Genomic DNA, 55,000 nt, shown 5'->3' with positions numbered 1-55,000 from the left:
CCGACGAGCACCGGGACGCTTTCGTCAGTACCGGTAAGACCTTGAACACCAATGGAGGACGCGCCTGATGACGCCCACCCCGACCGACAAGACCAGCTCCCTCGACGACGTCATCGGCGAGCTGCGCGACGGCATGACCATCGGCATCGGCGGCTGGGGCTCACGCCGCAAGCCGATGGCGCTGGTGCGCGCGCTGGCCCGCTCCGATGTCAAGGACCTCACCGTGGTCACCTACGGCGGCCCCGACCTCGGATTGCTCTGCGCCGCAGGCAAGGTCAAGCGTGCCTACTACGGCTTCGTGTCGCTGGATTCCGCACCCTTCTACGACCCGTGGTTCGCGCAGGCACGGACGTCCGGTGCCATCGAGGCGCGGGAGATGGACGAGGGCATGGTCAAGTGCGGCCTCGAGGCCGCGGCCTCGCGTCTGCCGTTCCTGCCGATTCGCGCGGGACTCGGCTCCGATGTCCCGACGTTCTGGGACGGTGAGCTCAAGACGGTCTCCTCGCCCTACCCGGCTGCCGACGGCCGCACCGAGACCCTGATCGCGATGCCCGCGCTACGACTCGACGCCGCGTTCGTCCACCTTGACCTCGCCGACAGTCGCGGCAACGCCGCCTACACCGGCATCGACCCGTACTTCGACGACCTCTACTGCGCGGCCGCCGAGCGACGCTACCTGGAGACCGATCAGCTGGTCTCCACCGAGGTGCTGGTGAAAACCGTTCCCACCCAACGGCTGCTGCTCAATCGCATGAACGTCGATCGGGTGGTGCACGCGCCGAACGGTGCGCATTTCACCTTCGCCGGCACGGCAAGCGAAGCCAGTGGCCCGAACGTCCACAGCGACTACGTCCGCGACGAGAAGTTCCAGCAGTTCTATGTCGAATCCGCCAAGGACCCCGAGAAGTGGGCGGCGTTCTCGCGCCGCTTCCTCGAGGTCGACGAGGCCGACTATCAGCGTGCGGTCACCGAATGGCAGGGCGAGCAGGAGGATCAGCAGTGAGCACCAGTACCAGCGACCCCAAGACCGTTGAGCCAGTCGAAACCACCCGGGCCGAGTACTGCGTCATCGCCTGCGCCGAGATCTTCGCCGGCGCCGGCGAGATCATGGCCTCGCCGATGGCACCGACACCGCTGCTCGGCGCACGGCTGGCACGGCTGACCACCGAACCCGATCTCCTCATCACCGACGGCGAGGCGCTGATCCTGGCCGACACCCCGGCCATCGGCAAGACCGGCCCCATCGAGGGATGGATGCCCTTCCGCAAGGTGTTCGACGTCGTCGCCTCCGGACGTCGCCACGTGGTCATGGGCGCCAACCAGATCGATCGCCACGGCAACCAGAACCTCTCGGCGTTCGGCCCGCTGCAGCACCCGACGCGTCAGATGTTCGGCGTGCGTGGCGCTCCCGGCAACACCATCAACCATCCGACGAGTTACTGGGTGGCCCGCCATTCGTCGCGCGTCTTCACCGATCAGGTCGACATCGTGTCCGGCGTCGGCTACGACAAGGTCGACCCCGACAACCCGGCTTACCGCTACCTGAACATTCCGCGCGTGGTCACGAATCTCGGTGTCTTCGACTTCGAGGGACCCGACCACACGATGCACGCGGTGTCACTGCACCCGGGGGTGAGCGCCGATGAGGTGGCCGAGAACACCGGTTTCGAGATCGCGGGCCTCGAGTCCGCGCCGTCGACCCGCACCCCCTCCGACGAGGAACTGACGTTGATCCGGGATGTGCTCGACCCCAAGGGCGTCCGGAATCGAGAAGTGAAGTGACTTCCCCAGCCAGGGCAGCCGGACTGTCCACGCGGTTCACCGAACTCGTCGGCGTCGAGTATCCGATCGTGCAGACCGGCATGGGCTGGGTGTCCGGGCCGTCGCTGACGTCGGCGACGTCCAATGCGGGCGGTCTGGGCATCCTGGCATCGGCGACGATGACCTACGACGAACTCGAGGCGGCGATCGCCAAGACGAAGTCGTTGACGGACAAGCCCTTCGGGGTCAACATCCGCGCCGACGCCACCGATGCCCCGGAGCGGATCGACCTCCTCATCCGCGAGGGCGTCAAGGTGGCGTCCTTCGCGCTCGCCCCGAAACAGGACCTGATCGCGAAGCTCAAGGATCACGGCGTGGTGGTGATCCCGTCGATCGGCGCGGCGAAGCACGCCGTCAAGGTGGCTTCCTGGGGCGCCGACGCAGTGATCGTGCAGGGCGGCGAGGGCGGCGGACACACCGGCCCGGTGGCCACCACGCTGCTGCTGCCCTCGGTTCTGGATGCTCTCGGCGACAGCGGGATTCCCGTGGTCGCCGCGGGCGGCTTCTTCGACGGTCGCGGCCTCGTGGCGGCGTTGTCCTATGGCGCCGAGGGTGTCGCGATGGGCACTCGCTTCCTGCTCACCTCCGACAGCGCGGTCCCCGACTCGGTCAAGCAGGAGTACCTCCAGCGCGGACTGGGTGACACCGTGGTCTCGAAGAAGGTGGACGGGATGCCACATCGGGTGCTGCGCACTCCACTGGTGGAGGCCTTGGAGAGCGGCAGCCGGGGCAAGGCCCTCTATGCCGCGGCGCGAAATGCCAACGAGTTCAAGCAGTTGACCGGCATGAAGTGGACGACGATGCTCCGCGACGGTCGCACCATGCGGAAGTCGGGCGAGCGCACCTGGCAGCAAGTCATCATGGCCGGCAACACGCCGATGTTGTTGCGCGCCGGGCTCGTCGAGGGCGACACCCGTGCAGGGGTCCTGGCATCGGGTCAGGTGGTCGGCATGATCGACGACCTGCCCAGTTGCGACGTACTGGTCCAATCGATCATGACGCAGGCGCACTCACGGTTGAAGGTGCTGGGTTCGTTGTCCTGATCGTCCGTCGCGATATGGATGCGGCGTCTGAGCGACGGGGACTCAATAATTGACGTGTCGTCTCGCTCTGACCGCATTCATATCGCGGCCAGATCCGCGTGCCGAACGCGGAGATCCTTCTTGAGGATCTTGCCGCTGGGGTTCTTCGGCAGAGCATCCGCGAAGACCACGAACTTGGGACGCTTGAACCCCGCGAGAACCCCGGCGAGGTGTTGCTCGACGGTCTCCTCGGTCAACGTGACACCGTCCTTGGGCACCACGACGGCGGTCACCGCCTCGATCCATTTCGGATGCGGCACACCGAAGACCGCGACCTCGGCCACGCCGTCGAGCAGGTAGATGGCCTCCTCGACCTCGCGGGAGGCCACGTTCTCGCCGCCGGTCTTGATCATGTCCTTCTTGCGGTCGACCACGGCCAGGTAGCCGTCGGCGTCGATCACACCGAGGTCACCGGAATGGAACCAGCCGTTGCGGAACGCGACGGCGGTCTTCTCCTCGTCGTTGTAGTAGCCGAGGCAACTGTGCGGGCTACGGTGCACGATCTCGCCGACCTCGCCGGTCGGCAACGGGTTGTCCTCGTCGTCGACGACCCGGGTCTCCACGTTGAGCGCCGCCCGTCCGGCCGATCCGGCTCGTTCGATCTGCTCATGGGGCTGCAGGATGGTCGCGAGCGGCGACATCTCGGTCTGGCCGTAGAAGTTCCACAGCGCGACGTCCGGGAGACGCTCCGACATCTCGCGGAGCACCTCGACCGGCATCGGCGATGCGCCGTAATAGCCCTTGCGCAACGACGACAGATCGCGGCTGTCGAAATCGGGGTGCCGCAAGAGTGAGATCCACACCGTCGGTGGGCAGAACAGTTTGGTCACCCGCTGCGCTTCGATCGTCGCCAGGATGGCCGCAGGATCCGGGCCGGGCAGGATGATGCTGGTCGCGCCCAGGTAGACGTCGACCGACAGGAAGCAGTCCAGTTGCGCACAGTGGAAGAGCGGCAGCGAGTGGACTTCCACGTCGTCGCCGCTCATGCCGCCGTCGATGATGCACGAGACATACTGGGTGATCAGCGATTTCGAGGACAGCAGCACTCCCTTGGGACGGGACTCGGTGCCGGAGGTGTACATCAGGCGCAGCGGGTCGTCGTCGGCGACGAACACCTGTGGAGGTGTCGGGTCCCCGGACAACATCCACTGATCGACGTCGTCCCAGCCGGCCGCGGGCGTCGAGCCACCCCGGATGACGCCCCGGATCGCGCCGGTGAGCCCCGACAACTCCATGGCCTTCGCGACCGTCGGAATCAAGGTGTCCTCGGCCACCACCGCCCGGGCACCGGAATGGTCGAGGATGAATGCGATCTCCTCGGGCCCGAGCCCGAAGTTCACCGGTACCAGCACCACGCCGAGGCGCGCGGTCGCATAGTGCACCACCGCGAACTGCCAGCTGTTGTGACTCACCAGGGCCAGACGATCGCCCTTGACGATGCCCCGCGCGGCGAGCGCGTTGGCACACCGATTCACCGCGGCATCGAACTCGGCGAACGTAAGCGCCGTGTCCCCGTTGATGATCGCGGTCTTGGTGGGGTTTCGGAGGGCGCTTCGGCGCAGCAGATCGCCGAGTGTGTGTTGGCGGACCGTGTCGATCGCGGCCGTCGTCGGGGGTGTGAAGCGCTCTGCCATGGCTGTCCTTCGCTGCGTTCCTGAACCACTGGAGTTGTTATCCGGGTCACAGTACCGAACGCGCGGATGCAGCCTGATCAGCGCGGCAGGATCCCGTCGAGCACGATCGACAGATATTGGGCGGCGATGTCGTCGGCCGACAAGGCACCGCCCGGACGGTACCAACGCACCGCCACCCAGACCGTGTCGCGCAGAAAGCGATAGGCCAGCTCGACGTCGAGGTCGGCGCGGAACTCGCCGTCGTCGACACCCCGCCGCAGGACGGCGTGCCATAGCCGGCGGAACTCGGTGTTGCGTTCCTCGATATAGGCGAAGCGTTCTTGTCCGGCAAGCCGTTTGGCCTCGTCCTGATAGATCGCGACCGCATTGCGCTGCTCGTCGATGGCCTCGAACGACGAGACGATGAGGCCACGCAGCGTCTCGGTGGCGGTCAGTCCGGCGTCGGCGATCACCCGGTACCGGGCGAAGAGGTCGTCGAGGAAACCCCGGAGGATCTCGTCGACGATGGATTCCTTGGAGTCGAAGTGATGGTAGAGACTGCCGGACAGAATGCCGGCGGCGTCGGCGATGTCGCGCACGGTGGTGGACCGCAGGCCCTGCTCGGCGAACATCTTTCCCGCTGTGGTCAGCAGTTCGTCGCGCCGAGTCGAGCCGGAGACGGTGCTGCGGGGTGCCATGCAGTCACCCTAGCAAGCGCTTGGCCGGTTTTGTGGATCGTCGCGCATGGTCGAGCGATCCCAACGCGAGATCGGCCGGGCACACAGAGTGCGCCCGGCCGATTTCGGTGACAATCAGCGCTTCTTGAGCTTCTTGATGGCGCGCTTGTTCAACCGGCTCCAGAGCTTCATCTGACCGTTGGTCATCTTGGCGTCACGGCTGGTGAACGGCGGCGCCATCATCTCGGCGACCTTCAACGGCATCGTCGACACGGCGATCGCACGCGCATGACTGAACGTGTCGAAGCCCGTCTTGCCGTGATAGCCACCCATACCGCTGCGACCGACACCGCCGAACGGGAGTTCCGCACCGAACATGTGCAGGGCGAAGTCGTTGGCGTTGATCGAACCGCTCCGGGTGCCGTCGGCGAGACGCGCGAGGTTCTCGTTGTCGTCGCCACACCAGTACATGGTCAGCGGGTGCGGATGCGCGGCGATGTAGCGGATGGCCTCGGACAGATCCCGATACGGGTACACGGTGAGTACGGGTCCGAAGACCTCGTCCTCCTCGATCTTCATCCCCGCCTTGACCCCGGTCAGCAGGGTCGGCGCGATCTTGCGCTTCTCGGCATCCGGGAGCGGCTCGCCTGCCGGCACCACCTGGCGGACATCCGCTCCCAATTCTTGGGCGTCCGCGATCAGCCCGAGGATGCGGTCGTAGTTCTTCTGGTTGATCGTCGCCGTGTACTCGGGATTGTTGCGGATCGTGGCGAAGTTGGCCGTCCACCGGGCGACGACCTTGTCGGTGAACTCGCCGACCTTGGCCTCGGGCACGAACACGTAGTCGGGGCACAGGCAGACCTGGCCACCGTTGACCATGCGCGCGTCGGCCAGCATGGTCGCCGCCTTGTCCATGTCGGCATCCGGATCGACGACCGCCGGGTTCTTCCCGCCCAGTTCCAGCGTGACCGGCACCAGGTTCTTCGCGGCCTCCTGGGCCACCGATGCACCGACCTCCGGGGAGCCGGTGAAGAACATGTGGTCGACCTTGAGCTTGGCGAAGTCGGCGCCGCCGCCGTGCTTGCTGGTGATCACGGCGAGCTCTTCGATCGAGAAGTAGTCGGGTGCGTGCTTGGCGATCACATCGGTGGTCCGCGAGGTGATCGACGACGGGCGCATGAGCACCCGGTTACCCGCGGCGAAGGCGGCCCCGGCCGGGACAAAGGTCAGCTGCAGCGGGAAGTTCCACGGCCCCATGATGCCGACCACGCCGAGCGGATCGTGCCGGATGCGCTGCTTGAAACCCAACGCCCCCTGCACCTTTGCGGTGTTGCTCTCCTGCATCCACTTCTCCACACCGCGGCGCTGATGGGTCAGATCGACCATGCAGCCCGCGACGTCGGCGGCGAGGGACAGCTCACGCGGGCGGGTGCCGAAGTCCTCGTTCAGCGCCTCCGCGATCTCCTCGGCGTTGTCGAGGAGCAGCGACGAGAGCCGGGTGATCCGGTCGATACGGGTCTTGGCATCGGGGATGCCGTCCCGCTGAAACGCGGCGCGCTGGATGTCCAGCAGTTCGGACATGGTGTGGGCTTCCGACGACACCCGGCCGGCCGCCGCGGTGTTCACCTCTGCTGGTTTGGTCATCGAGATCCTCCGATAGTGCTGGTGGCGAGCGCCTCAAGAGACGAACTCGCGCCTTTGTTCCAGCATAGTATGCGTCAGATCACAGCGTTCTGGCTACATGCGTGTTCAGATGATCCTCGTCCACGTGGCCAGCCACAATGCGCCGACAGCAACCGATTATTCGCCGAGAGCAACGCATCCGTGGTGCTCTCGGCGAAATTGAGGTTGCTGTCGGCGAGCCCGTCAGGACAGGCGTTCGATGATGGTGACGTTCGCGGTGCCGCCGCCCTCACACATCGTCTGCAGACCGTAGCGGCCGCCGGTGCGCTCGAGTTCGTTGAGCAGCGTCGCGAACAGCTTGGCGCCGGTCGCGCCCAACGGGTGGCCGAGCGCGATACCGCCGCCGTTCGAGTTGACCTTCGCCGGGTCGGCGCCGGTCTCCTTGAGCCACGCCAGCACCACCGACGCGAAGGCCTCGTTGATCTCGATGACGTCGATGTCGTCGATGGACAACCCGGTCTTCTTCAGTGCGTAGGCGGTCGCCGGGATCGGCGCCGACAGCATCATCACCGGATCGGCACCCCGCACCGAGAGGTGGTGGATGCGCGCCCGCGGTGTCAGGCCGTACTCCTTGAGCGCGTTCTCCGAGACCACGAGCGTCGCGGACGCGCCATCGCAGATCTGCGACGCGACGGCCGCGGTCAACCGCGAACCCTCCGCGAGCGGATCGAGTCCGGCCATCTTCTCCAGCGAGGTCTCACGCGGGCATTCGTCGACGACGCAGTCGCCGAGCGAAACCAGCTCCTTGTCGAACCGGCCCTCGGCGATGGCCTGCTTGGCCCGCTGGTGCGACTGCAGCGACCAGCGCTCCATGTCCTCCCGGCTGATGTCCCACTGGGTCGCCATCATGTCGGCCCCGTTGAACTGCGAGATCGCGACGTCGCCGAACCGTTCGCGCCAGCCGACGGATTCCGCAGTCGGAGTGGTGAACCCGAACTCCTGGCCGGCGATCATGGCCTGCGAGATCGGGATCGCGCTCATGTTCTGCACACCACCCGCGAGGACCACATCCTGCGTGCCGCTCAGCACACCCTGCGCGGCGAAGTGGATGGCCTGCTGCGACGACCCACACTGACGGTCGACGGTGGTGCCGGGAATGTCCAGCGGCAGACCGGCGGCCAGCCACGCGGTCCGCGCGATGTTCCCGGCCTGCGGGCCGATGGCATCGACACAGCCGAACACCACGTCGTCGACGACATTCGGGTCGATGCCGGTGCGGTCGATGATCGACGACATGACATGCGCGCCCATGTCGGCGGGATGGGTCTTGGCGAGCGACCCGTTGCGCTTCCCGACCGGCGTCCGGACGGCGTCGACGATGTAGGCCTGAGGTGTGGACATCTGGTCCTCCTGATGGGTGGTGTGTGAAAGTTCTTGCGGGCTAAGCCCTCTGGCTGGAGATCGAGACCACCTCGCCGGTGAGATAGGTGGTGTAGTCGCTGGCCAGCATGGCGATGGTCGCGGCCACCTCCCACACCTCGGCAGCCCGTCCGTAGGCCTCCCGCGATGCGAGCTCGTCGAGGAGTTCGTCGCTGGTGACCTTCGCGAGGAACGGGTGCTTGGCAATCGACGGAGCGATGGCATTGATACGCACGCCGAAGTCGGCGGCCTCCACCGCGGAGCACCGGGTGAGCGCCATGACACCGGCTTTCGCCGCCGCATAATGCGCCTGCCCACGCTGGGCGCGCCAACCGAGCACCGACGCGTTGTTCACGATCACGCCGCCGTGTTCGACGGCTCTGAAGTAGCGCAGTGCGGCGCGGGTGGCCCGGAAGGTGCCGTTGAGCGTGATGTCGAGGACGCGGTCCCATTCTTCGTCGGTCATGTCCGCCACCGGCGTCTCGCCACCGAGCCCGGCATTGTTGACGAGGACGTCGATGCGACCGAGTTCGCCTGCGGCAGCGGAGATGAGCGCGTCGACCTCGGCCGACTCCTGCACGTTGCACACGACCTGCCCGACGGTCTGGTCGCCGAACTCCGACGCCAGCTTGTCCCGGGCCTCCCCCAGCCGTCGTTCGTGCCAGTCGCTGATCACCACGTCGGCACCCTCGAGCAGCGCACGGCGCGCCGTCGCGAAGCCGATCCCGGTGCCGGCGGCCGCGGTCACCACCACCTTGCGGCCGAGTAGCAGGCCGTGCCCGGGGGTCTCCTCCGGCGCCGTGGCCAGTGGTGAACGGTTCTGTGCGACAGTGGTTTCAGACACTAGCGAGCCTCTCGCGGTAGGCCGAGCACCCGCTCGGCGATGATGTTGCGCTGCACCTCGTTCGAGCCGCCGTAGATGGTGTCGGCGCGCGTGAACAAGAAGAGTCGTTGCCAGTCGTCGAGTTCGACGTTGTCGGGGTCGGTGATGTCGTTGACGACGCCCTCGACCGTGGCGGTGGGTCCGATCAGCGACGGCGCCCCGACCACGGCCATCGCCAGCTCGCCGAGATCGCGATGCCAGTTGGCCCACAACAACTTCGCGACCGAGGCCTGACCCGCCTCGGAGACGATGTCACCGGCTAAGGTGCGCTGCGCATGAGCCCGCATCACCTTCAGCCCGATCCAGGCCCGGGTGATCCGCGATGCGATCTCCGGATCCTTCGCGGACCCATTGGATTCGGCGATCTCGATGAGATTGCGCAGTTCCCGGTCGAAGCCGACCTGCTGACCGAGCGTGGAGACACCGCGCTCGAACTGCAGGAGGCCCATCGCGACCTTCCAGCCGTCGCCCGGCTCGCCGACGATGAGGTCGGCGTCGGCGACCGCGTCGTCGAAGAAGACCTCGTTGAACTCCGATGTGCCGGTGAGCTGTTGGATCGGCCGGACGGTCACACCCGGCTGGTCGATCGGGACCAGCAGGAAGCTCAGGCCCTTGTGCCGCGTCGAACCCTTCTCGGTACGGCAGATGACAAAGCACCACTGGGCGACGTGCGCGAGGGATGTCCACACCTTCTGGCCGTTGATGATCCACTTGCCGTCGTCGAGTCGCGCACTGGTGGACACGCCTGCGAGGTCGGAACCCGCGCCCGGCTCGGAATAGCCCTGCGCCCAGAGTTCGGTGACGTCGACGATGCCCGGCAGGAAGCGCTCCTTCTGCTCCTCGGTGCCGTATTCGATCAGCGTCGGGCCCAGCAGTTCCTCGCCGAGGTGGTTGACGCGTGCCGGAGCATTCGCCCGCGCGTACTCCTGATGGAAGATGATCCGCTGTTCCAGCGTCGCGCCACGACCCCCATATCGGGTCGGCCAGCCGAGACACGTCCATCCGGCCTGGGCCAGATGACGGTCCCAGGCCAGCCGGTCGTCGAAGAATTCGTGCTCACTGCCCGGTCCGCCCCGACCCTTGAGGTGCGCGAATTCGCCTGCGAGATTCTCGTCGAGCCAGGCGCGCACCGCGGTAGCGAACGTCTCGGCCGCATCCGGCGACGTTCGCGCCCATTCGCCGAGGTCAACCGACCGATCGGCAAGGTTGATCGAGGTCATGACCGCTAGCATAACTCACCAAGCAAGTGCTAGGTTGGGGCCATGGAGGCGATCCTGACGACCCCGGCTGCCCTGCGCCGGGCCGCACAGACCTGGCCCGACCGAACCGCACTCGTCGACGAGCAGTGGCCGGACCGCCCGACGGTCGACCTGACCTGGTCGGAGTTCGCCGACGCCGTCCGTACGTTCGCGGCCGCGCTCGTCGCATCCGGCATCAATGCCGGCGACCGGGTGGCCCTCTGGTCACCGAACAGCCACCACTGGCCCGTCGCGGCCCTGGGCATCCATTACGCAGGCGCCACGCTGGTTCCGCTGAACACCCGCTACACCAGTGGCGAGGCGGTCGAGATCATCGAACGTTCCGCGGCGCGTGCCGTCGTGGTGTCGGGCGAGTTCCTCGGCGGCAACCACCTGGCCGACCTCCTCGGCGAGCACGCGCAGGCCATGCCCGACGTCGTGGTCGGGGTGACCCTCGGCACGTCGTCGTCGGTGCCCGACGGTGCGGTCGAGTGGTCGGAGTTCCTGACCCGGGCCACCGAGGCCACCCGCGACGAGGCGGATGCACGTGCCGATGCCGTGGCTCCCGACGACATCTCCGACATCCTCTTCACGTCGGGAACCACCGGGAAGTCGAAAGGCGTGCTGGCCGAACATCAGCAGACGATGGCCGGCTCGCAGGCCTGGGGATCCAACGGCCGGCTCTCCGCCGACGACCGGTACCTGATGGTCAATCCCTATTTCCACACCTTCGGCTACAAGGCGGGCATCCTGCCGTGCATGCTGTTCGGCGCGGCGATGCTGCCGCTGGCGGTCTACTCGCCGACCGAGGCGATGAAGCTGGCCGACGCCCAGCGGGTGACGGTGTTCCCCGGAGCGCCGACGATCTTCCAGACCATCCTCGACGACCCGGCCCGCCCGGATTTCGACCTGTCGTCGTTGCGGCTGGTGGTCACCGGTGCGGCCATCGTGCCGGTGGTGCTCATCGAGCGATTGCAGAGCGACCTCGGCGTCGACACGGTGGTCACCGCATACGGACTGACCGAGGCCAGCGGATTCGTGTCGACATGTACCCCCGACGACGACGACCAGACCGTCGCCAACACCTGTGGCCGGGCCTTCGACGGCATGGAGATCCGGCTCTCCGACGAGGGTGAGGTGCTGGCACGCGGCAAGATGGTGATGCGCGGCTACCTCGACGACGAGGCCGCCACCAAGGAGACGATCGACCCCGACGGCTGGCTGCACACCGGCGACATCGGGACCCTCGACGATCGCGGCAACCTCACCATCACCGACCGCCTCAAGGACATGTACATCTCCGGCGGATTCAACGTCTATCCCGCCGAGGTCGAGCAGACCCTCGCACGGCTGGAGGGTGTCACCGAATCCGCCGTGATCGGCGTGCCCGACGAGCGCCTCGGCGAGGTCGGCCGGGCCTACCTGACCCTGCGCGACGGCGTCGATCTGGACGAGGCGGCGGTGATCGTCTACTGCAAGATCCACCTGGCCAACTTCAAGGTCCCGCGTTCGGTGGTGTTCGTGGACGCCTTCCCCCGCAACGCCGCCGGCAAGATCCTCAAACGCAACCTCACCTAACCGCGATTTTGTAGCAACAATCGGCGGCTGATGCGGATTGTTGCTACGGATCGGGAGGTCAGGCGGCGGTCGCCTGCCGGATCGCGGCCCGGATCTGCGCCAGCACCCACTGCGGCCGAGTGGTGAGGTCGTGCCAGGTGAACCGCAGCACGGTCCATCCGTTCGCGATGAGGTCGTTCTGTCGTTCGCGATCGTGCTGGAACGCCTCGGCATCGGAATGGTAGGCGAACCCGTCGATCTCGATGTCGATCTTGTGTTCGGGGAGCGCCAGGTCGAGGATGTATCCGCCGACGGCAGGTTGGTCACCCATCCGGTGACATCCGACCCACGCAGCAGCGCAACCGCCTTACGCTCCGCTTCCGAACGAGCCCCCTCCGACATCGCCGCCACCATGGCCCGGGCACGGGGTGACCCGCGACGTCCCGAGTTGCGTTTCTGCGCCACAAGGAGGTCGTCGAGTTCCACCCGCGCGCGGAGCAGCGCCGAATCCATCACGCGCACACCGATGTCCACGGCTGCATCCAGAACGGTGAGCGGAATCGCCGTGACCGGCAAGCTATCCTTCGACGTCACGTCGACGGGATCCAATGTGCGGTGCCACACGGCGCAGCCGGGAATCCGACTGCCGTGGCGACCGTGGGGCGCGATCACCGTCACCGTCGTCGGCTCGGTGGTGACCAGTGCGTGCCACCACGCGGCCGCCGCACCCGCCAGCGCTGCCCCCGGTCCGGCCTGCAGCACCGCGAGCCGCATCCGCATCCGGATGTCGAGCGTACGGTCGGCCGCCCGGAACACGCCCCGAGCCACGCGGATCCACTCACCCGACCGCACTCGATGGCGTAGCTGATCGCCGGTCACGCCGCACCGGTAGGCCTGAATCGTCGTGAACACACCGTCGTGGTCGGCGAGCATTTTCCGCAGCGCGGCCTGATCCCCCATGCACGTCGGACGCACGCACCGCCGTCGCGGTTCCACGGCCCACCGCCGCCCGCGATTCCGTAGCAACAATCGGCGGCTGGTGCGGATTGTTGCTACGGATCGGGGCTAGATGCGCGGCTTGACCAGCGGGAACAGGATGGTCTCGCGGATACCGAGGCCGGTCAGCGCCATGAGTAGGCGGTCGATGCCCATGCCGGTGCCTGCGGTCGGGGGCATGCCGTATTCGATCGCGGTGAGGAACTCCTCGTCGAGCTGCATGGCCTCGTCGTCGCCTGCAGCCACGAGCCGCGCCTGGTCGACGAAGCGCTCACGCTGGATCACCGGGTCGACGAGCTCGGAATAGCCTGTGGCCAACTCGAATCCGCGGATGTAGAGGTCCCACTTCTCGACCACACCGGGCACCGAACGATGCGAGCGGACCAGCGGCGAGGTCTCCACCGGGAAGTCGCGGACGAAGACCGGCTGCATCAGGTGCTGCCCCACCATGTGCTCCCACAGTTCCTCGACGAGCTTGCCGTGGCCGTAACCCTTGTCCTTGGGGACCTCGAGGCCGACACGTGCGGCGATGGCGAGCAACTCGTCGATCGAGGTCTGCACGGGGACGATCTCCTCCCCCAGCGCCTCCGACAACGACGGATACATCTCCAACGACGTCCACTCGCCCGACAGGTCGTATTCCGTCCCGTCCGCCATCACCGGCGTCAGGGTGCCCAAGGCGCCCATCGACACCTCTTGCACCAGTTCACGAGTCATCACCGCGGCGTCGTCGTAGGTGCCGTAGGCCTGATAGGTCTCGAGCATCGCGAACTCGGGCGAGTGCGTGGAGTCGGCACCCTCGTTGCGGAAGTTGCGGTTGACCTCGAACACCCTCTCGATGCCGCCGACGATGCACCGCTTGAGGAACAACTCGGGCGCGATCCGTAGGAACAGATCCATGTCGAAGGCATTCGAATGCGTCACGAACGGTCGGGCCGCCGCGCCGCCGTGCAGGGTCTGCAGCATCGGCGTTTCGACCTCGAGGAAGTCCCGCTTCGCCAGTGCCGCACGGAGTTCGGAGATGACCGCGATGCGGGTGCGAGCCATCTCCCGCGCCTCGGGACGGACGATGAGGTCGACGTAGCGCTGCCGTACCCGGGACTCCTCGTTCATCTCCTTGTGCGCAACGGGCAAGGGCCGCAAGGCCTTCGACGCCATCTGCCAGCTGTCGGCCATCACCGAGAGCTCGCCGGTGCGGGAACTGATCACCTGCCCGTGCACGAACACGATGTCGCCGAGGTCCACCTCGGCCTTCCACCGCCCGAGGGATTCCTCGCCGACGCCGTTGAAGCTGATCATCGCCTGCAGCTGGGTGCCGTCCCCCTCCTGAAGGGTGGCGAAGCACAGCTTGCCCTTGTTCCGGAGGAAGATGATCCGGCCCGTGACACCGACGATCTCGCCGGTCTCGGACCCGGCCTCCAGGTCGGGGAAGGTGGTGCGAATCTCCGACAGACTGTGCGTCCGCGGGATGGACACCGGATACGCTTCGCGCCCGTCCCCCAGGATGGCCTCGCGCTTCTCCTGACGGATCCGGACCTGTTCCGGTGTGTTGTCGTCGGTCGGATTCGACCCGCTCGCTCCGCTCCCGGCGTCGGAGGCGGCTGCGTCGGGGGTGGTCGGGGTGTTGCTCACCCCCGAGACCCTATCGGAATCATCGATCCGGACCGATTTGTGGTCGCGGTGCCGCCGAAGGAGTCAGAACGGGTACTTTTCGATCTCGGCCTGCATGGTGACCCATTGCAGATCGCAGAACGTATCCAGATTCGCCGAGGTGCCGAAGTGTCCGCCGGTCCCCGACGCCTTGGTGCCGCCGAACGGTGCGACGGCCTCGTCGTCGACGGTCTGGTCGTTGATGTGGATCGCGCCGGAGCGGATCCGATCCGCGAGGTCGAAGGCCTTGAAGGCGTTGGCGGTGAGGATCGACACCGACAACCCGTATTCCGACGAGTTGATGATGTCGATGGCCTCGTCGACGCTCTCGTAGGTACTCACCGGCGCGACCGGACCGAAGATCTCCTGGGTGAAGGCCGGGACGTCGGTCGGGACGTTGCCGAGCACGGTCGGCCGATAGAAGAGGCCCTGGTAGGTACCGCCGGCCTCCAGCGTCGCGCCTGCCAGCACCGACGACTGCACGATCTCGTCGACCTTCTTCAGTTGCCCCTCGTCGATGATCGGCCCGAGGGCGTTGGCGGGGTCGGTGGGATCGCCGACCGGGATGTTGCTGGCCTTCTCGGCCAGCTTCGCGGTGTACTCGTCGGCCAGCGCGGCCGGCACGAGATGACGGCCGGCGGTCATGCAGATCTGTCCCTGGTGGAGGAAGGAGCCCCAGGCACCGGCCGACGCCGCGGCATCGATGTCGGCGTCCGGCAGCACGAGCACCGCGTTGTTGCCGCCGAGCTCGAGATGGACCTTCTTGAGCAGCGGCGCGGCGGCCTCACCGATCTTGCGGCCCGCGGCCGTCGAACCGGTGAAGGAGATGCACGGGATGTCGGGGTGCGCGACGAGCGCGGCGCCGACGTCGGCGCCGCCGGGCAGGACGTGTAGGAGCCCCTCCGGAAGGCCGGCTTCGGCCAGCAGTTCCGCCAGCGCGAGGCCACCCGCGATCGGGGTGCGCGGATCCGGTTTGAGGATCACGGCATTGCCCAGCGCGAGCGCCGGCGCGACCGACCGCATCGAGAGAATGGCCGGGAAGTTGAACGGGCTGATCACCCCGACGACGCCGACCGGGACGTGCCGACCGATCGACATCCGGGGCTTCTGGCTGCGGAGAACCTGACCGTACGGCTGCGACGCCAGCCCGGCCGCCTCGGACAGCTCGGACGTGACGAGCCCGGCCTCGAAGGCCGCCTTGCCCTGACCGGACCCCGATTCGGGTACCAGCCATCGCGTCAGACGGGACGGATCGTCGGTGAGCAGTGCGGCGGCGCGGATCATCACGGCGGCGCGTTCGGTGTAGGGCAACGCGGCCCAGGTGCGTTGGGCTGCGGTCGCGGCGCGCGCGGCGGCGTCTACGTCGTCGCGGTCGGCGGCGCCCACGGTGGCCAGCACCTCGCCGGTCGCCGGTGCGGTGACGTCGAGGGTTCCGGCACCACCCGCGCGCCACCCACCGTCGAAGATCTTTTCGTCCCAGGGATTGCTCGAGGTGCTCATACCTCGACCATAGAGAAGCGGTCGAACATACGGTCCTGGATTCGGACGGCGCCGACCGGGGCGCGATCCCGCCCGTCGATCGTGCGCAGTTTCCCGCCGATCGTGCACAGTTTCACGCCGATCGTGCACAGTTTCACGCCGATCGTGCACAGCGTCACGCCGATCGTGCGCAGCGTCGCAGGGGTGGTGGCCTGCACGGATGTGTGGCAGACTGTGCGCCGTGATCAAGAGCTGTCTGGAGTGTTGTCAGGGCTGAGTACCGCATCTGCGGCCGCCCTTCTTCGACGACCCCCGCTCACCTCGATCACCCTCAGGACCTCTCATGACCGCCGTTCTCGCATCCCTCGATGCCGCCGTTGATTCCTCCCATCCGATCGTCGCAACCTCGACCGACGCTCCCCTGTCGATCCAGTGCGCCGCGTACGCCAAGCATGTCGTCGACGGGGCAACCGCCGTCGACCTACGCAGCCAGCGCAAACGCCAGACCGACGGGGTGCTCACCGGCGCGCTGGCCATCGATCCGACCGACGTTCTCGCACGCCTGACGCCCGGCGATCCGGAGTCGCTGCGCGGTGCCACCACCGACGCGCGCTGGCTACTGGTCAGCGACGACGGGCACGAAGCCGAGTGGCTGGCCTGGCATCTGCAGGCACGTGGCGTCACCGGCGCGGTCTTCGTCGTCGGCGGTTTCCGAGCGTTGCGGCGGGCGCGGGTTGCCGGTCGCTTCAGCGATCAGGAACTCGCCGCCATCTCCGCTCACTGAAACCCGCGGAACTGCGCACGATCGGCGGGAAACTGCGCACGATCGACGGGAAACTGCGCACGATCGGCGGGATGCTGCGCACGATCGACGCGGAACTGGGCCCGATCGGCGGGAATCTGCGCCCGATCGACGGGTGGTGGGGCTAGCGAGCGCGGCCGCGCTGCTGCTTCGACCGCTCGTGGACCAGCCGGAGCCCGTCCAGCGTGAGATAGGGATGGTGGACGGTGAGCGTCTCGCACTCCTCGAACATCAGCGGCGCGAGGTAACCGGTGGCCACCACCGTCACGTCGTCGGAGTCGAAGCCGTCCACGGTATCGCGCACCCGGTCGACGAGGCCGTCCACCTGCCCGGCGAAGCCGTAGAGGATGCCCGATTGCAGCGCCTCCACGGTGTTCTTGCCCAGCACGCTGCGGGGTGGCATCAATTCGACCTTGCGCACCGTGACGGTGTGATCGGACAGCGCCTCGACAGCGAGGTTCACACCCGGCGCGATGGCCCCGCCGAGGAACTCCCCCTTCGCCGAGATCGCATCCACCACCGTTGCCGTCCCGAACGCGACCACGATGACCGGGCCGTCCGGATAATTATGGTGCGCCGCAACACAATTTGCGACGCGATCGGTCCCGACTTCCTTCGGGTTGTCGACGAGTAGCGGAACCCCGGTCCGCACACCCGGTTCCAGAAGCACGTGGTGGTGTCCGTCGCCGTAATAGCGCGGCACCATCACGCGCAGCTCGCGCAGCAACGACGGCACGGTGGACAGCGCGGCGACACCGGTCACCTGCTCCACGTCGGAGCCGAGCAGGCCCCGGAAGAGCAGCGCGAGCTCATCCGACGTCAGATTCGGCTCCGTGTGGATTCGCCAGTCGCGCACCATGGTCGCGTGATCGCCACTGCCGGCGAACACGCCGAGGTGGATGTTGGTGTTCCCGACGTCGACGGTCAGCAGCATGTCAGGCGGGCGCCTGCACGAGTTCGCGCGGATCCCGCAGTCCGGAGCCGTCCGGCACACGCGCCGGATCGGAACCGGATTCGAGAATCCGGTTCCGGTCGTCCACGAAGACCACCGACGGAGAGTACTCGCGCAATTCGGCCTCGTCGAGGATTCCGTAAGCGATTATGATCACCAGATCATCCGGATGAACGAGATGAGCTGCCGCACCATTGATCCCGATGACGCCAGAACCACGTTCACCGGCGATCACATAGGTCTCGAGGCGGGCGCCGTTGTCGATGTCGACGATGGTGACCTGCTCACCCTCGAGCAGGTCCGCGGCATCGAGCAGATCCTGGTCGATCGTCACCGACCCGACGTAATGCAGGTCGGCCTGAGTGACCCGGGCGCGGTGGATCTTCGATTTCATCATGGTGCGGAACATCTGTCGGTTCCCTTCCTGGGTCGATCTCGTGGTCAGTTGACGGTCTGTTCGGGGTCGCGGCCGGCGAATCCGGTGCCGATGGCAACGCCGACGTTGTCGATGAGTCGCGCCGCGCCGATCCGCGCGGCGATCAGCAGGCGGCCGTCGCCGCGTTCCGGCGGTTCCTCGAGCTGCCGGCCGGTGAGCGCCAGATAGTCCACCTCGATACCCGGGTGGGAGTCCAGTACCGACCGTGCCGCAGCGAGTATCGCGTCGCGACCACCGGCCGCGGCATGGGCGCCGGCGAGCAGTGCCGCCGACAACGTGGTGGCGAGCTCTCGTTGGTCGGGATCCAGATAACGGTTGCGCGACGACAACGCGAGGCCGTCGGACTCCCGAACCGTTGGTACGCCGACGATCTCGATGTCCAGATCGAGATCGTCGACCATCTGCTTGATCAGGACCAGCTGCTGATAGTCCTTCTCGCCGAAGAACGCCGCATGCGGTGCCGCGATGTTGAGCAACTTGAGAACCACGGTGAGCATCCCGGCGAAGTGGGTCGGCCGCGCCACCCCGTCGAGGACGGCACCGGCTGGGCCGGGCTGCACCATGGTCCGGCGGCCGTTCGGATACATGCCTGCGGCAGTCGGCGCGAACACCAGCTCCACCCCCAGCGGACGCAGCAGCGCGCAGTCGTCATCGAAGGTGCGCGGGTACGCGTCCAGGTCCTCGTTCTCACCGAACTGCAAGGGATTCACGAAGATCGAGACGATGACGACGGTGTTGCCACGTGACTTGGCGGCTCGGACGAGTTCGAGATGCCCCGCGTGCAGCGCACCCATGGTGGGCACCAGCACCACCCGTTTACCCGCCTGACGCAGCGCCCGGCTCACCCGCTGCAGCGTCGCTGGATCGCGATGCACAGTCAGTTCGCCTGGGGTGTAAGCCTTTTCACTCAGATCAGATGTCATTTCGTCTCCAGCACATCGAGCAGATCGCCCGGGGCGTCGGTGTAACCGGCGGTGCGGCGGGCCAACACGCGATAGGCCTCGGCTATGTCGGTGTCGCCTGCCCGGTCGGCCGGCAGGCCGCGCAGGGCGGCGAGGTGATCGGCGACGGCGGCGGCGTCACCGCGGGCGACCGGGCCGGTCAGCGCGCGCGGTCCGAGTTCGAGCACGTTCTCCAACGCCGCACTCACCAACGGGCCCAGGATGCGCTCCGCAAGGCGGATACCGCTGCCGTCGACGGTCGCGGCGTCGCGCGCGGACTGGCCGTCGGGACCCTCGATGGCCTTGTTGAGTGCGCTGACGGCGTCCGAGATGAGGGTGACCAGGTGGTTGGCGCCGTGCGCCAGCGCGGCGTGGTAGAGGATGCGGTCCGACTCCGCGATGCGCACCGGCTCGCCGCCCATCTCCAGCACCAGGGCCTGCGCGATCGCGTATCCGACCTCGTCGGCAGCGGTGACCGCGAAGGTGGCCTGCCGTAGACGACTGGTGTCCTCGCCGGTCCCGACGAAGGTCATCGCGGGATGGATCGCCAACGGCAGCGCACCGAGTTCGGCCAGCGGCGCCAAGATGCCGATGCCCTTGGCACCGGCGGTGTGCGCCACCAGCGTGTTCGGTCGCAGCGTGTCTGCCCGGGCGACGTCGTCGATCACATCGGCGAGCGTGTCGTCGGGGACGGCGATGACGAGGAGTTCGGAGCGGGCGACCACAGCGGAAAGGTCGAGGATCTCGGATTCGGGCAACCGGTCGGCGACGCGACGACGAGATCCCTCGGACCGCGCGACCACGGCGCCGACCACGTGACCGGCCTGCTCGAGAGCCGCCCCGAGCGCGGTCCCCACACGTCCGGCAGAGATGACACCGACGGTCAGCCGGGCAGGCGCGGGCAGATTGGAGAGACCGGACAGATAGCGCGAATCATCATCGCGACCCATGCCGGGGCCGAGATCATCGCTCGGTGAGGTCACCGCTGTCCTCCGAATTGAAAGTTCCAGTCCCGGCATCGGCTCGGGTACCAGACGTTGCACAGCAAGGTTAGGCCCTGCGAGTGGTCAGGGGCCAACGCCTGTGACAGGCCTCACGGACGCGGTGGGGGCGCAATTCCCTCAGGCGACGGGCGCGGGTGGCTGGATGCTGCGCCCGCTCGACGAGATCCTGCGCCCGCTCGACGGGAAACTGCGCCCGATCGGCGGAGTGCCCGATCGGCGGAGTGCCCGATCGGCGGAGTGGCGGAGCGTGGAGTTACGGGGTGCGTTCAGTCCTCGCGGCGGCGACGGCCACCGCCCGGCGAGCCGGACTGGCGCAGCTGACTCAGCAGCTCGGACACGGGTAGGCCGGCCGAATGGGCGCTGTCGCCGTCGTCATCGTCGCGCCGACGACGCCGTCCCTGCTGCAAGACCGGGCTGCTGCTCTCGCCCGACGACTCGTGCCGGCCCGACGTGGTGAACGCTGCCTCGCCGGTCGTCTCCTCTTCGACGGCCTCGGCCTCGGGCGCGGTGGTCTCGGGCGAAGGTGTCTCGGTCACCAGCGCTTCGGCGGGCGCCGCCTCGGCGACGATGGTCTCCTCCGCGTCGACCGCGACATCGTCGGGGTCGACCGGAGTTCCCGACCGTGCCGCCACCTTCCACTCGTCGGTCGGCGTCTCGTCGACGTACCCGGTGGGTGTCGGCTGGTCCTGAGCAGGCGGTTCCGGCGCGGCGGAGGGGGTCGGCGCGGACGGCGTCGGCGCGGAGGTGGTGAAGAACGACCCGGTCGACGGCGACCGCAGGTCCTCCGGCTCGGCCAACACCGCGTCCTCGACCTGTTCATCGACGGCGTCTTCGGGCACTTCCGTCGCGATCCGGCCCGACATCGGGTCGTCGTCGGTGATCACCGGGATGACCTCGGTCATCTCGTTGGGATCGACGTCGGCGGGCACGTGGCGGCCGGCGCCGGCCGCCGGCGCGGTCGCAGCGAAGTCGCGGGCCGCCAACACACTGTCGTCGGTGCCGAAGCTCTGGCTGTAGGTCGAACTCGTGCTCGGGCGCTCACCGCCGATGCCGGATGCCAGCTCGCGCAACTTCTCGTTCGGCAGGGCGGTCCGTTGCTCGGGGAGCGATTCACCGAGCAGCATCTCCAGGCTCGACCGCAACGCGAGCACCTGCTGCTTGAGCTCGGCGAGTTCCTCGTTGGATTCCGCGCTGACCTCTTTGCGGATGGTGGTCTCGACGTCGAGTTCGTACTGACGGCGCGCAGCGATCTCGCGCTCGAGCTGGAGTTCGTAGACCAGCCGCAGATCCCGGCTCTTCGACTCCGCGGTCTCGGCCTGCCGCCGGAACTTGGTGACCAGGATCGCACCGATCACCGCGGCCCAGAGCGCGGCGATCACCGCGAGCGAACCCGACACGGACAGCTGATCGGTGAAGACCATCAGAATGCTGGCAACCACGGCGAGCACGATGAGCAGACCGAGCAGCCACTGTCCCACCGATCTACCGGATCGTCGTGACTCGGTGGAACGGCCGTTCGAGGTCGTCATGATCGTGAACATACCGCCTGACAGCATCGATGTCGGCGAACCAGGGCGGAGAGTCACCGATTCGCCCTCTGTCGCGAGCGGCGGTCAGGCGGGCCCCGGATGGCCCCCGACCGGGTCGTCGGTCGGATCATCTGGTGCGCGGCAGCAGTACTCGAGCCACAGCGCCGCAGCCACCAGCACCACACCGCCGACGACGCCGACGATCGCGCCGGGCAGGTCGTGATCGGCGGCCGCCAGATCGTGTCGGGTGGCCAGGAAGACCAGCAGACCCGTCCAGACGCCCACCGCGATCGCACCCAGGATGGCCGACGCCTTGGCCAGGGCGAGAACGCGGGCCGCGGTGATCGGGTGCAACTGTCCCCGCGCGCGCCCGACGTCACGCGACGCCACCCGGGCCCGGACGATGAAGGCGATCAGCACCTCGAGGGCCGCCAGGAGGTAGAGCACGATCCCGGCGAGTAGTGGCATCGGCGGGAGGCTGCCGTAGTTGTATCGGACCAGGACGAAGGCCGTCACCGCGACGATGACGGCGATCACCGTCAGATCGCGCAGCCGGGTCGGTCCGAGCCCCGGCTCCTCGTCCTCATCTCGGCGCGGCGGCCGACGTGGCTCGGTCATCGGGGCCTCGCGACCGGCAGCTGCGCCACCGGCACCACTCCGGCGCGTTCGGCCGGGTCGATCCGATCGATCAGGGTCGCCACGGGCTGCACGCCCGCGGGAGTCCACAGGGTGGCGTCGGGTTCGATCGCGAGCCATGGGACCAGGACGAAGGCCCGGTCGGCTGCCCGGGGATGTGGGAGCAGCAGCCGCGGATCGTCGCTGTGCACCACGTCGCCGGCCTCGCTCACGGTGATCACGTCGACGTCGAGCGTCCGCGGGCCCCAGCGGACCTCACGCGTGCGGTCGGCCGCCTCCTCGAGTTCCGCGCCGATCGTCAGCCACTCGTATGGACCGTGCGGCCCCTCGACGATGAGCGTGATGTTGTAGAAGTCCTCCTGCTCGACCCCACCCCACGGCGGCGTCGAATAGACCGGCGACACGGCGACGAGGTCGTCGGCGAACCGCTCGACGACCGAGTTCAGGTGGCCGAGCCGGTCACCGATGTTGGAACCGGCCGACAGCACGGCACGCGTCGCGGTCATCGGGACATGCCCTTCCGGGAGCGCCGCGTCACCACCGCGACGTCGCCGAATTGCAGCGGGATCGGCGCGGACGGCTTGTGGACGGTCACCTCGCACGCCGCGATCCGTTCGTCATCCATGATCGACTCGGCGACCTCGCCGCCGACCGCCTCGATGAGATTCCGCGGTTCGCCTGCGACGATGTCGTGGGCCTTCTGCGCGAGCGCACCGTAGTCGACGGTGTCGTCGAGATCGTCGGTGGTCGCGGCGACGGCGAGGTCGAGCCAGAGCGTGATGTCGAGGATGAATTCCTGACCGTCGCGACGCTCCTGCTCGAAGACGCCGTGATTGCCGCGGACGACGAGTCCCCGCAGTTCGATCCGATCGGCCATCAGTGGCTCACCGCTCCCGTGTCGTCAGCTCCCTGGACTTCGATGTCCTGACCATCGGCCTCGGAGGCATGTGCGGTTCGGCGCTGTGGGCCCGCCCCTCGGCTGCCTCCGCGGCGCCACGCACTCGCCACGGCGACCGCATCGCGACTCTTCTCGACGTCGTGCACCCGCACGGCCCAGGCACCGTCCATCGCGGCCAGCGCCGAGATCGACGCGGTCGCGATCTCCCGGCCCGCAGGTGGACGCAGCTCGCCGTCGTGGGCGAGCAGCCTACCCAGAAACCGTTTACGCGAGGCCCCGACGAGAACTGGGAATCCGAGACCGACAAACGTGGGCAACGCGTGCAGCAGCGCCCAGTTGTGTTCGGCGGTCTTGGCGAATCCGAGGCCGGGGTCGAGGACGATCCGGTTGGGATCGACCCCGGCAGCCACCGCGCTGTCGACCTGCGCCAGCAGTTCACCGGACACCTCGGCCACCACGTCACGGTATCCGCCGACGTCGCCGATACCGTGCGTGAACGCGCTGTCGCGGTTGTCGCGGTCGATGGGCCGCCAGTGCATCAGTATCCAGGGCAGTCCCGCATCCGCGACCACCCGGGCCATGTCGGCGTCGGCGCGTCCGCCGGAGACATCGTTGATCACCGAAGCGCCGGACTCGATGGCCGCCGCCGCGACCGGTGCCCGCATCGTGTCGACCGAGATCGGCACGCCCGCGCCGGCCAGCCCGGCGATCACCGGCGCCACCCGCTTGGCCTCGTCGTCGGGGTCCACCCGACTGGCGCCCGGCCGCGTCGATTCACCGCCGATGTCGATCAGGTCGGCTCCCTGCGCGATCAGTTCGTGCCCGTGCGCGATGGCCGCGTCGTGGTCGAGGTAACGGCCACCGTCGGAAAACGAATCGGCCGTCACATTGATGACGCCCATGACGAGGGTGCGGTCGGCCGGCGAGAGCACGCAGTCCCGTTGTTCTGACGGCATCGGTCGGCGAACCGCGCTCAGGTCCGCGAGATCAGGTCGAGGGCCTCACCGCGGGAGACCGCACTCGTCTTGAACAAGCCGCGCACCGCGGAGGTGGTGGTGGTGGCGCCGGGCTTGCGGATGCCGCGCATGGCCATGCACAGATGCTCGGCCTCGATGATGACGATCACCCCGCGCGGATCCAGACGCTTCACGATCGCGTCGGCGATCTGACTGGTCAGCCGTTCCTGCACCTGCGGGCGCTTGGCGTACAGATCCACCAGTCGGGCGAGTTTCGACAGCCCGGTGACCTGGCCGGACACCCCCGGGATGTAGCCGACATGTGCCACACCGTGGAACGACACCAGATGGTGCTCGCACGTCGAGTACAGCGCGATGTCCTTGACCAGGACGAGCTCGTCGTGGTCCTCGTCGAACATGGTGCCCAGCACCTCGCTGGGATCGGTGTAGAGCCCGGCGAACATCTCCCGATACGCGTTGGCGACGCGCTTCGGCGTGCGCTGCAGACCTTCTCGGCTCGGGTCCTCGCCGACCGCGATCAACAGCTCGTGGATCGCGGCCTCGGCCCGCTCCTGGTCGAAGTGCCTGCCCTGTGGCGTCGTGAGTTCGCTCCCGGCGCCGCTCGAATACGGCCCGCTCGCTTCGCCCCCGGCGCCGGCGTGATTCGGCCCGCTCACTTCGCTCCCGGCGCCGCTCGAATTCGGCCCGCTCGCTTCGCTCCCGGCGCCGTTGACATTCGGCCCGCTCACTTCGCTCCCGGCGCCGGCACCGTCTACTCCGTCGCGATCGTTCACGCGGGCGTCCTGATGTTCACTGACCGTCATCGTTCATCTGATCCGTTCTACGAACGTGTGTACGGGGCGGCCGACCGGGTTCGGCCGGCGCCCTGGTCAACTGCCGGGATTCTCGGGATGTCCGTGGCGACCGGAACCATTCGTTCCATTGCCATTCGTTCCATTGCCATTCGATCCGCCACCGTTGGTGCCCGACCCGTTGGGCCCGCCCGGCGACGGTGTGGAGTCTTGCGGGGGCCACCCCGGCGCCGACCAGTCGCGCGGAGCGCCGTAGTCGGGTCGGGTGCCGTGGGTCGGCTGCCCCGGATAGCCCTGCTGCCCCGGGTGGCCACTCTGCTGGCCCGGATAGCCTCCGCCGCCGTACTGCTGCGGACCGGGCGCCGACTGCGGCGGGTAGGCGGGCGGATATGCCTGTCCCGGAGTCGGATTCGGATAACCCGAACCCGGCTGTCCCGCACCGGTGCCGGCGCCGACGGGCTCGGGGACGGGCTCCGGGGTGACCGGCTCGGGCGGCCATGGCTCGCCCCGCTCGATCGCGAGCTCGCCCGGTGTCTTGACCGGCGGCTTGTCACTCGGCGTACGGTCACCGAACTCGTTGAACGTGGTGATCCGCGGACGCTTCTCGACGCCGGAGAAGATCTTCTCCAGATCCTTACGGGTCAACGTCTCCCGCTCGAGGAGTTCGGTCGCCAGCACGTCGAGGGTGTCGCGGTACTCCGCGAGGATCGCCCACGCCTCGGTGTGCGCGGCCTCGATCAGCCGGCGCACCTCGTCGTCGATCTCGCTGGCGATCTCGGCCGAATACGAGGCCTGGTTGCCCATCGAACGCCCCAGGAAGGGGTCACCTTGTTCCTGTCCGTAGTGGACCGCGCCCAGCTTGGCGCTCATGCCGTACTCGGTGACCATGGCCCGCGCGATCTTGGTGGCCTGGTCGATGTCCGACGACGCGCCCGTGGTCGGCTCGTGGAACACCAGTTCCTCGGCCGCCCGGCCGCCCATCGCCATCACCAGGCGCGCGATCATCTCCGACCGCGTCATCAGGTCCTTGTCCTGTTCCGGCACCGCGAGTGCGTGACCGCCGGTCCGCCCGCGGGCGAGGATGGTGACCTTGTAGATCGGGTCGAGGTCGGGCATCGCCCACGCGGCGAGGGTGTGGCCACCCTCGTGGTAGGCGACGGTCTTCTTCTCGTGTTCGCTGATGATCCGGCTCTTGCGGCGTGGTCCGCCGATCACCCGGTCCACTGCCTCTTCGAGCATCTCGGCGGTGATGGTGTTCTTGTTCTCGCGGGCCGCGAGCAGGGCCGCCTCGTTGACCACGTTGGCCAGATCGGCACCGGACATGCCCGGCGTGCGCTTGGCCAGACCGTTGAGGTCGGCGTCGGAATCGATCGGCTTGCCCTGAGCATGCACCTTGAGGATGGCGCGACGACCCGCGATGTCGGGGTTGCCGATCGGGATCTGGCGATCGAAACGACCGGGACGCAGCAGCGCGGGATCGAGGATGTCGGGGCGGTTGGTCGCCGCGATCAGGATCACGCCGGAGCGGTCACCGAAGCCATCCATCTCCACCAGCAACTGGTTCAGGGTCTGCTCGCGCTCGTCGTGCCCGCCGCCGAGGCCGGCACCGCGCTGGCGGCCGACCGCGTCGATCTCGTCGACGAAGATGATGCAGGGGCTGTTGTTCTTGGCCTGCTCGAAGAGGTCACGCACGCGGGATGCACCGACACCGACGAACATCTCGACGAAGTCGGACCCGGAGATGGTGAAGAACGGCACGCCTGCCTCACCGGCGACGGCGCGCGCGAGCAGGGTCTTACCGGTACCGGGCGGACCGTAGAGCAGCACGCCCTTGGGGATCTTGGCTCCCAGCGCCTGGTAGCGCGCCGGGTTCTGTAGGAAGTCCTTGATCTCGTAGAGCTCTTCGACGGCCTCGTCGGCACCGGCGACGTCGGAGAAGGTGGTCTTCGGCATGTCCTTGGTGAGCTGCTTGGCCTTGGACTTGCCGAAGCCCATCACCCCGCCCTTGCCGCCACCCTGCATGCGGTTCATCACGAAGAAGAACAGGCCGAACAGCAGGATCATCGGAAGGATGAAGATGAGGATCTGCCACAGCGCCGACTGCTGACTGACGTTGGTCTGATAGGGCGCACCCGTGGTGGTGACCGAGTCGAAAACCTGCTCACCGGCCGACGCGGGGTACTTGGCGCTGATCTTGGTGACGTCGTCGCCGTCGACCTTGATGGGATTCTTCAGTTCGATCCGCAGGGTCTGTTCGCGGTCGTCGATGTCGATCCGGTCGGTGTTCTTGACGTTGAGCTGGGTCAACGCGACCGAGGTGTCCACAGACTTGTACTCACGACCCGAGTCACGCATCACGCTCCAGCCCCACAGGGCGAGCACGATGAGCGCCACGATGGCGAGGTTGCGGAAGACTGACTTTCGGTTCATGCCTGTTGGTGGTGGTGGGGCTCGGCTTGTGTCCAGCCCGCGCCTTCCCACTGTCCTTCCCGGTCGACGTCGTGGACAGCCTCAGGTGTCTTCTGTCTGACTGTCCGTATTAGAGGCTACCGGTCAACGAACAGCCAGGGAAAACCGTTCCGTGCCACGCCGGTGGCATCTCGTCCCTGGTAGGACGTCAGTTCTGGTACACCGACGGCCGGAGCCGGCCGATGTAGGAGAGATCGCGGTAGCGCTCGGCGTAATCCAGCCCGTATCCGACGACGAATTCGTTGGCGATGTCGAACCCGACGTCGGCGACGTTCACCGGCGAGCGCACCGCTTCCGGCTTGCGCAGCAGGGTGCAGACCTCGAGCGACTTCGGGTTCCGGGTGGCCAGGTTCTTCATCAGCCACGAGAGCGTGAGCCCGGAGTCGATGATGTCCTCGACGATCAGGACGTCGCGGCCGGCGATGTCGCGGTCGAGGTCTTTGAGAATCCGCACCACACCGGACGACGAGGTGGCCGAGCCGTAACTCGACACCGCCATGAACTCCAACTGCGACGGGATGGGTAGCGCCCGCGCGAAGTCGGTCATGAACATGATCGCGCCCTTGAGCACGCCGATCAGGACCAGGTCCTCGTCGATGTCGGCGTATCGCGAGGCCACCGATTCGGCGAGTTCCGTGGTGCGTTGCTTGATCTGTTCCTCGGTGATGAGGACCGCTTCGATGTCGTCGCCGTACGGGTCTGTGCCGCTGAGACTTGGGGACTGCACGCCTCTAGCTTGTCATGCCAGGCGTGAGCTGCGTCAGCGACCACGTGGCCCGGCGCCCGTCGGAACGTCGGCGATCGCGTCGTAACGGTGTAGGGCGTTCGTACGACATCCCGCGAGAGGACGGTGTGTCGCCGATCACACTCAGATCACGAATGGCAACATTTCTTCACACGCGACACATTTTTCTCCTGAAATGACCGCGAATTTGTGAAGGTGAACTGTCCGCAGAGAAAAGCGATTAAAGGGGGCCTAGTCCTTTGTTCTGCGAACGAAATTCACCAGTGCTGACCATTTCCCCAGGCTCGTGTCGACGGAGCCGATCACGCGAAAGACATCCCCTATGTTCACAGCCCGGCGCACCGGCGCTACCCGGCGACACACACGCCTCCATCTCACCGTTCTGGCAACGATTTCCCTTGCAACCGCATTGATTACGGCCTTCGCCGGATCGGTACAGGCGGCACCGGCGCACGCTGCGCCCACCACGTACGACGTCGCGGTCGGAGCGGGCTCATTCAGCCTCACCGTGCACAACGGATCTATCAGCACCAATTCCGGCGCGCTCGTCATTCGCAATTCCGCCGGCGCCGAAAAGTTCCGGATGCCGCTGGCATATCGCAAGGAATATCAGCAATTCCCCATCGACGCGAGGACCGTTGGAAATACCGCGACGCTGATACCGTCTCGAAATGTTGCGCGGTCGACGCCGGTGAATCCGGTGGAGGTGGAGGCTCTGCGGGTCGCCGCGGCCAACCAGGTTGACGCACCCCGAACGAAACAGGAACGAGATGATCAGGCGCTCGCGCGGTTCAACCAGATGGCTTCCGCCGGGCTGACCATTTCCTCCCTGGTCGGGATCGTGCTCGGTGCAGTTGTTGGCGGAATCCTTGGCTGCATCCCGGGGCTGGCTTTGGCCGGCGTCGGATGCATTCCAGGCTTCCTGACGGGCGCATCGATCGGTTCTGTCGCCGGCCTGATCCTCGGAGGCGGAGGCTCCGTCATCGGCGCAGGCATCCAGTACTTCAACACCATCAACTCGCCGTTCGTCCCACCGCGGCGTTAGAGAACCACCCACCCCGACGGTCCGCCTCAGTGTTCGACGAGGCGGGCCGTCACTCTGTCTCCGATTCGGTAGCAGCAATCCGCACCTGGCGCGGATTGCTGCTACAAATCCGGTTCACCGCGGCACCCGGTCATGGCGTGGATCGGGCTCGGGGAGGATCTGTCCGCCTTCACCCTCATCGGCCTGGCGCTCGGCAGCGGCGCCTGCCCACTCCAGTCCCGAACCGTTGCACCGCAGCCGAACAGGACAGACCATCGAGGGAGCGCGTTCGGAGTCGTCGGTCCGCTGATGGTCTCCAGAACGCCGGCGCCCGCGGTGAGCAGTCATTTCCTCGATCGACAAGTCTGTCATTCATGCCAGTAAAGCCGTTAGATTCCTTCTGCAATGTTCTGGATTCTCGGGTCGCCACCCGCATGGCACCCACCCAACTATCGGGAGACTTGGTGAGACTTTTCCGCGCCATACTTGTGTCACTCATATTGGCTTGTGGTCTGGCAATCCCGAGTGGATTCGTCAGTTCAATCGCCGCTGCCGCGCCGAATTGCGCCACACTGAACAGCCGGATTCAATCGCTGAACACCGAGGCTCAGGGTTATCAACAACGTGTTGATGCACACAACGCCAAGGTTGCTCAGCTGAATGCACAACGATCTTCAGTTGATCGACGAAATTCGGCGGCTGTGGCTGCGTGGAACGCCTCACGGCAACAACTGCTCAACGAGGAGTACGCGCTCCAAACCCAAGGAGCACAGGGCCAACGAGCAGCCTATGCCCTGAAAGAAGAAGCTCGCCAATGCGGCACGGAGGGTTCGACGAAGCCGCCGACGTTCACGCCGCCGTCCGGTCTGGCTCCCGCCCCGGACCCGTCGCGGGAGCCACAGCAACCGGCACCGCCACGCAGGAAGGCGCCGAGCCCGCCGAGCCAGCGGAACTATCCCGAACCTCCGGCGAACTGGCAGTCGAACTGGTCGAAGGGGAAACTCGGCAATACCCGGGCAAACGCACTCACGCACTATGAGAACCATGGTCATGAATTCCGCGGCATCACCTCGCCGGAGCAGTACGCTGCCGCAGCGAACAGTTTCTTGAAGAATCCTCCTCCAGGTACATTCCGGTTCTTCCGATCGAATGGCGATGTATTGCTGTACAACTCTGGTACCAACACATTCCTGTCGGCAATGGGTTCAGGTCAGATCAAGACAATGTTCAAGCCAAACGATCATCTCGACTACTGGCTGAAGCAACTAAAAGGATCCCCGGGAGCCTTACCCGGTATCATCAGCGGCAATATCGCGGATGTACTCGGATGACCAAGAAGATGGGTGTTGTGAACGACGACGAGTTGATGGTTCTCGACCTCACGAGTGCGGAGCGAGACTTCCTCTTCCATGGCCTGATCGAGTGGGGCGGTCCGGGAAGGATGACGGACGCATTGGCAATAGTCATCGGCTTCGATGACGCCGAGGACTTCCGCTCATCCAAGGGCACTCTGGCAGATGCGATTGTGGAAGGTCGGGGACTCAGCCCACATAATTGGCGGCGTGCACTTGCCGCCGCAGAAATCTGCTTCGCGAGTGACACCCTGGGGGTGGGCTTGGAGTGGGAGGACGTCGGCGTCACCTCAGATGAGGAGACGTTCGAGGCGATGCGGTCCGTACAGATCAAAATCACGATGCACGGCATCGGGTAGCCGTTGCTCCAGAACCGATTTTGTAGCAGCAATCCGCGCCTGGCGCGGATTGCTGCTACAAATCCGGATCACCGGGGCGCCCGGCGGACCGTCAACCGCGGCCCGGACCTCTCCACCACGTGCCGTGCCGTCGGGTCGCCACCGATCGCGACCTGAGCGCGGGACCGCCCGTCGATGACGAGATCGTCGACGGCTGAGATCAACCGATGGGTCGGTTCGGTCGCGCCGATGTCGAGCAGCCATCGTCGGAGGACGCGGGTGCGTACCGCCGCCGGCACACCGTGTAGGCCGTCGACATCGAGTTCGCCTGCATGCATCTGGTCGTCGACGGTCGCGCGTCGGTAGAGGTCATCGGCGTAGTGGTCGAGAGCCTCGTTGTCGGCGCGCACCGACGACGCGGTCCGGCCCAACGCTTCCACCACGCCGCCGTGTAGCACGTCGTCGAGCAGGGGCAGCACCTCGGCCCGCAGGCGAACCCGGGTGAACCGCGGATCACGATTGTGCGGGTCGTGGTGTGGATGAAGGCCGAGTTCGGTGCAGGCGGCGAGCGTCTGAGCGCGACGGATTCCCAGCAGCGGCCGTCCCCATGGCGGATTCCACGGACGCATACCGGCGATGGAACGCGCCCCCGAACCACGGGCCAGACCGAGCAACACGGTCTCGGCCTGATCGTCGGCGGTGTGGGCGAGCAGCACCGGAGCGCCGTCGCGAGCGTCGTCGAGTGCGCCGTACCGCGCCTCACGTGCTGCGGCTTCCGGCCCCCCGCTCCGGCCGACCTCCACAGCGAGCACCTGAGGCCGGGCCCCGAGCCGTCGGGCTGCCGCCGCAGCGTCCGCGGCGACGGCGTCGGAGCCGTCCTGCAATGCGTGGTCGATCACCAGCGCCCGCACCGACAACCCGGCCCGGATCGCACATGCGGTGAGCGCCAACGAGTCCGGGCCTCCGGACAGTCCGACACACACATCCGCGCCGGGTTCGAGGTGGGTCGCCGCGAACTGGGCGACCGCGCGGGTCACAGCACCCGTTGCATCCATACCCGCGGCTCGTCGATCTCGTTCGGGCGCGGCATGGTCTCCGGCGACGTCCAGATGGTGTTGAACGTCTCCATCCCGACCGCGCCGACCACCTCGTCGACGAAGGCCTTGCCGCGCACATACTGCGCGATCTTGGCGTCCATACCGATCAGGGCACGAATGATGCGCTGCACCGGATTACGCGGGGTGCCGCGGCGTTGGTCGAAGGCCGCCCGGATGCTCGTCACCGTCGGCACGTGTACGGGTCCGACCGCGTCCATGACGTGGTCGGCGTGGCCCTCGAGCAGGGTGCCCAGCATCATCATCCGGGTGAACGCCTCGTATTGCTCGGGGGTCTGTAGCAACTGCATGGCCCCGAGCACGCCCTTCTCCCGGGGCTGTTCGTCGGAGCCGCGCAGCGTCGAGGTGATCCGCGCGACGATCTCGCTCGTCGATTCGCCGGATTCCGACGTCAGGATCTCCAGATTGTCGACCATGTACTGGCGCAACCACGGATTCGCCGAGAACTGCACGCGATGGGTGACCTCGTGCAGGCACACCCAGAGCCGAAAATCACTGGGCACCACACGAAGTGAACGCTCGACAGAGATGATGTTGGGCGCGACGACCATCAGCACCCCGGGATCGCCGGTGTCGGGATCGGGGGTGAACGGGTCGTATTGGCCGAGGATCGCGCCGGACAGGAAGGCGAGCAGTCCGCCCGCCTGCAACCCGCCGGCCTTCGCGGAGAACCCGGCGAGAGCGGCCTCGATCGCGTTGGGCGATCCGGCGTCATCGGAGTCGCTCGCTCCGCTCCCGGCGCCGAGCCCATCCGGCCCGCTCGCTCCGCTCCCGGCGCCGAGCCCATCCGGCCCGCTCGCTCCGCTCCCGGCGCCGAGCATCGACTGCATCGACTGCGCGGCCGCATCCACCCATTCCCTGCGATCGAGGATGCGGGTGGTCGGCACCCGCAGGCCGTCGGCGAGACCGGTCACCTCACGGACCGGCGCCTCGGCCCGGGTGGCCGCGTCGGCCAGTTCCGCGTAGGCGGCGTCGAGGGTGTACGCGGTGGTCTTCGGCCCCGGGCGCGCCAGGCGCTTTCCGGTCGCGGCCGCCAGCCCCCAGTCGATCCGTGCGCCGATCGACTCGGCGTCGTCATGCTCGTGATCCACCCTGGTCACATCACTGCTGGTCACATCACTGCTGGTCAGATCGCTACTGCTCAGCTCGCTGCTGGTCATCGGCACCCACATTCCCTCAGCTCGCCGGCCACGTTGTCGAGCGCGGGCCGAGCGTCGGCCGGAGATGTTCCGCCCGACATCAGCGCGAACGAGAGCACCCGGCCGTCGATGGTCTGGACTATCCCCGTCAACGAACTCACCCCGGTGAGGGTTCCCGTCTTGGCTCGCACCCACCCGGCACCCGGGTTCGACGTCGGATCGAAGCGGTCCGCCAGGGTGCCGGTGCCGGCAGCAACGGGCAATCCGTCGAGCATGGGCCGCATCAGCGGCTGCGACGGCCCGCTGGCCCCGGCCATCAACTTGTCCAGCAGTGTTGCCGGCACCTTGTTGGCATAGGAGAGGCCCGAGGCGTCATGCAGGGTGACCATCGACATGTCGAAACCGCGCTCTGTCAGCGTGTTCTCGACGGCGGCCACACCTCCGGCGAGTGACGCCGGACCGCCCTTGGCCGCCGAGAGCTCCACCGACAGCGACTCGGCCAGCACGTTGTCGCTGTAGCGCAGCATGTCGTTGACCCGGGTCACCAGCGGCGCCGACGTCACCGAGGCGACGGCTTGCGCGCCGGCCGGTGCGGTCCGCTCGGTGACCGGAGCGTTCACACCGAGTGCCTTGGCGAGGGCCTCACCGGACGTGACGGCCGGGTTCGGCACCCGCGGCGAGTACTCGTCGAGCGGCTCGATCCGGCCGCCGTCGGCGATCAGGGATTCGATCGGCGTGATGTCGCCGCCGGCGATGTCGCGCTTGTCCCAGGTGCTGTCCATCGTCGGGCCGCTGAACGCACTCGTGTCCACGGCCACCGACGTCACGGGGACACCGGCCTTGCGGATCTGGGCGGCGAGGTCGGCGATGCGCGGCGCGTTGGTATAGAAGGTGTCGGCCCCGCGCGGCTGGGCCGAGAGCGTCGGGTCGCCCGCGCCCTTGAGGATCACCTGGCCGTCTGCGCCGACGACGACCGTCGTGGTCAGCCGCTTCTCGTGCGGCAACGCGAGCAACGCCGCGCTCGCCGTCAGGATCTTGGCGTTCGACGCCGGGACCCGCGGCTGGGTCGGCCCGTCCGACCACAACGTCGCGCCGGTGAGGGCATCACTGATCTGTCCGGTGAACTGACCGAGCGCGGGGTCGCGGACCGCCTGGGCGATCTCGCTGCGCACCCCGACCGGAGTCGGCTCGGGGGCATTCGCCGACACCGTCTTGATCTGCGGGTTCACCGCGATCGCAGCCGGTTGCGGCGGAATCCCGGGTGGGAGTTCGTCGGAGTCGTCGAGCCGCAGCGCCACTGCGACCGAGCCGACGGCGATCAGCGCCAGCACCACCACCGAGATGACCGTCCACAGCATCGTGCGTCTGGTCGACCTGCGCCGTGCGCCCACAGAACCTCCGGATCGGTGCCTCGGGGTCCGGCCCGGCCCGGACCCCTCTCGACTTCTCACAGTATCGTTGAGGCGATCTGCGCAGGCGACCCAGCGGTGACGTCGGGCCGCGTGCGATCACCACCAGCGAACACTTGCCAGGAGGAACCGTGGAATTCGATGTGACCATCGAGATCCCCAAGGGCGGACGTAACAAGTACGAGGTCGATCACGAGACCGGAAAGGTCTTTCTCGACCGTTACCTGTACACCTCGATGGGCTACCCGGCCGACTACGGGTACATCGACAACACATTGGGCGAGGACGGCGATCCGCTGGACGCGATGGTGCTGCTCCCCGAGTCGGTGTTTCCCGGCATCATCGTGAAGGCGCGCATCGTCGGCATGTACACGATGACCGACGAGGCCGGCGGCGACGACAAGCTGCTGTGCGTCCCGGCCGGCGACGTCCGCTGGGATCACATCCAGGACATCGGCGACGTCAGCGAGTTCGAGCTGGGGCCGATCTCCCACTTCTTCGAGCACTACAAGGATCTCGAGCCGGGCAAAGAGGTCCAGCCCGGCGGCTGGGTCGGCAAGGACCAGGCCGAGAAGGTCGCCCAGGAAGCCATCGATCGTCTGAAGGCACATCCGCACGAGGCCAACGAGCCGTCGCGCGGCTGACTTCTTTTCGCGCCGACAGCAACACAAAAAGCGCCGACAGCAACCTCCACTGGTTGCTGTCGGCGCTTTTCGTGTTGCTGTCGGCGGGGGGTCAGGCTGCCTCGACGGACTCCGAGGCCCCGATCGGCTTACCCGTGCGCAGCGGCAGTTCCTTCCAGGTCACAGTACCGACGATCGCGAGCAGCGACATGATGGAGACGGCCAGGAACACGGTGTCCATCGAGTTGGCGAAGCCCTCCTTGAGGGGGCGGGCGAGTTCCGTTGGGAGCTCGCCGATCACCGAGGTGTCCGACATGACACTGTCCGACGACCCGGTGGCCTGATCGGGGTTCTGCGCCGCAGCCATCAGGCCTTGGGCGAATTGCGAGACCTTCGGGTTGTCGCTCTGTGCGGCTTCCGCCACCGCCGTCCGATACTCGGGCTGGGTGGCCGCGGTGGTCATCTCGTCGGAGATGTTCGGACCCATCAGGGAGAACAGCAGCGAGAAGAAGACGGCCACACCCATCGTGCCGCCGATCTGACGGAAGAAGGTCGACGTGCCGGTCGACAGCCCCATGTCCTTGGCCGGCAGGATGTTCTGCATCGCCAGCATGATCGGCTGCATGAGGTTGCCGAGGCCGAATCCGAGCAGGGCGGCGATCAGCATCACCAGATACACCGGTGTGTCCACGCCGACGAGATGCATGAGGAACGCGGCCACCGTGACCAGCACGGAGCCGATGATCGGGAAGATCTTGTAGCGGCCGGTCCTGGAGATCAGCTGCCCGGACACGATCGATCCGGTCATCAATCCCAACACCATCGGCAGCATCTGCAGTCCGGCGATCATCGGGCTCGATCCGCGCAGCACCTGGTAGTACTGCGGCAGCATCGAGATGCCGCCGAACATGGCCGCACCGACGATGACGGAGATCACGATGCCCTGGGAGAAGATCGGGTTACGGAACACCCGCAGCGGGATCAGAGCCTCGTCGCCCATCTTGTGTTCGATCCAGATGAACCCGGCGATGCCCACGACTCCGATCGCATAGCAGAGCAGCGACAGGCCCGAGGTCCATCCCCACTCGCGGCCCTGTTCGGCCACGATGAGCAGCGGGGCCACCGCCACGGCCAGTGCCGTCGCGCCCCAGTAGTCGGTGCGGCCGCCCGCACCCTTCTGCTGGTCGTAATTGAGGACCTTGTAGATCAGGAAGAGCGAGAGCAGGCCGATGGGCACGTTGACGAGGAACACCCAGCGCCAGCCGCTGACCCACAGGATCGAGCTCTGCCCGGCCAACAGCCCGCCGAGCACCGGTCCGAGAACGCTCGAGGTGCCGAAGACCGCCAGGAAGTAGCCCTGGTACTTGGCGCGTTCACGCGGCGGCACGATGTCGCCGATGGTGGTCAGTGCCAACGTCATCAGACCACCGGCGCCGAGTCCCTGGAACGCACGGAAAGCGGCCAGCTCGTACATCGACGTGGCGATACTGCAGAGCAGCGACCCGACCACGAAGATCGTGATCGCGACCATGAAGAACGGTTTGCGGCCGTACAGGTCGGAGAGCTTGCCGTAGAGCGGCGTGACGATGGTCGCGGTGACCAGGTAGGCGGTGGTGGCCCACGCCTGCATGTCGTAGCCGTTGAGGTCGTCGGCGATGGTCCGGATCGATGTGGACACGATGGTCTGATCCAATGCCGCCAAGAACATCGCGCTCATCAGGCCGGCGAGCACCGTCAGGATCTGACGATGCGTCAGGCCCGCCCCCGCGGACTCGTCGGGAGCCGCCGTGTCCACAGCGGCCGTTGATTCTGTCATGCCTTTCCTTTCAACAAGTCTGCTATCGAGCGCGACGCCTCACCGGTCTTGGCGCACGGCGGCGCGATCACGGATTCGGCGGCATCGACGAAGCGGCTGAGCAGCCGTACCAACGTCGCGAGCTCGTCGTCGGTCCAGTCCGACATCGCGTCGTCCATCGCGGTCCGGCGCACCATCCGCATGGCCTCGACCCGTTCGCGTCCGGCGTCGGTGATCACGAGCAGGGTCGCGCGACCGTCCGCGGGATCCGCCTCACGCCGCACCAGCCCCAGTTCGACGAGCTGCGCGACGTGGCGGCTCACCGTCGAGGGGTCGGCATTGAGACCTTCCGCCAGCTCACGTGACCGCATGGACTCGCGGGCGAGATGAAAGAGGCCTTTGAACGCGGCCGTCTCGAACTCCCCGTCCGCCGTCTTGAACGTCGTGTGGACCGCACGGTCGCGGAGACGCATGTACCGGGAGAGCGCATCGAACAGATCGTCGACGGCGGTTTGATCGAGCATGCCCCGTACCCTCCCTGAGATCAGCCACTTTACGTTCTCTTTGCAATTAGTTGCTGATTGCAATTAGTTGCTGGCCGCAAGTATGCGCTCGGTCTTCGGGCGAATGCAAACTCGCCTACGATGAGGACCCGTGACTCCCCAGCCGCCGGTCGCCGCGGGCAACCGCCCACATTTCACTTCCATGCCTGACCTGGCACTTCGCGACCTCGGAGGCGCGGTCGTGTGGACCAACGACGATCTGTTCGCGGAGGCGCAGAACCTGATCAAGACGGCGGCTGCCCAGTATCAGCCGGCGACCTTCGGTCACAAGGGACAGGTGTACGACGGGTGGGAAACCCGCCGTCGGCGCGTGGGTGGCGTCGACCAGGCCATCGTGCGACTCGGTGCGCCCGGCGTGATCTACGGCGTCGTGGTCGACACGTCGTGGTTCAAGGGCAACTATCCGCCGTTCATCTCCGTGGAGGCCGCCGCCGTCGAGGGCGTCGTCTCCGTGGATCAACTCCTCGACGACGTCGAGTGGGTGACGATCGTCGAGAAGACGGCCGCCGACGGCGATACCCGCAATCCGTTCACGGTCGACGCCAAGGATCGCTTCACCCATGTCCGGCTGACCATGCACCCCGACGGCGGCGTGGCGCGCTTCCGCGTCCACGGACGCGGCGTGCCCAATCCACACTTCTTCCGGTACGGCCACTTCGACCTCGCGGCACTGGAGAACGGCGGGCTGATCACCGCGTGTTCCAACATGTTCTACAGCTCCCCCAACAACCTGCTGATGCCCGGGCGGGCACGCAACATGGGCGAGGGCTGGGAGACCTCACGCCGTCGCGACGAGGGCAACGACTGGGTGCAGGTCCGCCTCGCCGGGCGCGGGCAGATCAGTCTCATCGAACTCGACACCAGCTATTTCCTGGGCAACGCGCCGGGCGCGGCGATGATCCGGGGCCGCGACGGCGACGACGGCGAATGGTTCGAGATGTTGCCGCACACCGACTTACAGCCCGACACCCGGCACCGGTTCGTCGTCGACCTCGATCGCCCGATGACCGAGGCCCGGATGGACATCTACCCCGACGGCGGGATGGCCCGCTTCAAGCTCTACGGGACGCTGACCCCCGATGCCGAGGCCGATCTCGTCGAACAGTGGGAGCGCGGCGAGGCCTGAGGGCGGGATTCCGGTTGCCGTCGGCGGGATTTCGGTTGCCGTCGGCGGGGAACGGGTCAGGAAACCGTGACCTTGGTGTGCTCGACGGCGTCACCGAGGATCTTGTGCAGGTTGAAGATCGGACGATGTGATTCGAACTGGGTCTCGTACGGGACCTTCATCTGTGCCACGAGTCGGCCGTAGTGGTCGTTGACCATGTCCTGATAGCGCGGGAGGAGTTCGGTGGTCACATACCTCCAGCGCAGGTCGAATACCGACCAGTCCCAATCCGGGATCGGGGTGGCGATCTTCACGGTCCGCCCGTCGGCCATCCGGCCCGCGTAGGTGTAGGAGATGAAGTCGCGCAACGCCGGAACTCCCGCCACCGACGGTGAGCCGGCGAGCGTCATGGCATAGGTCAGCGCCGAGCCGACACCGGCCGACTTGCGGTAATTACGCACATTGTCGAACTGCCGGCCGACCACGTCGTACTGCTCGCGGCGCAGCAACGTCCCGTTGCCCTCGGAGACCCGGGCCGGATCGTTCGACGCGATGTCGTGCCAGGCCGCGGCGACGCCGTCATCGATGATGCCCGCGCGACGGAACTCGTCGATCCCGCCGAGACCGTCCTTGACAAAGGCGACGTGCATCGGCATGAGGTCGGAGAAGATCGCCTTCTGCATCACCAGGATCTGCTTCGAGAACCAGGCCAGATCGGCCGGGGTGATCTCATCGGCGTGATACGCGAGGTTCTGCAACCCTTTCGGGAACCGGCCGATGATGCCCGGGCCGACGACCTGGGTGGCCTTCTCGATGATCTGGGCGGCCAGCGGCTGCAGTCCACGGATGCCGTAGATGTCGCCGGCGAGGACCACATCGGCAGTGCCACCGCCGAAGTCGGCACCGACCATGCCGGCCATACCCGCCCATTGCAGGTTGCGGTGAGCGATCTGGAAGTTCTCGTAGTAGCGGTAGCTCTTGATCATGGTCGCCCGCGTCGCGTGGAATCCCTTGGCGGGATCCCAACCGGCCAGGTCGATTCCGGCGTCGGTGGTCGCCTGCACGAGACGGTATTGAAACAGCAGTGCCGCATAGCGTTTCGGCGCGATACCGCTCGCGCGGGCCTCGCGCACCAGCCGGGCGAGCTGGTGGAGATCGGTGGGAAGCGCGCGATTCACCCCGCCGCCGTGCTGGTCGGCGAACCGATTCGTCAGCGGCAGGTCGAGGTAGCGCGTGACGGTACTGGCCTGCGCCGGCGCCGCCAGCGAGACACCGCCGATCAGCGCACCCATCACCGCAACAACGGCCACCGCCAGGCGGCCGAACCGCGACACAACACTTCCCCGATACATGCGTTCCCCCCTCGCCGGTCATCCCGGTGACCGAGACGGCAGAACCGTACTGACCAGTGAGAAGCAGTGTCAACACAGCCCGGGGTGAGACGAAACACACCACCGGTCTCACCCCGGGCCATCGATGTCGACGCGTCAGGCGACGCGTCCCCGTCCGGGGTCCAGGAGGGGAAGCACCTGTTCACGGACCCGGGCCGTGGTGGCCGAACCGTCGAGCGGCACGATGATGACCGCGTCGGCGATCTCGGCCACATAGATGTCGCGGATCAGCGAGACCAGCCCGTGTGGCGTCCCGACGTACCGGATCGTCTCGGGTTCGTTCGCAACCGCCGGACGGTCGTCGAGATCGGCGGATGCGCGCGCCGATGCCGGATGCGGGGCGATGGCGGCCTCCACTTCGAGCGCGACGACAAAGTTCGCCTGATCATTGACGCCGGCCAGTAGCAGCGATCGCGCCCGCTGCGCATCGCGCAGGGTCGGCCGCCGCACGACGATCGGGAACGCCGACGCCGAGGTGTCCCCTGCCAGGGCGACCTGTAATCGAGGGCGGCCGATGCTGATCGTCGACGACGGGCGTGCGTATTCGATGCTCATCATGTCCTCGCTCTCGTGGTCAGTCTCGCCAGCGCGCCGACGAGGCGGTCGATGTCGCCGGAGCCGGTCCCGAGTCCGAAGCTCGCCCGCACCGCGCCGTCCGGATACCCCAGACGGTTCAACAGCGGGTGCGCGCAGAACTTCCCGTCGCGGACGCCGATTCCCGCACTCTCGCTGAGGAAGACGGCCGCCGCCCGCGGCGTGCAGCCGTCGACGTCGAAGCCCGCGATACCGACCCGGTCGGTCGAGTCCTCGAAGATCCGCAGCTCTGTGACACCGTCGATCGTCGCCAGCCCGTCGTCGAGGCGTGCGCGCAGTAGTTCTTCGTGCAACCCGATGTGCTCGAATCCGATGGCGTCGAGCGCGTCGCATGCGGCCGCGATGGACACGGCGCCGAGCACATTGGGCGAACCCGCCTCGTGACGGGCCGGGCCGGCATGCCACTCGATCGCGGTGTCACCGCCGGTGGCGCCGACCGAGACGCTCGCCGATGCGCCGCCGCCGGCCAGGTAGGGCTCGGCGGCGTCGAGCCAGTCCGGGCGTCCGATCAGCACGCCCGCCCCGAACGGTGCATAGAGCTTGTGCCCGGAGAAGACCAGGTAGTCGATGCCGTGACCGACCATCGACACCCGACGATGGGCGACGAGCTGGGCCGCGTCGATCAGGATGCGCGCGCCGTTGCGGTGGGCGATCGATGCCAGTCGACCGATCGGCAGCACCTCACCGGTGACATTCGACGCCGCGGTGACGGCGAGCAACGCGGCCGGCGCCGCGGCGAGTTCGGCCTCCAGCGCCGCGAGGGTGTCGTCGATGGTCGCGCACGCACCGACCACCCGCACCCGCGACGACCCGTCGCGATCGGGCGCGCACCACGGCAGCAGGTTGGCGTGATGTTCGATGTCGAGCACCACCACGTCACCGCGGGTCGCATGGGCTGCGAGGTTGATGGCGTCGGTGGTGCCGCGGGTGAAGACCACGGCGTCGTCGGCGCGTGCCCGGACGAATCCCCGGATCACCTCGCGGGCCTGCTCGTAGCGGGCCGTGGTGACCTGGGACAGGTGGCCGGCACCTCGGTGGACGCTGGCGTACTGCGACAACGAGCTGGTGACGGTCTGCGCCACCGCGGCCAGTGCCGGCGCGCTGGCCGCGTAGTCGAGGTTGGCGTATCGCACCGTCTCACCGGTCGAGCACGGCACGCACTCGTCGGCACCGACGACCTGCGCCAACGGCGGGATCGTCTCGGTGTCGACGACCGGGGTATGGGGAGCAGGGGTGTTGAAGGGCACTGGGGTGTTGAAGGGCGCCGGGGTGTTGAAGGGCACCGAAAGGACAGCAGTCATGACAAATAGCTCCTGAGGAATCCGCACTTGCCGTGATCACTTCGAACACGGCCGGGTCGTCACCCGGAGCACCCCACCGCGGAGGAGGGTTGCCGACCAGCGAGCCGGGGCTTGTCACTGGCACTCATGACCCACGTCAAGATTCACCGATGGCGCCTCGACGTGTCAATTTTCACTCAGCATGCGCGAAACTCCCGCGATGCTGCGCCGGTAGCGTGAGTGCATGGCGTTTTCCGACGACAGCGTCTCCCCCGTGATGTTCGTACTGTCACGCCCACACGGCACGGTCCGCGGTCACGGGCAGCGGCGTCGGTTCACCGAGGCCGCGGCGGCCGCGCACGCCGTCCGGACCGGAGCGGTCGATGCGATCACCGGGGCGATCCCCTTCGACCAGGACGATCGCGCAGCGCTCGTCGCGCCGGTCACACTCACCCACGATCCGGTGCCATTCGCCGGCACGCCGCCCCGCCACCACGACGTGACCTCGAGGACCCTCCACCCGGACCACGCGATCCATCGCGACCGGGTCACCCACGCGATCAAAACCATCGCCGACGGCACGGTCGACAAGGTGGTGCTGGCGCGGGCGGTCGACCTCTCCGTCACACCGGTCGTCGACATCGACCACCTCATCGGCGCACTCGCGCACGGCAACACCGAGCACAATGCCTTCGCCGTCGACGTCAGCGCGGCAACCGGCGACAGCTCGTGGTTACTCGGAGCCAGCCCGGAGGTGTTGCTGCGCAAGCACGGTCGCGTGGTCACCGCCCAGCCCTACGCCGGGTCTGCACCACGGTCATCGGACCCCGAGACCGACCGCGCCGCCGCAGAAACGTTGGCGTCATCGGGCAAAGATCTCGCCGAGCATGCGTTCGTCGTCGACTATCTGCGCGACCGCCTCGGCCCGATCTGCGCGGACCTGAAAGCCCCGCCGACGCCTGAGATCCGCGCCACCGGTGAGATCTGGCATCTCGCCACGCCCATCCGGGCGACGCTACGCGATGACTCGGTGACCGCGCTGGACCTCGCGTTGCTCCTCAGCCCTACGCCGGCCGTCTGCGGCACACCCAGTGATGTTGCCGCACAGTTCATCCGGGATGTCGAGGAGCCGCGAGGCCTGTATGGCGGTGCAGTCGGCTGGTGCGACGGCGACGGCGACGGCGAATGGATGGTGACCATCCGGTGCGTTCAGGTGGCCGACGATCGGCACACCCTGCGCACGTGGGCGGGAGGCGGCATCGTGGCGCAGTCCGACCCTCAGGCCGAGCTGGACGAGACGACGGCCAAGCTACGCACCGTGATCACCGCACTGGGGATCGACGATGCCCGATGACTTCCTGATCGCACGCAACCCCGAAGAGGGATCGTCGCTTCCCTATCTCGTCCGGATTCCGTTGGGAGCCAACGGGATCATCCTCAAGGTCCGCGACACATGGCCACGCACCACCAAGATCTACTGCCACCGGGCCGAGATCTGGCCGTCGAATCCGGAAATCATCGAACAACTCCCCGTCCGGTCGGTGTCACGCCGGGGCGCGGCCATCGATCTCGTGCTCGATCGGAGCCGTGAGAACCGGTCGCAGTTCGTCCTCACTCGCGCCCGTGGTCGCGAGATGATCTTCTGGCAGTCGCGACGCACCACCAAGCAGGCTCGTCCGAATGTCGCGCTGCCCACCGCGCGGGCCCACGGGAAGGTGCTGGAGATCATCGTCGATTCCGGCGAACGCTACCCGTACGGTTTCACCCACCAGCAGACGACCACCACACGCCGGAAGCTGCCCGCCGGCGACTACGCGGTCACCGACGGTGACACCGTGATCGCCGCCGTCGAGCGCAAGTCGATCGACGACCTGAGCGCCGGACTCACCTCTGGCAAGCTGACCTACCAGCTCGCCGAGCTCGCCGGGCTGCCCCGGGCCGCCGTGGTGGTCGAGGCTCCATACAGTGCGCTGTTCAAGCGCGAGTATGTCGCCGGCGCGACCCTTGCCGAGGCATTGGCGGAGGCTCAAGTGCGGTTTCCTTCGGTGCCAATGGTGTTTTGCGACAACCGAAAACTTGCCGAAGAGTGGACTTTCCGCTGGCTCGGCGCGGCACTGCACGAGTGGCGACTGAGCTCGCGCACCGACGTCATCGTCGCAGATCTGGCCGGGCCGTCGCCCACGCCCGCCGAGATCCGATCATGGGCGACCGCGGCGGGTATCGACGTCCCCGCCAAGGGGCGCATCCCCACCCGTGTGCGTACCGCGTGGGAGAAGCGCAACAACGGCTGAGCTCCGGATATGTTCCCGAGCACCGTCACACCAACGCTCAGCCGAGGGCCTGATCCAGATCCTTCAGCAGATCCTCGACCCCCTCGAGTCCGACCGACAGGCGCACCACCGAGTCGGTGACGCCGATCGACGCCCGGCCATCCGGCCCCATCGCGCGATGGGTGGTGGTCGCGGGATGAGTGATCAGCGACTTCGAATCACCGAGGTTGTTCGAGATGTCCACCACCCGAAGCGCATTGAGCACCTCGAAGGCACGCTTCTTGCCGTCGACGCCGTCGCGGTCGGCGATCTCGAAAGTGACTACCGTGCCCCCACCCGACATCTGCTTGTGCGCGAGCACGTGCTGCGGATGTGATTGCAGGAACGGGTATTTCACCCAGCGAGCCCGTGGGTCGTCTTCCAGGAACTGCGCGATGCGCAGCGCCGAGGCCACCGAGGCATCGAGCCGCAGGCGCATGGTCTCGAGCCCCTTGAGCAGCGTCCAGGCATTGAACGGACTGAGCGCCGGACCGGTGTGCCGCATCAGCATCTGGACGGGCCCGTCGATGAATTCCTTCTCGCCGAGCACCGCTCCGCCCATCACCCGGCCCTGGCCGTCGATGTGCTTGGTGCCCGAGTACACGATCACGTCGGCACCCATGTCGAGGCCGCTCTGCAGCAACGGCGTGGCGAAGACGTTGTCCAGCACCACCTTCGCACCGGCGGCATGGGCGAGTTCCGAGACCCGCGCGACGTCGACGAGTGTCTGCATCGGGTTCGACGGCGTCTCGAAGAACACCGCCGTCGTCGGCTTCGACAATGCCGCTTCCCACTGGTCGAGGTCTTCGCCGTCGACGAAGACGGTCTCGACACCCCACCGGGGCAGGATCTCGTTGCACACCACGAAGCACGAGCCGAACAGGCTGCGGGCGGCGACCAGCCGATCGCCCGCCTTCAGCAGTGCACCCAGCGCGACGAAGACCGCGGCCATCCCGCTGGCCGTGGCGAAGCACGCCTCGGCACCTTCGAGCTGACGCAGCCGCTCCTGGAACATCTCGACGGTCGGATTCCCGTACCGCGAGTAGACGAATCGCTTGTCCTCGCCGGTGAAGGCCCGCTCGGCGGCCTCCGCCGACTCATACACGTAGCCGCTGGTCAGGTACAGCCCCTCGGAGGTCTCGAAAAAGCCGGACCGATCGAGCCCGGCCCGGACCGCCAGGGTGTCGGCCGAAACCCCTTCGGGCAGTTCCCTGCTCACGACTGCCGCCACGGGAGGTCGAGCGCCCGCCAGCCCCGGCCACCGCGGTGGTCGTTCTCGTCAAGCGCGCCCTCGAAGCCGTCGAGCACGTTGTAGGCCGCACCGATCCCGTCGGCGGCGGCCGCCTCCGCGGCGCCGATGGAACGATGTCCCGACCGGCAGATGAAGATGACCTCACTGTCGTCGGTGACGCCGCCGTCACGCAGCTGCTCGACGAAGGCCTCGTTCGGCATGCCCTCCGGGAACGTGGTCCACTCCACGAACAGGGTCTTCTTGCCGATCACCTCGAGGTCGGGAACGCCGACAAAGGCCCACTCGGCCCTGGTCCGGCAGTCGACCAGCACGGTCTTGGGATCGTTCTCCAGTTTCTCCCACGCCTGCAGCGGCGTCAGATCACCCGAATAGCTCACGACGTACACACCTTCCAGTCCCCGTCTTCACGCACCACGACCGTGTCGGTCACCTGTTTCTGGTCGGGCTTGTCATCGAAGTGCCAATGTACCTGCGCCCTCGCCCGGTCTCCCGACACCGCGATACCGGTGATCTCGGGGATGACGATATGTCCGTTCTCATCGAACGACTTCCGGTTCTCGTCCACAAACGTCGATTCGTTCGGGAACGCCGCCGACGACACGTCCGCGGCGCAGGTCGACGCGCGATATTTCTCGTAGTCGACGTCGTTACGGGCGGTGTAGACGTCGTTGATGGCGTGCTGGACCTGCGCGTCGGTGCTCATCCGCTCGTCGGCCGGCCGGATCAGATACGAGATCCCGATCCCCGCGGCGGCGACCACCACGACCGCGAGGGCGACCAGGACGGGCCACGCGTCCTTCCACGACCGTTCGCGGTCCTGCGCGCCCTCTGCCATGGCGGGCAGTCTATCGACCACCGGCGATGCCGGGTCCGCGGGCGCCGACCGAGCGCCTCCCGGCCTGCAGTTAGGGTGGGCTAAGTACCTGGGCTAAGTACCTCCGAATCCTTCCGTACATGTGAGGACCTCATGCGCGCACCTCGAGCACGTCTCTCCCGGCCGATACGTCTGGCCGCCGTGGGCATCACCGCTGCCGCAACCCTGGTCGTCGGCGCCTGCAGTGCCCCCGAGGAGGATTCGACGGCATCGTCGTCGATGCCCACCGCCGAAGCAGGCTCGATCCCCGCGACGATCCAGCACGCATACGGTTCGACGACGATCTCAAAGCAGCCGTCCCGGGTGGCCGCGATGGGTGTCGGCGACGCCGACACCCTGCTCGCGCTCGGGGTCACGCCGACCACCGTCGCGCCGTTCGGCGATCCCCCGGAACGCGGCACGCCATGGAATTCCGAGCTCCTCGGCGACGCGGAGCCGGTGGTGCTCCCGAATGCCGCGGCCGACTTCGGCAGTCAGATCCCCAAAGCCCTCGCGACCGACCCGGAGCTGATCACCGCGATCGGCGCCGCACCCACACCGGAGCAGTACGACGTCCTGACCAAGGCCGCACCGACGATCGTGCGGCCCAAGGAGTATCAGAACTGGCAGATCCCCTGGGACGTGCAGACCGCCGAGATCGGACGGGCCGTCGGGCTGCCGGCCACCGCGCAGCGCAAGATCGACGAGACCGAGAAGTACCTTGCCGACGTCCGGGCGAAGCACCCCGAGTTCGCCGGCAAGACGGCCGCCGTGGTCTCCGGACTGCCCACCGGCGCGGTGTCGATCTACAGCCCAGACGACGGCCGTGGACAGACACTGACCGACTACGGATTCACCTTCCCGGAATCGCTGAAACCGGCCATCACCAACGGTTTCTACGGTGAGATCTCGGCCGAGAACCTCTCGATGCTCAACGACGTCGACGTGGTGGTCGCGGTGGACTGGCAGGGCTCCAACGCCCGGCTGAAGAACGATCCGACGTGGAGCAAGCTGCCTGTCGTGACGCAGGGACGAGCGGTCTATCTGGACCAGCAGGTGGGCAGCGCGATGTCGGTGCCGACGGTGCTGACCCTGCCGTGGGTCGCCGACCAGTCGGTGGGACCGATCTCCCAAGCCGCCAAACGCTGACACCTCGCACATGGCACAAGTGAGGTAATCCTCACAAACAGATTTTGGCCACGCGCGTCGAACGCCTACCGTAGAAGGGATAGGCGCCGCGTAGCGGCCACCACCAGCGACTCTTTCGCCAGAGTCACACAAGAGCCACGGAAAGCACCTACTCCATGAGTGACACCAGCCGCCCGTTGCGGGTTGCCATCGTCGGTGCAGGTCCCGCCGGGATCTACGCAGCAGACGCGTTGATGAAGTCCGACACCGCGAAGGACCTGGCCCCGGGAGCAACGCGAGCGGGCCAACCGATTTCCGGCGTCAGCATCGACCTCTACGAGCGGATGCCCGCCCCCTTCGGACTGATCCGTTACGGCGTCGCGCCCGACCACCCGCGCATCAAGGGCATCATCACCGCGCTGCACAAGGTGCTCGACAAGCCCCAGGTCCGACTGCTCGGCAACATCGACTACGGCACCGACATCACCCTCGAAGAGCTGCGGGATCTCTACGACGCGGTGATCTTCTCGACCGGCGCCACCGACGATCGTGTCTTGGACATCCCCGGCATCGATCTCGACGGCAGTTACGGCGCCGCCCAGTTCGTCGCCTGGTACGACGGCCACCCGGACTTCCCGCGCACCTGGCCGCTCGAGGCGGAGAAGGTCGCCGTCATCGGCGTCGGCAATGTCGCGCTCGACGTCGCTCGGGTGCTCGCCAAGACCGGCGACGAGCTGCTCGCGACCGAGATCCCGGCCAACGTCTACGAGGGACTCAAGGCCAACAAGGCCATCGAGGTCCATGTGTTCGGTCGTCGCGGACCGGCTCAGGCCAAGTTCACGCCACTCGAACTCAAGGAGCTCGATCACTCGCCGAACATCGAGGTCGTCGTCGCTCCCGAGGACATCGAATACGACGAGGGATCGGCCGTCGCGCGTCGCGGGTCGAAGATCACCGACCAGGTCGCCACGATCATCGAGAACTACGCGATCCGCGATCCCAAGCAGGGCGCCATCCACAAGCTGTTCCTGCACTTCTTCGAGAACCCGGTCGAGATCCTCGGCGAGGACGGCACGGTCGTCGGGTTGCGGACCGAACGGACCCAGCTCGACGGCACCGGCAACGTCAAGCCGACGGGCAAGCACACCGATTGGGACCTCGGCGCCGTCTACCGCGCCGTCGGCTACCTCTCCGACAACCTCCCGCAGATCCCCTTCGATCAGCAGGCCGGCGTGATCCCGAACGAGGCCGGCCGCGTCTTCGACGAAGGTCAGCACCTCACCGGCATCTACACCACCGGCTGGGTCAAGCGCGGTCCCGTCGGACTGATCGGCCACACCAAGGGCGATGCCAACGAGACCGTCGACTGCATCCTCGAGGACATGACCAACGAGGCGCTGCTCTCGCCGGGCAAGCCGTCGGAGGACGCCGTCATCGAGCTACTCGAGGGCAAGGGCATCCCGTTCACCACCTGGGACGGCTGGTACCGCCTCGACGAGCACGAGCGCAGCCTCGGTGCGGCCGAGGGCCGCGAGCGCGTGAAGGTCGTCGAGCGTGAGGACATGATCGCGGCGTCCGAGCCGCACAAGGTGTCACGCCCCGGCAGCTGACACCTCCGCCGATCGTGCACGCAATCCCGTCGATCGTGCGCAGTTTCGCGCCGATCGTGCGCAGTTTCGCGCCGATCGTGCGCAGTTTCCCGCCGATCGTGCGCAGTTTCGCGTCGGTCGTGCGCGCAGCGGTTCCCAGGCGGACATCCCGTCGGGATCTGCGCCCGCTCGGCAATGATCTGTGCACGGTCGACGCGAAATTGTGCACGGTCGACGCGAAATTGCGCACGATCGGAGATTTTCTGCGCCCGCTCGGCGAGGATTTGGGCCCGGTCGGCGAGAACAGATCAAGACAGCAAAACGGCGACCGGTGATCCGGTCGCCGTTTTGTCGGGTAGGGGTCCGTGAGGCGAGGTTCCCTCGCCTCACGCGGCCCCTCGGGGTCAGTTCGCTGCGGTGGTGCCCCCGCCGTTGTTTTTACCGCCGTTGTTGTTCGCCGGGGGATTGTCCTGGCGGCGGAAGTTCTGCCAGTAGCCGAAGTTGTTCGTCAGGTTCTCGGCCTCGTTGGAGAACGTGAATCCCGAGATGGACGACGGGAAGCAGCCGAACCAGCGGGTCTCGATCGGGCGGACCCAACGCTGCGCCTTGTTGTCCCACTTGGACAGGGTCTCGCCCGGCTTGAGCTCCTTGACGCGGACCGACTTGCCGTTGACCTCGTTGAGGATGACGTTGTGCATCGTCGTGTCACCGACATTGCGGACGGTCATGTAGCGGTACATGTACCAAGCCTGGTTCCAGGGCTGTCCCCACTGGCCGAAGTGGCATTCGATGCCTCCGACGAGCTCCAGGTCCCCCGGTACCGCAGCCTGTGCGGGCGTGGTCCCGGCGAGGGTGCCTGCCGCGATGCCCACTGTGGCCAATACCGTGGCACCCGCGCGCTTGAGCGATGCTCTCATCAATCTCTCCTACTCCGGTGTCCTCGTGACGTTCTGGTTGGACTATCGACCCATGCCAAGCGAATCGTTACGCACCACACAGCCTCTTCACAGCCACGTATGCCTTTCGTTATGCAAAAGACATCGCCGCCTCGACGCCCTCAGAGGCCACCCGAACACCATTGGTAAGGTAACCCTTCATGCGCCGAATGACCGGGATCCTGCTGCTCATCGCAGTGATCGTGGTGGCGCTCTTCGCCTCGATCGCGGTCGGCACCCGACAACTCGGGATCGGCGAGGTGATCGATGCTCTGCAGGCCGGCGGTTGGCCATCACTGAAAGTCACCGACTTCCACGGCATCCCCTGGATCGTGCTCCAAGCACCGCCGGCACCGCCCGGGGCCTCGGATGTCTACGGCATCGTCTGGGACCTCCGATTCCCCCGGACCGTCCTCGGACTGATGATCGGCCTCGCGATCGGCGCCGCCGGCGCCCTCGCGCAGGGGCACACACGTAATCCGCTGGCCGATCCGGGGATGTTGGGGGTCAACGCGGGCGCCGCCTGCGCCGTCGTCGCGGGTGTCTACCTGCTGGGGATTCAGAGCCCCATCGCATTCATGGCTTTCGGCCTGATCGGTGCGCTCATCGCGGCGAGCGCTGTCTTCGGCCTCGCCGCGCTGTCGGGTGCGAGTCCGCTGACCCTGGTCCTCGCCGGCACCGGCCTCTCCGCGCTGCTGCTGGCGATCACCTCGGCAATCGTGTTGTCGGACAGCGTCACCCTCGACGCCTGGCGGTTCTGGAACGTCGGCGCCACCACCGGCCGAGGGCTCGACGTGTTCTCGGCCGCGCTGCCGTTCATCGTCATCGGCCTCGTGCTCGCGCTGGGCAGCGGCTTCTTCCTGAACGTGCTCAGTCTGGGCGACGACATGTCCAAGGCCCTCGGCTCACGCGTCGTGCTGATCCGCATCATGGGCATCCTCACCATCACTCTGCTCGTCGGCGCGGCGACGGCGGCCTGCGGTCCGATCGTCTTCCTCGGGCTCGTCGTCCCGCACATCGCGCGCGTCTTCACCGGGTCCGACTACCGGTGGATCGTTCCGTATTCGGCGCTGCTGGGCGCGATCCTGGTACTGGTCTGCGACGTCATCGGCCGCGTCATCGCCCGCCCCGGCGAGGTGCAGGTCGGAGTCATCCTGGCGCTCGTCGGCGCACCGTTCCTCATCGCCCTCGTCCGCAAACGGAAGTTGGCCAGCGTATGACCACCGACGTCCGACCGAGCCCGCTGAGCCCCGATCCCGCCGGCCCCGAACCACAAGCACCACAGCGGACCCGGCGTCGCCGCATCCTGCGTGTCGGGTCGTCGTCGTGGGTCGTCCGCCCCCGCATGCTGGTGACGATGGCCGTCGCCGTCGCGATCACCCTGCTCCTGTTCCTGCTGAGCGTCGGGATCAGCGACTACCCGATGAGCCCGATCGACGTGGCGCGTGTCCTGCTCGGTGGTGGCACCCGCATCGAGAACGTCGTGGTCTTCGACGTCTCGCTGCCCCGCGCGCTGGTCTCGCTGCTGGTCGGGTTCGGCTTCGGCATGGCGGGCGCCCTGACCCAGCTGATCGCACGCAATCCGCTGGCCACCCCGGACATCCTCGGCATCACCGCGGGAGCGAGTGCCGCGGCCGTCGCCGCCATCGCGTTCTCGACCTCGTGGGGGGCCTGGCTGGCCGGGCTCGGGGTGCCGGTGGCCGCCCTCATCGGCGGCTTCGCCACCGCGATCGTGATGTATCTGCTCGCCTGGCCGGGCCGGTCGGCGAACATCGGCATCGACCCGTTCCGGCTCGTCATCATCGGCGTCGGCGTCACCTGGATGCTGCAGGCGTTGACCTCCTACATGCTGACGCGCGCTCAGATCGCCGACGCGGCACGCGCGCAGACCTGGCTGGTGGGTTCGGTCTCCCAGGCGACCTGGTCCGATGTCTGGCCGGCCACCATCGCGGTCGGGGTCGGTGTGGCCGTGGTGATCTGGATGTCGCGGGCCATCGGAATCCTCGGGCTCGGGTCCGAGGTCGCCCGGGGGCTGGGCGTCAACGCCGGCCGAGTGACCACGATCCTGCTGATCGTCGCGGTCCTGGTGGCCGCACTCTGCGTCTCGGCGGCGGGCCCGATCGCGTTCGTCGCGCTACTTGCGCCGCAGATCGCGTTGCGTCTGACCGGCTCTCCGCTCCCCACACCGCTCGCCTCCGGCATCGTCGGCGCAATCCTCGTGCTCGGCGGCGACCTGCTGTGCCGCACGCTCCTGCCCGGCGGTCTGCCGGTCGGTATCGTCACCGCGGCGATCGGCGGTCCGTGCCTCATCTATCTCATGATCGCGATGTCCCGAAAGGCCACGGTATGACCCACTCCGACGCGGCGATCACCGAAGCCACCACCCCGCAATCGCGGCTGCGCGCGGCAGGTCTGCAGGTCGGTTACGACGACCGGATCATCATCTCCGACCTCGACATCGCGATCCCCGACGGCGAGATCACCACGATCATCGGCCCCAACGGGTGCGGGAAGTCGACATTGCTCCGCGCGCTGTCCCGGCTGCTGCCGCCGCGATCGGGGACCGTCTACCTCGACGACGCCGACATCAACCGGATGCGTCCGAGGGACGTCGCGCGGCGCCTCGGCCTGTTGCCGCAGAATCCCGTTGCGCCGGAGGGGCTCACCGTCGAGGATCTGGTCACTCGGGGACGACATCCCCACCAGCGGTGGTATCAGCAGGCGTCGGCCGCCGATGAGGCCGCGGTCGCGCTGGCGATGGAACAGACGGCGACCACCGACCTTGCCGATCGCCCGATCGATGCACTCTCCGGCGGGCAGCGTCAGCGGGTGTGGATCGCGCTCACCCTCGCCCAGGAGACCGACCTCCTGCTCCTCGACGAACCCACCACCTACCTCGACCTCGCCCATGCCGTCGAGATCCTCGATCTGGTTCACACGCTGCGTACCGAGCACGGCAAGACGGTGGTGATGGTCCTGCACGATCTCAATCTTGCTGCGCGATACAGTGATTCGCTGTTCGTGATGAGATCGGGCGAGATCGTCGCGCACGGGCGGCCCGACGAGGTGATCACCACTGACCTGCTCGAGGCGGCCTTCGGCCTGCAGTCTCATGTGATGGCCGATCCGGTGTTCGGCGCCCCGATGATCGTCCCCCTGGGTTCGCGCGCGGGCCTGCGCCTGTCCTGATCACCAGATACCCGCGCCCACCAGCCAGATCGCTGTTCCCAGCAGGGCCGCGAACAGCTCGATCCCCATCGTGATCAACGCCGCCTTCGACGCCGACACGGTGCCTCGCCAGGCAGCACCCACGCTGCGCATGCGGATGAGTTCGGCGAGCATGGCACCCAGTACGAACCCGATGAACAGGCCGATCACCGGGATCACGAAGAACCCGACGATGCCGAGCACCCCACCGACCGCGATCGTGGCGTTCGGGATGCCCGCGGCCTTCAACGACCGACCGGCGACCAGATACTTGACGACCTCGCCGAGCAGGATCACCGCCGCCGCGGCACCGAAGATCGCCCATGCCCAGCCTCCGACGATCGCCGACCAGACACCGATCGCAGCGAGAACCAGGAGACCAGCCGGCAGGACCGGGAAGACGATCCCGAGGAGTCCGACGAGGATGACCGCACCGACGAGCAGCTCCCCACCAAGGGACATCGAGGGCCGGCCGGTCTAGTGCACGCTCAGTCGACCGAGGCGCGTGTCGGGTTTCCCGACGGCCGGGGCGGCGGCGGGCCGGCGGGACGACCGCCGGTCGGCGGGACGGGGCGCGGCGGTGGGCCCGCCGGTCGTGCGGGAGCACCGCGTGGCGGTATCGGCCCGCGCGGCGGTATCGGCACTTGCCGCGGACCGGGCGGTGGCGGACCGGGGGGTGGCGGACCGGGCGGCTGCGGCGGCCCGGGGGTGCCGCGTGGCGGCGCGGTGGGCCGCGAGGGCGGCGGAGGCGGCACGGGCCGTGACGGCGCAGGCGGGACGACCGGCTCGGCCATCGGGGCCGGGCTCAACCGCTCGAACGGGCGTCCGGAGACCGGGGTCACCAGCGACGCCGCGTGGACGGCACGCTGCCGGGCGACGGCGACATCGTCCGCGGTGGCGGTGATCACGCCCATCCGCCGACGATGGAAGCTCTCCGGCTTCCCGAACAGTCGGATGTCGGTCTCCGGCACCGTGAGCGCTCGGGCGACGTTCTCGAATCCGATCGCGGGTTCGTCGAGCTGCCCGTAGATCACCGCCGATGCACCCGGCGACGCCAGCGTGACGTCGACGGGCAGTCCCAGGATGGCCCGGGCATGCATCTCGAACTGCGACAGACGCTGCGTGGCCAGGGTGACCAGGCCGGTGTCGTGCGGGCGGGGGCTGACCTCGGAGAAGTAGACGTCGTCGCCCTTGACGAACAGTTCGACACCGAAGACACCCCGGCCTGCGAGCTTTCCGTCGCCGAGACCGGTGGCGATGCGTGCTGCGATGGACGTGGCCGCACCGAGCGCATCGGTCGACATCTCGTGTGGCTGCCAGCTCTCCACGTAGTCGCCGCCGACCTGCTGATGGCCGATGGGCGCGCAGAAGTGGGAGGCCAGACGGCCGGTGGCGGGATCGATCGCCCGGACCGTCAGGAGAGTGATCTCGTAGTCGAACTCGATGAATCCCTCGACGATGACCCGCTCGCCGTGCACACGGGCACCGGTGGTCGCGGTGTTCCAGGCGGGCCCGATGTCGGCCGACGCGCGAACCACGGTCTGCCCCTTGCCCGACGACGACATCACCGGCTTCACCACGCACGGGAAGCCGATCTCCCCGACTGCCTCCTCGAGTTCCTCGTGTGAGGACGCGAAGAGATACGGCGACGTCGGGAGTCCGAGTTCCTCATCGGCGAGACGACGGATGCCCTCACGGTCCATGGTCGCGACCACGGCTCGTGCCGTCGGGATCACCTCGGCCAGTCCGCGCTTCTCCACCTCGACGAGCGCGGGAGTCGC

At 67.2% G+C, this 55,000-nt stretch carries 57 protein-coding genes and 1 riboswitch (2 of these 58 cut by a window edge); of the genes, 20 read left to right on the top strand and 37 right to left on the bottom strand.

Annotation, left to right across the window (positions count from 1 at the left end; translation table 11 throughout):
* The 4 genes in view from echA20 to ACLQ3I_RS08655 are tightly spaced (each overlapping or abutting the next) and all read left to right on the top strand, a layout consistent with a single transcriptional unit that may run on beyond the window.
* Positions 1-68, top strand: partial view of a (7aS)-7a-methyl-1,5-dioxo-2,3,5,6,7,7a-hexahydro-1H-indene-carboxyl-CoA hydrolase gene (echA20, locus tag ACLQ3I_RS08670; RefSeq protein ID WP_425792499.1) — the final stretch only. 706 nt of this gene lie to the left of the window's left edge; only the last 68 of its 774 coding nucleotides appear in the window; the start codon falls outside the window, past its left edge; the stop codon is at positions 66-68.
* Complete coding sequence (locus tag ACLQ3I_RS08665) at positions 68-1,003, top strand: CoA transferase subunit A (protein ID WP_425801299.1); 936 nt, start codon at positions 68-70, stop codon at positions 1,001-1,003. The genes echA20 and ACLQ3I_RS08665 overlap by 1 nt, the downstream gene beginning before the upstream one ends.
* Positions 1,000-1,782: a CoA-transferase subunit beta gene (locus ACLQ3I_RS08660; RefSeq protein WP_425801297.1), complete on the top strand. Its 783-nt coding sequence runs from the start codon at positions 1,000-1,002 to the stop codon at positions 1,780-1,782. The genes ACLQ3I_RS08665 and ACLQ3I_RS08660 overlap by 4 nt, the downstream gene beginning before the upstream one ends.
* Positions 1,779-2,864, top strand: coding sequence for an NAD(P)H-dependent flavin oxidoreductase (locus ACLQ3I_RS08655; RefSeq protein WP_425801295.1), 1,086 nt, complete (start codon positions 1,779-1,781; stop codon positions 2,862-2,864). Before ACLQ3I_RS08660 ends, ACLQ3I_RS08655 begins: the two co-directional genes overlap by 4 nt.
* A 77-nt stretch (positions 2,865-2,941) precedes the next feature.
* On the opposite strand, the gene ACLQ3I_RS08650 is transcribed toward ACLQ3I_RS08655, so the two are convergent.
* The 6 genes from ACLQ3I_RS08650 to ACLQ3I_RS08625 form a co-directional block, all read right to left on the bottom strand.
* Positions 2,942-4,537, bottom strand: coding sequence for an acyl-CoA synthetase (locus tag ACLQ3I_RS08650; RefSeq protein WP_425801293.1), 1,596 nt, complete (start codon positions 4,535-4,537; stop codon positions 2,942-2,944).
* 77 nt (positions 4,538-4,614) lie between these two features.
* Complete coding sequence (locus tag ACLQ3I_RS08645; RefSeq protein WP_425792494.1) at positions 4,615-5,214, bottom strand: TetR family transcriptional regulator; 600 nt, start codon at positions 5,212-5,214, stop codon at positions 4,615-4,617.
* Between the two features lie 114 nt (positions 5,215-5,328).
* Positions 5,329-6,837 carry an aldehyde dehydrogenase family protein gene (locus ACLQ3I_RS08640; protein ID WP_425801291.1) on the bottom strand — a complete coding sequence of 503 codons (1,509 nt, stop codon included), beginning with the start codon at positions 6,835-6,837 and terminating at the stop codon, positions 5,329-5,331.
* A 222-nt stretch (positions 6,838-7,059) separates the two neighbouring features.
* The gene (locus tag ACLQ3I_RS08635) at positions 7,060-8,217 is read right to left on the bottom strand and encodes an acetyl-CoA C-acetyltransferase (RefSeq protein WP_425801289.1); all 1,158 of its coding nucleotides are present in this window, start codon (positions 8,215-8,217) and stop codon (positions 7,060-7,062) included.
* A gap of 40 nt (positions 8,218-8,257) precedes the next feature.
* Entirely contained in the window at positions 8,258-9,079 is an 822-nt protein-coding gene (locus ACLQ3I_RS08630; protein ID WP_425792491.1) for an SDR family oxidoreductase, read from the bottom strand.
* A complete protein-coding gene (locus ACLQ3I_RS08625; protein ID WP_425792490.1) occupies positions 9,079-10,338 on the bottom strand; it encodes an acyl-CoA dehydrogenase family protein in 1,260 nt (419 codons plus the stop codon). Before ACLQ3I_RS08625 ends, ACLQ3I_RS08630 begins: the two co-directional genes overlap by 1 nt.
* A gap of 42 nt (positions 10,339-10,380) precedes the next feature.
* On the opposite strand from ACLQ3I_RS08625, the gene ACLQ3I_RS08620 reads away from it, so the two are divergent.
* Positions 10,381-11,934, top strand: coding sequence for a FadD3 family acyl-CoA ligase (locus tag ACLQ3I_RS08620; protein ID WP_425801287.1), 1,554 nt, complete (start codon positions 10,381-10,383; stop codon positions 11,932-11,934).
* Between the two features lie 58 nt (positions 11,935-11,992).
* Here ACLQ3I_RS08620 and ACLQ3I_RS08615 read toward each other — a convergent pair whose 3' ends face one another.
* Complete coding sequence (locus ACLQ3I_RS08615) at positions 11,993-12,244, bottom strand: endonuclease domain-containing protein (protein WP_425801285.1); 252 nt, start codon at positions 12,242-12,244, stop codon at positions 11,993-11,995.
* Between the two features lie 234 nt (positions 12,245-12,478).
* On the opposite strand from ACLQ3I_RS08615, the gene ACLQ3I_RS08610 reads away from it, so the two are divergent.
* On the top strand, positions 12,479-12,781 hold the full coding sequence (locus ACLQ3I_RS08610) for a hypothetical protein (RefSeq protein WP_425801282.1): 303 nt from the start codon (positions 12,479-12,481) through the stop codon (positions 12,779-12,781).
* 197 nt (positions 12,782-12,978) lie between these two features.
* Here the strand turns inward: ACLQ3I_RS08610 and lysS are convergent, their stop codons facing one another.
* The 3 genes from lysS to ACLQ3I_RS08595 all read right to left on the bottom strand — a co-directional run bounded on the left by lysS (position 12,979) and on the right by ACLQ3I_RS08595 (position 16,256).
* Positions 12,979-14,541 carry a lysine--tRNA ligase gene (gene lysS, locus ACLQ3I_RS08605; protein ID WP_425801280.1) on the bottom strand — a complete coding sequence of 521 codons (1,563 nt, stop codon included), beginning with the start codon at positions 14,539-14,541 and terminating at the stop codon, positions 12,979-12,981.
* Positions 14,542-14,604: 63 nt separating this feature from the next.
* Complete coding sequence (locus ACLQ3I_RS08600; protein WP_425801277.1) at positions 14,605-16,059, bottom strand: aldehyde dehydrogenase family protein; 1,455 nt, start codon at positions 16,057-16,059, stop codon at positions 14,605-14,607.
* Positions 16,056-16,256: a hypothetical protein gene (locus tag ACLQ3I_RS08595; protein WP_425801274.1), complete on the bottom strand. Its 201-nt coding sequence runs from the start codon at positions 16,254-16,256 to the stop codon at positions 16,056-16,058. The genes ACLQ3I_RS08600 and ACLQ3I_RS08595 overlap by 4 nt, the downstream gene beginning before the upstream one ends.
* A gap of 125 nt (positions 16,257-16,381) precedes the next feature.
* Here ACLQ3I_RS08595 and ACLQ3I_RS08590 point away from each other — a divergent pair, with 125 nt between their 5' ends.
* A complete protein-coding gene (locus ACLQ3I_RS08590; RefSeq protein ID WP_425792484.1) occupies positions 16,382-16,822 on the top strand; it encodes a rhodanese-like domain-containing protein in 441 nt (146 codons plus the stop codon).
* Between the two features lie 142 nt (positions 16,823-16,964).
* Here ACLQ3I_RS08590 and ACLQ3I_RS08585 read toward each other — a convergent pair whose 3' ends face one another.
* The 12 genes from ACLQ3I_RS08585 to hpt all read right to left on the bottom strand — a co-directional run bounded on the left by ACLQ3I_RS08585 (position 16,965) and on the right by hpt (position 28,200).
* Entirely contained in the window at positions 16,965-17,774 is an 810-nt protein-coding gene (locus ACLQ3I_RS08585) for a type III pantothenate kinase (RefSeq protein ID WP_425801271.1), read from the bottom strand.
* A 1-nt stretch (position 17,775) separates the two neighbouring features.
* Positions 17,776-18,201: an aspartate 1-decarboxylase gene (gene panD, locus ACLQ3I_RS08580; protein ID WP_425801268.1), complete on the bottom strand. Its 426-nt coding sequence runs from the start codon at positions 18,199-18,201 to the stop codon at positions 17,776-17,778.
* A 32-nt stretch (positions 18,202-18,233) separates the two neighbouring features.
* Positions 18,234-19,151 carry a pantoate--beta-alanine ligase gene (gene panC / locus ACLQ3I_RS08575; protein ID WP_425801266.1) on the bottom strand — a complete coding sequence of 306 codons (918 nt, stop codon included), beginning with the start codon at positions 19,149-19,151 and terminating at the stop codon, positions 18,234-18,236.
* Entirely contained in the window at positions 19,148-20,119 is a 972-nt protein-coding gene (locus tag ACLQ3I_RS08570; protein ID WP_425801924.1) for a Rossmann-like and DUF2520 domain-containing protein, read from the bottom strand. Before ACLQ3I_RS08570 ends, panC begins: the two co-directional genes overlap by 4 nt.
* A gap of 320 nt (positions 20,120-20,439) precedes the next feature.
* A complete protein-coding gene (locus ACLQ3I_RS08565) occupies positions 20,440-21,702 on the bottom strand; it encodes a DUF6779 domain-containing protein (RefSeq protein ID WP_425801263.1) in 1,263 nt (420 codons plus the stop codon).
* An 84-nt stretch (positions 21,703-21,786) separates the two neighbouring features.
* Positions 21,787-22,320 (bottom strand): DUF3180 domain-containing protein, encoded by a 534-nt coding sequence (locus tag ACLQ3I_RS08560; RefSeq protein WP_425801261.1) that lies wholly within the window; start codon positions 22,318-22,320, stop codon positions 21,787-21,789.
* Positions 22,317-22,844 (bottom strand): 2-amino-4-hydroxy-6-hydroxymethyldihydropteridine diphosphokinase, encoded by a 528-nt coding sequence (folK, locus tag ACLQ3I_RS08555; protein ID WP_425801258.1) that lies wholly within the window; start codon positions 22,842-22,844, stop codon positions 22,317-22,319. Before folK ends, ACLQ3I_RS08560 begins: the two co-directional genes overlap by 4 nt.
* Positions 22,841-23,215, bottom strand: a complete 375-nt coding sequence (gene folB / locus ACLQ3I_RS08550; protein ID WP_425801256.1) for a dihydroneopterin aldolase — start codon at positions 23,213-23,215, stop codon at positions 22,841-22,843. Before folB ends, folK begins: the two co-directional genes overlap by 4 nt.
* Positions 23,215-24,138 carry a dihydropteroate synthase gene (folP, locus tag ACLQ3I_RS08545; RefSeq protein ID WP_425801921.1) on the bottom strand — a complete coding sequence of 308 codons (924 nt, stop codon included), beginning with the start codon at positions 24,136-24,138 and terminating at the stop codon, positions 23,215-23,217. The genes folB and folP overlap by 1 nt, the downstream gene beginning before the upstream one ends.
* 71 nt (positions 24,139-24,209) lie before the next feature.
* Positions 24,210-24,869, bottom strand: a complete 660-nt coding sequence (gene folE / locus ACLQ3I_RS08540; protein WP_425801919.1) for a GTP cyclohydrolase I FolE — start codon at positions 24,867-24,869, stop codon at positions 24,210-24,212.
* A gap of 213 nt (positions 24,870-25,082) precedes the next feature.
* The gene (ftsH, locus tag ACLQ3I_RS08535) at positions 25,083-27,434 is read right to left on the bottom strand and encodes an ATP-dependent zinc metalloprotease FtsH (RefSeq protein ID WP_425792476.1); all 2,352 of its coding nucleotides are present in this window, start codon (positions 27,432-27,434) and stop codon (positions 25,083-25,085) included.
* A gap of 187 nt (positions 27,435-27,621) precedes the next feature.
* Positions 27,622-28,200 (bottom strand): hypoxanthine phosphoribosyltransferase, encoded by a 579-nt coding sequence (hpt, locus tag ACLQ3I_RS08530; protein WP_425792475.1) that lies wholly within the window; start codon positions 28,198-28,200, stop codon positions 27,622-27,624.
* A gap of 340 nt (positions 28,201-28,540) precedes the next feature.
* On the opposite strand from hpt, the gene ACLQ3I_RS08525 reads away from it, so the two are divergent.
* Positions 28,541-29,263 carry a glycine zipper family protein gene (locus ACLQ3I_RS08525; RefSeq protein ID WP_425801253.1) on the top strand — a complete coding sequence of 241 codons (723 nt, stop codon included), beginning with the start codon at positions 28,541-28,543 and terminating at the stop codon, positions 29,261-29,263.
* A 114-nt stretch (positions 29,264-29,377) separates the two neighbouring features.
* Here the strand turns inward: ACLQ3I_RS08525 and ACLQ3I_RS08520 are convergent, their stop codons facing one another.
* Positions 29,378-29,614, bottom strand: a complete 237-nt coding sequence (locus ACLQ3I_RS08520) for a hypothetical protein (RefSeq protein ID WP_425792474.1) — start codon at positions 29,612-29,614, stop codon at positions 29,378-29,380.
* 2 nt (positions 29,615-29,616) lie between these two features.
* Here ACLQ3I_RS08520 and ACLQ3I_RS08515 point away from each other — a divergent pair, with 2 nt between their 5' ends.
* Both ACLQ3I_RS08515 and ACLQ3I_RS08510 read left to right on the top strand, forming a co-directional pair.
* Positions 29,617-30,573, top strand: a complete 957-nt coding sequence (locus ACLQ3I_RS08515) for a hypothetical protein (protein ID WP_425801250.1) — start codon at positions 29,617-29,619, stop codon at positions 30,571-30,573.
* Positions 30,570-30,953 carry a hypothetical protein gene (locus tag ACLQ3I_RS08510; protein WP_425801248.1) on the top strand — a complete coding sequence of 128 codons (384 nt, stop codon included), beginning with the start codon at positions 30,570-30,572 and terminating at the stop codon, positions 30,951-30,953. The genes ACLQ3I_RS08515 and ACLQ3I_RS08510 overlap by 4 nt, the downstream gene beginning before the upstream one ends.
* Positions 30,954-31,021: 68 nt before the next feature.
* On the opposite strand, the gene tilS is transcribed toward ACLQ3I_RS08510, so the two are convergent.
* The 3 genes from tilS to dacB are packed head-to-tail and all read right to left on the bottom strand — an operon-like array spanning position 31,022 to position 34,544.
* On the bottom strand, positions 31,022-31,987 hold the full coding sequence (gene tilS / locus ACLQ3I_RS08505) for a tRNA lysidine(34) synthetase TilS (protein ID WP_425801245.1): 966 nt from the start codon (positions 31,985-31,987) through the stop codon (positions 31,022-31,024).
* On the bottom strand, positions 31,966-33,207 hold the full coding sequence (locus ACLQ3I_RS08500) for a zinc-dependent metalloprotease (protein ID WP_425801243.1): 1,242 nt from the start codon (positions 33,205-33,207) through the stop codon (positions 31,966-31,968). The genes tilS and ACLQ3I_RS08500 overlap by 22 nt, the downstream gene beginning before the upstream one ends.
* Positions 33,204-34,544, bottom strand: a complete 1,341-nt coding sequence (dacB, locus tag ACLQ3I_RS08495) for a D-alanyl-D-alanine carboxypeptidase/D-alanyl-D-alanine endopeptidase (protein WP_425801241.1) — start codon at positions 34,542-34,544, stop codon at positions 33,204-33,206. The genes ACLQ3I_RS08500 and dacB overlap by 4 nt, the downstream gene beginning before the upstream one ends.
* A 182-nt stretch (positions 34,545-34,726) precedes the next feature.
* Between dacB and ACLQ3I_RS08490 the strand changes: the two genes are divergently transcribed.
* A complete protein-coding gene (locus tag ACLQ3I_RS08490; protein WP_425792469.1) occupies positions 34,727-35,239 on the top strand; it encodes an inorganic diphosphatase in 513 nt (170 codons plus the stop codon).
* 91 nt (positions 35,240-35,330) lie between these two features.
* Here ACLQ3I_RS08490 and ACLQ3I_RS08485 read toward each other — a convergent pair whose 3' ends face one another.
* Complete coding sequence (locus tag ACLQ3I_RS08485) at positions 35,331-37,034, bottom strand: MDR family MFS transporter (protein ID WP_425792468.1); 1,704 nt, start codon at positions 37,032-37,034, stop codon at positions 35,331-35,333.
* A complete protein-coding gene (locus ACLQ3I_RS08480; RefSeq protein ID WP_425792467.1) occupies positions 37,031-37,537 on the bottom strand; it encodes a MarR family winged helix-turn-helix transcriptional regulator in 507 nt (168 codons plus the stop codon). Before ACLQ3I_RS08480 ends, ACLQ3I_RS08485 begins: the two co-directional genes overlap by 4 nt.
* 181 nt (positions 37,538-37,718) lie before the next feature.
* Between ACLQ3I_RS08480 and alc the strand changes: the two genes are divergently transcribed.
* A complete protein-coding gene (gene alc / locus ACLQ3I_RS08475) occupies positions 37,719-38,702 on the top strand; it encodes an allantoicase (protein WP_425801916.1) in 984 nt (327 codons plus the stop codon).
* A gap of 56 nt (positions 38,703-38,758) precedes the next feature.
* Here alc and ACLQ3I_RS08470 read toward each other — a convergent pair whose 3' ends face one another.
* From ACLQ3I_RS08470 to ACLQ3I_RS08460, 3 genes are all read right to left on the bottom strand, one after another.
* Positions 38,759-39,973 carry a hypothetical protein gene (locus tag ACLQ3I_RS08470; RefSeq protein ID WP_425801913.1) on the bottom strand — a complete coding sequence of 405 codons (1,215 nt, stop codon included), beginning with the start codon at positions 39,971-39,973 and terminating at the stop codon, positions 38,759-38,761.
* 195 nt (positions 39,974-40,168) lie between these two features.
* Positions 40,169-40,627: a hypothetical protein gene (locus ACLQ3I_RS08465; RefSeq protein WP_425801239.1), complete on the bottom strand. Its 459-nt coding sequence runs from the start codon at positions 40,625-40,627 to the stop codon at positions 40,169-40,171.
* Entirely contained in the window at positions 40,627-41,967 is a 1,341-nt protein-coding gene (locus ACLQ3I_RS08460; protein ID WP_425801237.1) for an aminotransferase class V-fold PLP-dependent enzyme, read from the bottom strand. The genes ACLQ3I_RS08465 and ACLQ3I_RS08460 overlap by 1 nt, the downstream gene beginning before the upstream one ends.
* Positions 41,968-41,985: 18 nt before the next feature.
* A riboswitch (SAM riboswitch) is annotated at positions 41,986-42,099 on the bottom strand.
* A gap of 91 nt (positions 42,100-42,190) precedes the next feature.
* Here ACLQ3I_RS08460 and ACLQ3I_RS08455 point away from each other — a divergent pair.
* Together ACLQ3I_RS08455 and ACLQ3I_RS08450 are read left to right on the top strand one after the other, a co-directional pair.
* The gene (locus ACLQ3I_RS08455; protein WP_425801235.1) at positions 42,191-43,300 is read left to right on the top strand and encodes an isochorismate synthase; all 1,110 of its coding nucleotides are present in this window, start codon (positions 42,191-42,193) and stop codon (positions 43,298-43,300) included.
* Entirely contained in the window at positions 43,290-44,237 is a 948-nt protein-coding gene (locus tag ACLQ3I_RS08450) for an ERCC4 domain-containing protein (RefSeq protein WP_425801233.1), read from the top strand. Before ACLQ3I_RS08455 ends, ACLQ3I_RS08450 begins: the two co-directional genes overlap by 11 nt.
* 37 nt (positions 44,238-44,274) lie before the next feature.
* Here the strand turns inward: ACLQ3I_RS08450 and ACLQ3I_RS08445 are convergent, their stop codons facing one another.
* The 3 genes from ACLQ3I_RS08445 to ACLQ3I_RS08435 are packed head-to-tail and all read right to left on the bottom strand — an operon-like array spanning position 44,275 to position 46,342.
* Positions 44,275-45,474: an O-succinylhomoserine sulfhydrylase gene (locus tag ACLQ3I_RS08445; protein ID WP_425792462.1), complete on the bottom strand. Its 1,200-nt coding sequence runs from the start codon at positions 45,472-45,474 to the stop codon at positions 44,275-44,277.
* A complete protein-coding gene (locus ACLQ3I_RS08440; protein WP_425801230.1) occupies positions 45,471-45,884 on the bottom strand; it encodes a rhodanese-like domain-containing protein in 414 nt (137 codons plus the stop codon). The genes ACLQ3I_RS08445 and ACLQ3I_RS08440 overlap by 4 nt, the downstream gene beginning before the upstream one ends.
* A complete protein-coding gene (locus tag ACLQ3I_RS08435) occupies positions 45,881-46,342 on the bottom strand; it encodes a hypothetical protein (protein ID WP_425792460.1) in 462 nt (153 codons plus the stop codon). Before ACLQ3I_RS08435 ends, ACLQ3I_RS08440 begins: the two co-directional genes overlap by 4 nt.
* 132 nt (positions 46,343-46,474) lie before the next feature.
* Here ACLQ3I_RS08435 and ACLQ3I_RS08430 point away from each other — a divergent pair, with 132 nt between their 5' ends.
* From ACLQ3I_RS08430 to ACLQ3I_RS08420, 3 genes are all read left to right on the top strand, one after another.
* On the top strand, positions 46,475-47,509 hold the full coding sequence (locus ACLQ3I_RS08430; protein WP_425801228.1) for an ABC transporter substrate-binding protein: 1,035 nt from the start codon (positions 46,475-46,477) through the stop codon (positions 47,507-47,509).
* Positions 47,510-47,664: 155 nt separating this feature from the next.
* Positions 47,665-49,098 (top strand): FAD-dependent oxidoreductase, encoded by a 1,434-nt coding sequence (locus ACLQ3I_RS08425; RefSeq protein WP_425801225.1) that lies wholly within the window; start codon positions 47,665-47,667, stop codon positions 49,096-49,098.
* 14 nt (positions 49,099-49,112) lie between these two features.
* Positions 49,113-49,412, top strand: coding sequence for a hypothetical protein (locus ACLQ3I_RS08420; RefSeq protein WP_425801222.1), 300 nt, complete (start codon positions 49,113-49,115; stop codon positions 49,410-49,412).
* 69 nt (positions 49,413-49,481) lie between these two features.
* On the opposite strand, the gene ACLQ3I_RS08415 is transcribed toward ACLQ3I_RS08420, so the two are convergent.
* Positions 49,482-49,994: a hypothetical protein gene (locus ACLQ3I_RS08415; RefSeq protein WP_425792456.1), complete on the bottom strand. Its 513-nt coding sequence runs from the start codon at positions 49,992-49,994 to the stop codon at positions 49,482-49,484.
* A 179-nt stretch (positions 49,995-50,173) separates the two neighbouring features.
* Here ACLQ3I_RS08415 and ACLQ3I_RS08410 point away from each other — a divergent pair, with 179 nt between their 5' ends.
* The 3 genes from ACLQ3I_RS08410 to ACLQ3I_RS08400 are packed head-to-tail and all read left to right on the top strand — an operon-like array spanning position 50,174 to position 53,201.
* Complete coding sequence (locus tag ACLQ3I_RS08410) at positions 50,174-51,232, top strand: FecCD family ABC transporter permease (protein ID WP_425801220.1); 1,059 nt, start codon at positions 50,174-50,176, stop codon at positions 51,230-51,232.
* Entirely contained in the window at positions 51,229-52,362 is a 1,134-nt protein-coding gene (locus ACLQ3I_RS08405) for a FecCD family ABC transporter permease (protein ID WP_425801218.1), read from the top strand. Before ACLQ3I_RS08410 ends, ACLQ3I_RS08405 begins: the two co-directional genes overlap by 4 nt.
* Positions 52,359-53,201, top strand: a complete 843-nt coding sequence (locus ACLQ3I_RS08400; protein WP_425801216.1) for an ABC transporter ATP-binding protein — start codon at positions 52,359-52,361, stop codon at positions 53,199-53,201. Before ACLQ3I_RS08405 ends, ACLQ3I_RS08400 begins: the two co-directional genes overlap by 4 nt.
* On the opposite strand, the gene ACLQ3I_RS08395 is transcribed toward ACLQ3I_RS08400, so the two are convergent.
* Both ACLQ3I_RS08395 and purT read right to left on the bottom strand, forming a co-directional pair.
* The gene (locus ACLQ3I_RS08395; RefSeq protein WP_425801214.1) at positions 53,202-53,681 is read right to left on the bottom strand and encodes a DUF456 domain-containing protein; all 480 of its coding nucleotides are present in this window, start codon (positions 53,679-53,681) and stop codon (positions 53,202-53,204) included.
* A gap of 26 nt (positions 53,682-53,707) precedes the next feature.
* A protein-coding gene (gene purT / locus ACLQ3I_RS08390; protein ID WP_425801211.1) for a formate-dependent phosphoribosylglycinamide formyltransferase crosses the window boundary here: on the bottom strand, positions 53,708-55,000 show its 3' portion. Its footprint extends 369 nt past the window's final position; the window shows 1,293 of its 1,662 coding nt (coding positions 370-1,662); the start codon falls outside the window, past its right edge — the gene reads right to left on this strand; its stop codon occupies positions 53,708-53,710.

The organism is Gordonia sp. DT101 (genome assembly GCF_049844895.1).
In the GTDB taxonomy this organism is placed as follows: domain Bacteria; phylum Actinomycetota; class Actinomycetes; order Mycobacteriales; family Mycobacteriaceae; genus Gordonia.
Note: the sequence above shows the minus strand (reverse complement) of the source record. Positions and strands in the feature narration are given on the sequence as shown.

Bases quoted from the DNA above. Each gene is read 5' to 3' on its own strand.
- ACLQ3I_RS08665 (WP_425801299.1), top strand. From the start codon at position 68: ATGACGCCCACCCCGACCGACAAGACCAGCTCCCTCGACGACGTCATC.
- ACLQ3I_RS08650 (WP_425801293.1), bottom strand. From the start codon at position 4,537: ATGGCAGAGCGCTTCACACCCCCGACGACGGCCGCGATCGACACGGTC.
- ACLQ3I_RS08645 (WP_425792494.1), bottom strand. From the start codon at position 5,214: ATGGCACCCCGCAGCACCGTCTCCGGCTCGACTCGGCGCGACGAACTG.
- ACLQ3I_RS08640 (WP_425801291.1), bottom strand. From the start codon at position 6,837: ATGACCAAACCAGCAGAGGTGAACACCGCGGCGGCCGGCCGGGTGTCG.
- ACLQ3I_RS08635 (WP_425801289.1), bottom strand. From the start codon at position 8,217: ATGTCCACACCTCAGGCCTACATCGTCGACGCCGTCCGGACGCCGGTC.
- ACLQ3I_RS08625 (WP_425792490.1), bottom strand. From the start codon at position 10,338: ATGACCTCGATCAACCTTGCCGATCGGTCGGTTGACCTCGGCGAATGG.
- ACLQ3I_RS08620 (WP_425801287.1), top strand. From the start codon at position 10,381: ATGGAGGCGATCCTGACGACCCCGGCTGCCCTGCGCCGGGCCGCACAG.
- ACLQ3I_RS08615 (WP_425801285.1), bottom strand. From the start codon at position 12,244: ATGGGTGACCAACCTGCCGTCGGCGGATACATCCTCGACCTGGCGCTC.
- ACLQ3I_RS08600 (WP_425801277.1), bottom strand. From the start codon at position 16,059: ATGAGCACCTCGAGCAATCCCTGGGACGAAAAGATCTTCGACGGTGGG.
- ACLQ3I_RS08590 (WP_425792484.1), top strand. From the start codon at position 16,382: ATGACCGCCGTTCTCGCATCCCTCGATGCCGCCGTTGATTCCTCCCAT.
- ACLQ3I_RS08585 (WP_425801271.1), bottom strand. From the start codon at position 17,774: ATGCTGCTGACCGTCGACGTCGGGAACACCAACATCCACCTCGGCGTG.
- panD (WP_425801268.1), bottom strand. From the start codon at position 18,201: ATGTTCCGCACCATGATGAAATCGAAGATCCACCGCGCCCGGGTCACT.
- panC (WP_425801266.1), bottom strand. From the start codon at position 19,151: ATGACATCTGATCTGAGTGAAAAGGCTTACACCCCAGGCGAACTGACT.
- ACLQ3I_RS08570 (WP_425801924.1), bottom strand. From the start codon at position 20,119: ATGGGTCGCGATGATGATTCGCGCTATCTGTCCGGTCTCTCCAATCTG.
- ACLQ3I_RS08565 (WP_425801263.1), bottom strand. From the start codon at position 21,702: ATGACGACCTCGAACGGCCGTTCCACCGAGTCACGACGATCCGGTAGA.
- ACLQ3I_RS08560 (WP_425801261.1), bottom strand. From the start codon at position 22,320: ATGACCGAGCCACGTCGGCCGCCGCGCCGAGATGAGGACGAGGAGCCG.
- folK (WP_425801258.1), bottom strand. From the start codon at position 22,844: ATGACCGCGACGCGTGCCGTGCTGTCGGCCGGTTCCAACATCGGTGAC.
- folB (WP_425801256.1), bottom strand. From the start codon at position 23,215: ATGGCCGATCGGATCGAACTGCGGGGACTCGTCGTCCGCGGCAATCAC.
- folP (WP_425801921.1), bottom strand. From the start codon at position 24,138: ATGGGCGTCATCAATGTGACGGCCGATTCGTTTTCCGACGGTGGCCGT.
- ftsH (WP_425792476.1), bottom strand. From the start codon at position 27,434: ATGAACCGAAAGTCAGTCTTCCGCAACCTCGCCATCGTGGCGCTCATC.
- ACLQ3I_RS08525 (WP_425801253.1), top strand. From the start codon at position 28,541: ATGTTCACAGCCCGGCGCACCGGCGCTACCCGGCGACACACACGCCTC.
- ACLQ3I_RS08520 (WP_425792474.1), bottom strand. From the start codon at position 29,614: ATGACAGACTTGTCGATCGAGGAAATGACTGCTCACCGCGGGCGCCGG.
- ACLQ3I_RS08515 (WP_425801250.1), top strand. From the start codon at position 29,617: ATGCCAGTAAAGCCGTTAGATTCCTTCTGCAATGTTCTGGATTCTCGG.
- ACLQ3I_RS08510 (WP_425801248.1), top strand. From the start codon at position 30,570: ATGACCAAGAAGATGGGTGTTGTGAACGACGACGAGTTGATGGTTCTC.
- tilS (WP_425801245.1), bottom strand. From the start codon at position 31,987: ATGGATGCAACGGGTGCTGTGACCCGCGCGGTCGCCCAGTTCGCGGCG.
- ACLQ3I_RS08500 (WP_425801243.1), bottom strand. From the start codon at position 33,207: ATGACCAGCAGCGAGCTGAGCAGTAGCGATCTGACCAGCAGTGATGTG.
- dacB (WP_425801241.1), bottom strand. From the start codon at position 34,544: ATGCTGTGGACGGTCATCTCGGTGGTGGTGCTGGCGCTGATCGCCGTC.
- ACLQ3I_RS08485 (WP_425792468.1), bottom strand. From the start codon at position 37,034: ATGACAGAATCAACGGCCGCTGTGGACACGGCGGCTCCCGACGAGTCC.
- ACLQ3I_RS08480 (WP_425792467.1), bottom strand. From the start codon at position 37,537: ATGCTCGATCAAACCGCCGTCGACGATCTGTTCGATGCGCTCTCCCGG.
- alc (WP_425801916.1), top strand. From the start codon at position 37,719: ATGCCTGACCTGGCACTTCGCGACCTCGGAGGCGCGGTCGTGTGGACC.
- ACLQ3I_RS08470 (WP_425801913.1), bottom strand. From the start codon at position 39,973: ATGGGTGCGCTGATCGGCGGTGTCTCGCTGGCGGCGCCGGCGCAGGCC.
- ACLQ3I_RS08465 (WP_425801239.1), bottom strand. From the start codon at position 40,627: ATGAGCATCGAATACGCACGCCCGTCGTCGACGATCAGCATCGGCCGC.
- ACLQ3I_RS08460 (WP_425801237.1), bottom strand. From the start codon at position 41,967: ATGACTGCTGTCCTTTCGGTGCCCTTCAACACCCCGGCGCCCTTCAAC.
- ACLQ3I_RS08455 (WP_425801235.1), top strand. From the start codon at position 42,191: ATGGCGTTTTCCGACGACAGCGTCTCCCCCGTGATGTTCGTACTGTCA.
- ACLQ3I_RS08450 (WP_425801233.1), top strand. From the start codon at position 43,290: ATGCCCGATGACTTCCTGATCGCACGCAACCCCGAAGAGGGATCGTCG.
- ACLQ3I_RS08435 (WP_425792460.1), bottom strand. From the start codon at position 46,342: ATGGCAGAGGGCGCGCAGGACCGCGAACGGTCGTGGAAGGACGCGTGG.
- ACLQ3I_RS08430 (WP_425801228.1), top strand. From the start codon at position 46,475: ATGCGCGCACCTCGAGCACGTCTCTCCCGGCCGATACGTCTGGCCGCC.
- ACLQ3I_RS08425 (WP_425801225.1), top strand. From the start codon at position 47,665: ATGAGTGACACCAGCCGCCCGTTGCGGGTTGCCATCGTCGGTGCAGGT.
- ACLQ3I_RS08415 (WP_425792456.1), bottom strand. From the start codon at position 49,994: ATGAGAGCATCGCTCAAGCGCGCGGGTGCCACGGTATTGGCCACAGTG.
- ACLQ3I_RS08410 (WP_425801220.1), top strand. From the start codon at position 50,174: ATGCGCCGAATGACCGGGATCCTGCTGCTCATCGCAGTGATCGTGGTG.
- ACLQ3I_RS08405 (WP_425801218.1), top strand. From the start codon at position 51,229: ATGACCACCGACGTCCGACCGAGCCCGCTGAGCCCCGATCCCGCCGGC.
- ACLQ3I_RS08400 (WP_425801216.1), top strand. From the start codon at position 52,359: ATGACCCACTCCGACGCGGCGATCACCGAAGCCACCACCCCGCAATCG.
- ACLQ3I_RS08395 (WP_425801214.1), bottom strand. From the start codon at position 53,681: ATGTCCCTTGGTGGGGAGCTGCTCGTCGGTGCGGTCATCCTCGTCGGA.